Genomic DNA, 57,671 nt, shown 5'->3' with positions numbered 1-57,671 from the left:
TCCCAGTAAAGACGCGCCACGCTGCTGGCCAGCAGTTGACGGGTCTGCTGCAGCTCCGCCTGTTGTGCGTTGACCTTCCCGATGCGGGCTTCAACCTGGGCGCGGTTTTTACCCCACAAATCCAGATCCCAGCCAGCGGTCAGGCCAAAAGTGCCGTTAGTGTACCAGGGGCCAGTGGTTCCGGCCGCCGGATCGGTTATCGCGAAGGGGCCCATCAGCCCTTCGGCTGACATTTTCTGCCGCTCTGCGTCGGCAGAGAAATTAACCTCCGGGCCATCGGCAGCCATTGCCATTTTGGCCTGCGCTTCGGCAAGGGCGATGCGCTGACGGGCAAGGGTCATATCCGGCGCATCGGCCAGGGCTTTGGTAATCAGCGTATTTAATTCTGGATCGTGAAAATCTTCCCACCAGCTCTCTTTTGGCCACTCTCCGGCAGCCAGGCCGGTATCGATTTTCGCGGCGGGGATCTGTTGATTCAGCGAGGTTGCGGTATCGTGGCCCGGGGCGCAGGCAACAAGAAGCAGGGAGAGAGGCAAGCAGCAGAAATAAAAAATCGAACGATTCATGACGTTATTCACCAAAAAAAGAAGGGGGGCAAAATACGCCCGCTTCGCCTCCTTTGTTTAGGAATCGGTGGCAATCCACAATTTGTCATACCTTTACATATCCAGTAAAAACTCGGATACGCATCCCGTTTGCACACGTTAACCGTGTCGTTCGGAGCCACAATGCGCGCCGCAAAAACGTGATGCTTGCCGTACTGCTATTTCGCCTGAATCACCCGGGCTATCTCCGCCGAAGATTGCAGGGCGCGGATCTCCTGAAACAGATCCAGGGCCTCGTCGTACTCTTTACGCAGGTAGCTCAACCACTGCTTGATGCGCGCCACGTGGTACAGGCCGGTGTCGCCCTGCTTTTCGAGGCGGGAGTACTTCTTCAGCAGCGTCACCACCTCCGGCCACGGCATACGCGGCTCGTTGTATTTAATCACCCGGCTGAGGTTTGGCACGTTGAGCGCCCCGCGCCCAATCATGATGGCATCGCAGCCGGTTGCGGCCATGCAGGCCAGCGCGCTCTCGCGATCCCAGATTTCACCGTTAGCGACCACCGGGATGGTCAGCCGTTTACGGATCTCGCCGATGGCCTGCCAGTTAATGCGTTCGGCTTTGTAACCATCTTCTTTGGTGCGTCCGTGAACCACCAGCTCGCTGGCGCCCGCCTGCTGTACCGCATCGGCAATTTCAAACTGCCTGTCGCCGCTGTCCCAGCCGAGGCGAACCTTTACCGTCACCGGCAGATGGGAGGGCACCGCCTCGCGCATCGCTTTCGCGCCGCGGTAGATCAGCTCAGGATCTTTCAGCAGCGTGGCGCCGCCGCCGCTGCCGTTAACCATTTTTGACGGACAGCCGCAGTTCAGATCCACGCCCCAGGAGCCCAGCTCGACGGCGCGGGCGGCGTTTTCCGCCAGCCACTCGGGATATTGTCCCAGTAGTTGGATCCGCACCAGGGTGCCGGAGGGGGTGCGGCTCTGGTGATGCAGTTCCGGGCAGAGTCTGTAAAACGATTTTACCGGCAACAACATATCCACCACCCGCAGGAACTCGGTGATGCAATGGTCATAATCGTTAACGTCGGTCAGCAGCTCACGCACCAGCGAATCGAGCACGCCTTCCATCGGTGCCAGTAATACACGCATATCAGTACCCGTAAAAAAAGAGGCGCTATAGTAGCCGCTCCCGCCAAAGGTGGGAAGCATCACTCGTGGGGTGCGGTCTTAATCCGGGATTGTCTCTTCAGGACGCAGCGTCAGCACTTCAAAACCGTCCGCGGTCACGGCGATGGTGTGTTCCCATTGCGCAGAGAGCTTTTTGTCACGGGTGACCACCGTCCAGCCGTCTTTCTTCGTTTTGATCCGGCTGTCACCCTGATTGATCATCGGTTCGATGGTAAAGACCATCCCCTCCTGCAACACCGGGCCTTCGCCAGGTTTGCCGTAGTGGAGGATCTGCGGCTCTTCATGCATCTCTTTGCCAATGCCGTGCCCGCAATACTCGCGCACCACGCTGTAGCCCTGGCCTTCAACGTATGACTGAATAGCGTGACCGATATCCCCAAGCGTAGCGCCCGGTTTGACGGCCTTAATTCCTCTCCACATTCCCTCATAGGTGGCTTTCACCAGCCTGCGTGCCAGGGGCGAAACGTCGCCAATGAGATACATTTTACTAGAGTCGGCGATCATGCCCGCGTTTTCGAGAGTGATGTCGACATTCACGATGGCACCCGATTTAAGGTGTTCTGACTCTTTCGGGATCCCGTGGCACACCACTTCGTTCACCGAGGTATTCAGCACGTAGGGGTAACCATACTGTCCTTTGCTGGCCGGGCGGGACTGAAGTTGTTCGACGATAAACGCCTCCGCGCGATTGTTGATCTCCATAGTGGATACGCCAGGCTTAATAAACTCGTCCAGCATGGTAAACACCGAGGCCAGCAGTTCGCCCGCATGTCGCTGGCGAGCCAGCTCATCAGCGGTTTTAATGAGAATGGATGGCATTGTTTACCTCCAGTAAACGTTCAGGGCCGGATTTCAGCATCATTATCTTTATCTGTCGATCGTATATTGTCTGCGCCGCATTGTCTCCTGTGGTTTGGGGAAATGCCCAACGTTCCAGAAAGTAATGTCTGGTATGCTCAAAAGTCATGATGTGATCCGTAGCACGTTTCCGGTTTTAATTGTATGATGAATGCGTTCCATTAAGGGCTTCCACCATGAATAAAACACTGATCGTTATCTGGCAATACCTGCGCGCCTTCATCCTGATTTATGCCTGCCTCTATGCAGGTATCTTTCTCGCCTCCCTGCTGCCGATCACCATTCCCGGCAGTATTATCGGCATGCTGATCCTGTTTGTGCTGCTTGCGCTGCAAATCCTTCCGGCAAACTGGGTCAAGCCAGGCTGCTCGATACTGATCCGCTATATGGCCCTTCTGTTCGTCCCCATCGGTGTGGGCGTGATGCAGTATTACGATCTGCTGAGCGCGCAGTTTGGCCCGATATTTGTCTCCTGCACCATCAGTACGCTGGTGGTGTTTTTAGTGGTGAGCTGGAGTACCCATCTGGCGCACGGGGAGCGTAAAGTGATTGGACAGAAAGGACAGAAAAAATGATGGCTAATATCTGGTGGTCGTTGCCGCTCACCGTGGCAGTCTTCTTCGCCGCCCGCAAGCTGGCGGTGCGCCTGAAGTTCCCGCTGCTTAATCCCCTGCTGGTGGCGATGGTCGTGATCATCCCTTTCCTGCTGTTAACCGGCATCCCTTACGATCACTATTTCCAGGGCAGCAAAGTCCTCAACGATCTGCTCCAGCCTGCGGTGGTCGCGCTGGCGTTTCCGCTGTATGAACAACTGCACCAGATCCGCGCCCGCTGGAAGTCGATTATTACCATCTGCCTGGTGGGTAGCGTGGTGGCGATGATCACCGGCACCTCGGTGGCGTTGCTGATGGGGGCAACACCGGAAATTGCCGCCTCCATTCTGCCTAAATCGGTCACCACCCCGATTGCCATGGCGGTGGGCGGCAGTCTCGGCGGCATCCCGGCGATCAGCGCCGTGTGCGTCATTTATGTCGGTATTCTGGGTGCGGTATTAGGCCATACGCTGCTGAATGCCATGCGCATCCGCACCAAATCTGCCCGTGGTCTGGCGATGGGCACCGCCTCACACGCCCTCGGCACCGCCCGCTGTGCGGAGCTGGATTACCAGGAAGGTGCCTTCAGTTCGCTGGCGCTGGTAATCTGCGGGATTTTGACCTCGCTGATCGCCCCTTTCCTGTTCCCGATCATTCTGGCGGTGGTGGGCTAAAATTTGCGACGCGTCGCGCATTTTTAATCTGAGTTTCATAAGTTGCACACATAATGAGATCTAAGTCACATATAAAGCCCCAGCGGCTCCGTACACTACCGATCCATTAACCTTTATGAGGCAACGCCATGCATCCACGTTTTCAATCAGCTTTTGCCGAGCTAGCAGAGAATTTGCAGTCAGCCCTGGCCCCGGTTCTGGCGGATGCACACTTCCCCGCCCTGCTGACGGCTGAACAGGTCGCCGCACTGAAACGTGCCACGGATCTGGATGATGACGCACTGGCCTTTGCGCTTCTGCCGCTGGCGGCGGCCTGCGCCCGCGCTGACCTTTCCCATTTCAACGTCGGCGCCATTGCCCGCGGCGTGAGCGGCACCTGGTACTTCGGTGGCAATATGGAGTTTCTCGGCGCCACCATGCAGCAGACCGTGCATGCGGAACAGAGCGCCATCAGCCACGCCTGGCTGCGTGGTGAAAAATCCCTGCAAGCGATCACCGTCAACTACACCCCGTGCGGCCACTGCCGTCAGTTTATGAACGAGCTTAACAGCGGTTTACAGCTGCGCATCAACCTGCCGGGCCGCGCCCAGCATACGCTGGCGGATTATCTGCCGGATGCGTTCGGACCGAAAGATCTTGAGATCAAATCGCTGCTGATGGACGAGCAGGACCACGGTTATGCCGTGAGCGGGGATGAACTGACCCAGGCTGCTATTCTTGCCGCCAATAAAGCACACGCGCCATACAGCAACGCGCCGAGCGGCGTGGCGCTGGAGTGTCGTGACGGGCGAATCTTTACCGGCAGCTATGCCGAGAATGCCGCCTTTAACCCGACGCTGCCGCCGTTACAGGGGGCGCTGAACCTGCTCAGCCTTAACGGTTACGACTACCCGGATATCCAGCGCGCCATTCTGGCGGAAAAAGCCGATGCACCGCTGATCCAGTGGGATGCCACTGCGGCCACGCTGCGTGCGCTGGGTTGTAGCAACATTGATCGTGTCCTGCTGGGCTAAGCGTATGATGCGGGCAGCAATGCCCGCACAACTGATGAAAATCCCCTCAATTAAATCGCCCTTTCTTGCGCTTACCAGACGGGTAAAGTAGCCTGAGTGAAATTTCACCTTTGGTAAGAGTCATCTGTATGTTAAAGCGCATGTTTTACAGCCTGGTTGTCCTGATCGGCATCGTGCTGTTGACTGCGCTGGGCCTCGACCGCTGGATGAGCTGGAAAACGGCTCCTTATATCTTTGATGACCTTCAGGATCTGCCCTACCGGCAGGTCGGCGTGGTGCTGGGCACCGCCAAGTATTACCGCACCGGGGTGATCAACCAGTATTACCGTTACCGCATTCAGGGAGCGCTCAACGCCTATAACAGCGGCAAAGTGAATTATCTGCTGCTGAGCGGTGACAATGCGCTTCAGAGCTATAACGAGCCGGTCACCATGCGTAAGGATTTGATTGCCGCAGGGGTTGATCCGGCCGATATCGTGCTCGACTACGCCGGTTTCAGAACCCTCGATTCGATTGTTCGCACCCGTAAGGTGTTTGATACCAACGATTTCATCATCATTACCCAGCGCTTCCACTGCGAACGCGCGCTGTTTATCGCCCTGCATATGGGGATTCAGGCACAGTGCTATGCCGTCCCGTCACCAAAAGATATGCTCACCGTGCGGGTACGCGAGTTTGGCGCACGCCTGGGGGCGCTGGCGGATCTCTACATCTTCAAACGCGAACCACGCTTCTTAGGCCCGCTGGTGCCAATCCCGACGATGACAGAAGTCCCTGCCGATGCCCAGGGTTATCCGGCGGTCACGCCAGAACAGCTGCTTGAGATGCAGAAGAAGAAGTAACCCCCGCCGGGTGGCGGCTTCGCCTTACCCGGCCTACATAACCCCGTAGACCCGTGCAAGCGCAGCGCCGCCGGGCAAATCTCGCCGGGTGGCGGCTTCGCCTTACCCGGCCTACATGTTGGGTGCTTTCTGATGCCATCACCCCGCCCCTCTCCCACGGGGAGAGGGCGCAAACATTAAAAATGGTCACCCAAGTGACCGTTTTGCATTTACCTTTGCCGGGCATAAAAAAACCCGCACAAGGCGGGTTTTTTGTTATCAACGCTATTACTTCTTACGCGCGTACTTCAGGGAGTCCAGCGCAACGGCGAAGATAATGATCGCGCCCTTGATAATGTACTGCCAGTACGGGTTGACGCCGATATAGGTCAGGCCGTAGTTGATAACGGTGAAGATGATCACACCGGTTACCACGCCCAGCACGGTACCTACACCACCGCTGAACGACACGCCCCCCACGACGCACGCGGCAATCGCATCCAGCTCATACATAAAGCCGAGGTTGTTGGTGGCAGAGCCGATACGGCCCGCTTCCAGCAAACCACCGAACGCATAGAACACGCCGGACAGGGCATAGATAACCAGCAGGTTCAGCGCCACGTTAACACCAGAGACTTTTGCCGCTTCCGGGTTACCCCCGATAGCGAAGATGTTCTTACCGAAGCGGGTTTTGTTCCACAGCACCCAGACGAACGCCACGGCAATCAGCGCGTAGAAGGTGATGTAGGAGAGGCGGAAACTGCCCATCGCGATAAAGCCCTGCGTAAAGGTCGAGAATCCACTGTCGAAACCGGAAATCGGTGATGCGCCCACAAAGTCGTAGTACAGGGAGTTGATACCGTAAACGATGATCATGGTACCCAGGGTGGTGATGAACGGCGTTACGTTCAGGTACGCAATGATGATGCCGTTAATCAGACCGATGACCGCGCCAATGGCACAGACAATCAGGATCACCAGGAAAATAGGCATGGTTGCCATTTCCGGGAAGACCTTGTTGGCGTTTTCCATCGACTGCAGAAGCGTTGCCGCAACAACCGCCGCCAGACCAACCTGACGGCCGGCTGACAGGTCAGTACCCTGGGTGACAATAAGACCTGCCACGCCGAGGGCGATAATAATACGCACCGAAGACTGGGTCAGAATGTTACTTAAGTTCAGCAGACTTAAGAAAGTCGGATCCTGGAAAATAATAATGGCCAGTAAGACTAAAAGAACAACGTAAATACCGCCTTCTTTCAGATAAGTAAGAAAACTTTTCTTATTTAACGCACTCATGAGGAGCCCCTGATCTTAAAGGTGCAAAGACGCAAGACGCAAAATTTCGTTTTGCGTTGTCGTTTTGGTGTCAACAATTCCGGCAACGAGACCATTGCTCATAACCAGAATACGATCTGTGATCCCTAACAATTCCGGCATTTCGGAAGAAATAATAATAATCCCTTTATCTTTCTTAGCTAATTCAGCAATCAGCTGATAAATTTCAAATTTTGCACCAACGTCGATACCGCGGGTTGGTTCATCCAGCATCAGAATTTCAGGCTGGGTTAACAACCAGCGCCCAATAATAACCTTTTGCTGGTTACCACCGGAAAGCGATCCAATTTGCGTGCGATGTCCTGGGGTTTTTACGCGCATGGAGTCAATAACCCACTGGGTATCACTCTTCATGCGGGAATTATCCAACAAACCGATTTTATTTTTATAATTATGAATATTAGAAATTAAGGAGTTAAAGTTAATATCCAGATAGGCGTAAATACCGGTCGAGCGACGCTCTTCGGTCACCAGCGCAAAGCCGTGGTTAATGGCTTCGTTGGCGTTATGGTTATTAATCTTTTTACCGTGCAGAGTGATGGTGCCGCCAGATTTCTCGCGGATGCCAAACAGCGTTTCGACGATATCGGTACGCTTGGCGCCCACCAGACCGGCAATCCCGAGAATCTCCCCTTTATGCAGATCGAAGGAGACATCGCGAATGGAAGGCTGACGCAGTGAAGTCAGGTTGCGCACTTCCAGAATCACTTCGCCCGGCTTGTTCTCTTTGTTCGGGAAGCGCTGGTTCAGGGAGCGGCCAACCATCATGGCGATGATCTTGTCCATGTCCAGCCCTTCCAGCGACTGGGTGGCGATCCACTGCCCGTCGCGAAGCACGGTGATTTCATCACACAGCTGGAAGATCTCTTCCATTTTGTGAGAGATATAAACGATGCCGCAACCGCGCTCTTTCAGTTTACGGATAATGGTGAACAGGTGGTTCACCTCTTTCTCCGTTAATGAAGAGGTAGGCTCGTCCATAATCACGATTTTGGCGTTATAGGAGAAGGCCTTGGCGATTTCAATCATCTGCATTTGTGAAACAGACAACGTACCGACGCGCGCGCGCGGATCGATATCAATATCCAGTTCATCAAAAATAGCTTTGGTGTCGCGATACATTTTGTCCTGATCGACAAATACGCCTTTGGTCGGATAACGACCCAGCCACATATTGTCCATAACAGAACGCTGAAGTACCAGGTTTAGTTCCTGGTGAACCATCGAAATACCGTTTTCCAGCGCCTCTTTGGCGGAATGGAAATCGATCTCTTTTCCCTGAAAAAGAATGCTGCCAGAATCTTTTTGATAGATCCCAAATAAGCATTTCAATAATGTTGATTTACCCGCACCGTTTTCACCCATTAAGGCGTGAATGGAGTGAGGCCGTACTTTTAAATTAACATTATCCAGTGCTTTAACACCGGGAAAAGACTTGTTGATACCGCTCATTTCCAACAAGTATTCACCGGACGACTGAGTCGTTGTGCTGACCATAATTATACCTTCTCGGCCTCGCGTCGCGTGATAAAAGGGCGCAGAAACTGCGCCCAGTGGAATGCTATAACTTATTTACCGGTGAACTGCGCCAGGTTTTCCTGATCTACGCCAACGTACGGTACACGAACAACTTTGTTGTCAATTTTCCAGTTAGTACCGTCAGCAGCGCCTTTACCTTCTGCCAGGTTTTTCGCCAGATCGAAGGTGGCTTTCGCCTGGTTGTTGGCATCGTTCAGCACGGTACCGGCCATTGCGCCAGATTTAACCAGTGCCAGCGCTTCAGGCAGGGCGTCCACACCAAATACCGGGATAGAGGATTTGTTGTGAGCTTTCAGGGCTTCTACCGCACCCATTGCCATCGCGTCGTTGTTGGCGATAACCACTTCAATTTTGTTCGCGTTCGGGCCGGACAGCCATGCGTCCATCTTGTCTTTCGCCTGAGCGGTATCCCACATTGCGGTATCTAAAGCCAGCTGCTGGGTTTTCAGACCCTTGTCGTTCAGCTCTTTGATAACGTAGGTGGTACGTGCTTCAGCGTCCGGGTGGCCTGGCTCGCCTTTCAGCAGTACGAACTGTACCTGACCATCTTTGTTCAGATCCCAGTTCGGGTTAGCGGCCCAGTGTTTGGCAATCAGGTCGCCCTGAATAATGCCGGATTCTTTGGAGTCGGTACCGACGTAGAAGGCTTTGTCGTAGCTATCCAGCGCTTTGCGGGAAGGTTCTTTGTTGAAGAACACAATCGGCACGTTCTGGCCGCGTGCTTTTTCAATAACGGTGCCTGCTGCTGCCGGGTCAACCAGGTTGATTGCCAGAGCTTTTACGCCTTTCGCCAGCAGAACGTCGATCTGGTCGTTCTGTTTGGACTGGTCATTCTGGGAGTCGTTCATCAGCAGCTGTACGTCTGGTGCGCCAGTACCCTCTTTCTCGATTGCCTTACGCACAACGGACATGAAGTTGTCGTCATACTTATAGATAGTCACACCAATACGGCTATCTGCAGCGTGCGCGGCGGCACCGAAAAGCATGCTTGCCATAACAGCAGACAGAGTCAACACCTTCTTATTCATGATATCTCCGATTTTTATGCAGGGTAGTTCGTGTGAATAAGGCTCGGCGGGCACATGTTAAAGAAACGTTACTGCCGGCCGAAGTCCACTTATAAAATTTCTATCTTCCTTGGTCGGTAGCGCTCCAGAATGCGTTTTTTTGGATGTTTAACGAACCTTAGCTATAGCCAAAGTGATTAATCACCGTTACATAGCGTTTCAGTTGCTAAAACGCTGACATCATAGACAGCGCATTGTTAAGTTACTGTGAATTTACTCACAAATTGAAAACGGTTACATCACGGCGAATTATTAGTTAGTGATCGGCACCACAGTTTGCCGAATGGCAACGGAGTGGCGACGCACTAAAGTTGGCATGAAACAGTGGGTTGCATTGATATCCAGCTTCCCGGCGGCTCCCTGTAACGCCAGCTCCGTGGCCAGCCGGGCCATGGAGGCGATGGGGTAGCGGACTGTGGTCAGCTGCGGGTCCGTGTAACGGGCAATCGGGATATCATCAAAACCAATCAATGACAGATGCTGTGGCACCGCAATGCCATTGTCTTTCAGCGCCGTGAGTGCGCCCGCCGCCATGCTGTCGTTGTAGGCAAAAACCGCGGTCAACTGCAGGTTGCGCCCGAGCAGCTCCACCATGGCCGCTTCCCCACCCAGCATGTCCGGCGCACCGGTGCCGATCCAGCTGTCTGATCCGGTAATACCCTGTTCAAGCAACGCTTTCTGCCAGCCTTCCCGGCGCATATCGTCGTCCTCAATGCGGTGGCTGGAGGCCAGATAGCCGATGCGCTGATGCCCGTTGTTCATCAGCATCCGCGTCGCCATCATCGCTCCGCTGACGTTATCGAGGCAGACGCAGCGGTGGGCATAGCCGGGAACGATGCGGTTAATGAGCACCATGCCGGGGATCTGCTCCATCAGGGCAGATAGCTCCTCGTCGCTCAGGGCTTTTGAATGGACGATCAGGGCGTTACAGCGCTGGCGAATCAACACCTCAATGGCGTTACGCTCTTTTTCCGCCTCGTGATAACTATTGCCGATCAGCACGTTTTTCTGGTGCTCCTGGGCCACCATATCGACGGCTTTTACCAGGGCACCGAAGAAGGCATCCGACACGTCCATCACCACCACGCCGATGGTGTCGCTGACCTGGGTCGCCAGCGCCTGGGCGTTCGCATTAGGCCGGTAGCCCAGCGCCGTGACGGCTTTCATCACGCACTCCCGCGTCTCCGGACTGACCAGCGCGCTATTGTTGAGAACCCGGGAAACGGTGGCGACAGAAACGCCCGCCTGACGCGCGACGTCACGAATGGTGATCATATTCACCACCCTTATTTAGATTGCAGCGACTCACAGACACCCCCTGTGTTTAGCAAGGTGTCTATTCTGGCAGCGACAAGGCGAGGACTACGTGAAGAAGGTCACAAGGATGAAAACGGTTACATCCGTTTTGTTAATGATTGTGATCCAGATCGTTATCCGGATGTATGGCTTGATGAAACGCCTGACGCACGTATGGTCAATTGCCGCCATACCCATTCCAGCGGCCCCTGACGGAAATGGCGCAGCCAGAGGACGGAGAAAAGAATATTAACCAGCCACACCGGCAGGACAATGCCCAGCAATTGTAGCCGGTCGAACTTCATAAATAAGCCAAGCTGATAGAACAGGGTAGTACAGATCAGCGTCTGTAAAATATAGTTGCTGAGCGCCATGCGCCCCACGCAGGCCACCGCCGTCACCAGCCTGAAACGGCAGAGCTGTGGCCAGTAACCGTAGATGAGCGCGGCATAGCCAATCGTCTGAAACGGCGCGCTCAGCTCGCGCGGCGCCTGCAACAGGAATGCACACCAGCGATAATCCCAGTGCAGATACCACTGGGCGATCACCGCCGGAAGATTGATCGCCAGCCCGATCAGCACCAGCCACATCCCGGTGCGGCGATAGTGGCGCGGACTGAACTCGCCCTTCAGCCAGCCGGTACGCATCAGCGCGGCGCCGATCAGCATCATCCCCGCCAGCTGCCAGCCATACTGTGCGCCGAGCGCCAGTAAGCTGTTGCCAATCATATCCGCCCGGTTGCTGATGGCTTCCAGTCCGCCGCCCAACTTCCAGTACTGCTCATATTGCAGGTTCGCCGCATCCGGTACCCAGGAGCGGTTGGTCGAGCCGCCGGAGATAACCCCCAGCAGCAGCAATATAGCCACGCCGATAAGAAACAGCACCACGCCGGTATTGAAGAGATTTTTGATATCATGCGCATCGCGGATGATGCGCCAGCAGATCAGCCCTACCAGCCCATAGGCCAGCAGAATGTCGCCATCCCAGAACAGCAGCCCATGAATAAATCCGAACAGCACCAGCAGAGAGAGCCGAGCCTGGATCCAGCGTTTACCGCGTTTCAGTAACAGCTGAAGACCTGCGCCAAACAGCAGCGCAAACAGGGTAAGGAATTTGACCTGGGCAAAGAGATCCAGCACCGCCCATGTCCAGGCGTCGCGGAGAGTGATATCGCCATACCAGGCGGGATTGAGGTAAGCGGCCTTCGGCAAACCGAAGGCGCTTATATTCAGAAGCAGAATACCCAGAATAGCGACGCCACGAACGAAATCCAGCGTGACATTTCTTTCCATGTACCCTGCCCTGACGGTTAGCTAACGTGACGGACGGCGCGCAGGAACTCCTGGCGGGTATTCTGGCTCGATTTGAACAGGCCGCCCAGCGAGGTGGTGGTGGTGGCGCTGGTCGCATCACGAATGCCACGCGCTTTCACGCAGTAGTGTACCGCATCAATCGATACCGCCACGTTGTTGGTACCAAGCAGCGTTTGCAGCGCGATGAGGATCTGCTGGGTTAAACGCTCCTGTACCTGCGGACGCTGGGCAAAGAACTGCACGATACGGTTGATTTTAGACAGGCCAATCACCGCGTCTTTCGGGATATAAGCCACGGTCGCTTTACCGTCGATGGTCACAAAGTGATGTTCGCAGGTGCTGGTCAGGGTGATATCGCGCACCGTCACCATCTCATCGACCTTCATTTTGTTTTCAATGACGGTAATTTTCGGGAAATTGGCGTAATCAAGCCCGGAGAAAATCTCATCGACATACATTTTGGCGATGCGACGCGGCGTCTCCATCAGACTGTCATCACTCAAATCGAGATTGAGCAGCTGCATGATTTCGGTCATGTGCCCGGAAATAAGACTTTTACGTGTTTCGTTGTCCATCTCCTGAACCGGTGGGCGCAGCGGCGTTTCAAGGCCGTGTGCTACCAGCGCTTCATGGACGAGGGCAGCTTCTTTACTCATTGATGACATTCTTTTCTCCTGCAGGTGTGGCGCTCTTCTGCCCTCCGTGGGGCAAAATGTGCACTCATTGTGCGCGAGGCGGCGAGCATAATCCAGTATTCACCGCGATAATTATTCTAATTGTCGTTACCTTTCAACCTGACGCTGCCAGACCAGTCCGCCCGCAACAAACAATGCGATACCGGCAAGGCCCAGCGCAGGCTCAAGCTGATGGGTAAGCCAGCTCGACAGTGCCGAGGTCATCGGGCCAATTAGCTGCCCGATGGCATAGCCGGTCGTCAGTAACCCGGCCATGTAACGCGTATGATTCGGTGCCAGTTCACGCCCATAGAGCAACGAGAGCTGCACCGCACATAAAAATCCGCCGCCGACCAGCAGCGCACCGGTCACCAGACCGGCCATCCCCGGCATCAGCCAGGCGGCAATCACTCCCACCGCCTGCAACCAGAGCACGATCGCCAGCCGACGATGGGTCGACGCGACGTGGCGCAGGGCGATGCTGAGGGCAATGCCCACCATCGAGGCGACACCAAAAACCGGCCAGACAAACTGGGCAAAGGCGCTGCCAGGAAAGCGCAGCGCCGCCATCTGCGACAGAAACGTCGCCGGGAGGATGTAGCCAAACCCGGCGAGGCTGTAGCTCCAGACCAGACGACGCAGATCGCGGGTTAGCGTCAACGGCTCCGGCGTCGTGCCCGGACGATGCAGCTGCCCGGCACGCGGCAGGTAGCGGGCCACCAGCGCGACGAGCACCAGCGCCAGCAGGCCGTAGATTTGCCAGGCAGCGCTGGCGGAGAGCGCCTGCGCCTGGATCCAGACCGCCAGCAGGCCGCTTAAGGCGATCCCGGCCCCCGGCCCGGCAAACACCGCGGCACTCAGGCCCGGCTTGCCAAAATGGGCCAGCCGTTCGTTGGTCCAGGCAGCAATCAGCACCATCGACCAGCCGCTCATGCAGCCAATCACAAAGCGCAGCAGCCCGTGGATCACCGCATTATCCGCCACGGCGGAGAGCAGCGTCAGCGCCACTGCACCAACGATCCCCAGCCACAGACGGCCCTCGAAAAACCGGTGCGCGCGCATGGCATCCCACGCTCCCACCAGATAGCCGAGATAGTTCATCGCCGCCACCAGCCCGGCGCTGGTCAGGGTGAGCTCGCCTGCCGAAATCATCAGCGGCACCTGAGGAGTAAAGGCAAAGCGCCCTATTCCCATCGCCACCACCAGAACCACAAATCCGCTGAGCGCGATACGCAGCGCCATGACCACCCCGATTGTTAAAGTTTCGTAAATTCATGATGCAGGATATGAGGCAAATGCGGAAGTGAAAGTTGCTCACACGTTACTGAATAATCTGTATTATGGCTTTCAATCCCGATCTCACCTTCCTGAAGGAGCCCTGCATGGAACTGCTCGAAGAGCACCACTGTTTTGAAGGTCAACAGCAGCGCTGGCGTCACGACTCCACGGTGCTGAACTGCGCGATGACGTTCAGCATTTTTCTTCCTCCGGCGACCGACGGGGCGAAACCGCCGGTGCTTTACTGGCTCTCTGGCCTGACCTGCAATGATGAGAACTTCACCACCAAAGCGGGCGCCCAGCGCGTGGCGGCCGAACTGGGGATCGCCCTGGTGATGCCGGATACCAGCCCGCGCGGCGACGACGTGGCGGACGATGCCGGATATGATCTGGGTAAAGGCGCCGGGTTCTACCTGAACGCCACCCAGCAGCCCTGGGCGCGTCATTACCGGATGTATGATTATCTGCGCGACGAGCTGCCGGCGCTGATCCAGGCGGAATTTGCAGTAGCCGATCGCTGTGCCATCAGCGGTCATTCGATGGGCGGTCACGGTGCGCTGGTGATGGCGCTGAAAAACCCGGGTAAATATGTCAGCGTCTCGGCGTTTGCGCCTATCGTCAACCCGACGCAGGTGCCGTGGGGGCAGAAGGCCTTTAGCCACTATCTGGGTGAGGATGCTGCAAACTGGCAGGCGTGGGACAGCTGCGCCCTGATGCTGGCCAGCCAGCCGGAACAGGCGATCCCGACGCTTATCGATCAGGGCGATGCCGATCAGTTCCTGGCAAGCCAGCTACAACCGGCGGTGCTAGCGGAAGCGGCACGGCAAAAAGCCTGGCCGCTGACGTTACGTATCCAGCCGGGGTACGATCACAGCTATTATTTCATTGCGTCGTTTATTGAAGATCATCTGCGCTTCCATGCGCAGCAGCTGTTGAAGTAAGTGCCAGCCTCATGCCCGGTGGCGCTTCGCTTACCGGGCCTACAAAACCCACACCAGCCCGTAGGCCGGGCAAGCGCAGCGCCGCCCGGCAAACAGACCGCACCGCTCCGGCGATCCCTCGATCAGAACTGGTAATCCACCGCCATAAAGTAACGGCGTCCTTCTTCGGTATAGCTGTAGTCGTCGCGGCTGAGATCTTTATCCAGCAGGTTCATGACGCCCGCACGCAGCTTAACGTTTTTGGTCGCCTGCCATGCACCACCGGTATTCCACACCACGTAGCCACCCGGCGTTGCCGCGCCATCGGTAATCGCGCGTTTCTCACCCGTATAATTCCCCTGCACGTAGAAGGACCACGCCTGGGTCGCCTGCCAGTCCAGCGTACCGTTTGCGGTATGGAACGGCAGCTCGGAGAGCGGCTTGTTGCCACCGTTGCTGATATCACGCCCGTCGTTATAGGTGTAATTCAGCGTCATTCGCCACTCTTCGGCAATCGGGAACTTAATCTCCGTCTCCAGGCCACGGATACGCGCCTTATTGACGTTGTAATAGCGGAACACCGGCTCGCCGTCGGCATTCAGCCCGACATAGTTAGGGTAGCTCTGCGCCTGGCCGACGTTGGCGGTACGGCTGATGCTGATCCGGTCATCAACGTCGTTCTGGAAAGCGGTGATGCTCCCCTGAACGCCCTCTAACCATCCCTCTTCCCCGCTGTAGTACAGCCCCAGCTCGAAACTTTCACTGGTTTCTGGTTTCAGATCCGGGCTACCGACAATTTCACAGGCACCACGGCAGGAGCCGGTGGTCCAGTCCGGACTCAACTGCAACAGCGACGGCGCCTTGAATGCCGTTGCCCAACCGCCTTTCACCGTTAGAGTATCGGTGGCGTTATAAACCAGGTAAGCACGCGGGCTCCAGTGGTCGCCGTAGGTTTCATGGTCATCCATGCGCACGCCGGTGGTCAGGGCCAGCGGCTCAAAGATCCGCCATTCATCTTCCAGGAACAGCGCATACTGGCTGGCCGATGTATTACTGCTGTTGCCGCCGGTAAGGTTGACCGGATCTTTCAGCTTATCGTGACGCCACTCTCCGCCAAAGGTCACCAGCTGGTTAATCTCCCCCAACGGCAGGACATATTTACCGTCGATGGAGTTGCTTTCGGAGGTGATCGCGCTGCTGTTGCCAGGATTTTTGTTGTCCACCTTCTCGCCGTAGAATTTCAGCTCGCTGTTGCCCAGCCCCCAGCGGCCATTGTGGCTCAGGGAGTAGTTCTGGCGCTCCAGACGGTTTTTGTCCAGCGAGTCGGAATCCCGATCCTGACGGTCAAAACCATACCCGGCGGTGAAATCGTGGTTTTCGTTCGGGGTCCAGGCAAATTCCACGTTGGCATCACGGCTGGTGAAGCCTTCGATACGCGGGGTTTCGCCTGTAGCGCTGGTGGAAGAGGACTGCGGATCGTCTTTATCACGCTGGGAGACGCTGCCGAAGGCTTTCAGGCCGAGAACGCCATCCACCAGCGGGCCGCTGGTATAGAACTGGCCGCCGTAGGTGTCGCCGCGATCGCGATGTTCCTGAATGGTGGTGTCGGCAGTGAGGGTGCCGGTCCATTTCTGGCCGATCTTTTTGGTGATGATATTGACCACGCCGCCCAGAGCATCGGAGCCGTAGAGGGAGGACATTGGCCCGCGCACCACTTCGATGCGCTCGATGGCGTCCACCGGCACCCAGTTGAGATCGAAGTCGTTATGGCGGAACACGGCGTTGCGCGAGTTGACGCGTTTGCCGTCGATCAGGATCAGCGTATAGCTGCTGTCCAGCCCGCGGATACTGACGCCCTTGCGGTTGTCCCCTTCGTTAGTTAACTGCACGCCCGGCACGTCCTGTAACACATCTTTCAGGTTCTGCACTGGCTTACGCTGCAGATCCTGCTGGGTGATGACGCTGATACTGGCGGGGGCATCTTTCAGGTTTTGCTCGTTGGCCGAGGCGGTAACGACCATCGTGTCGCCAGATTCCACCGCCGCAACCGGCAGCGCCAGGGAAAGAGCAGACGCGCACAGCCCTCCCCGAACGAAGGGATTCAACCTAAACATTCCATTTCTCCATGAGGTAAACACAGCAAAATCAAATATGTACTGCTCACATTGCATTGCATGCCGCCCGGTTCTTTGGGCGGGTCGGTCTGGTAATTCTTTGCAGGTGTGGCCGCAACCCCTCCCCTGACCAGGGCGAGAAAGTTGACTCCTTCATCCTTTTGATTACTTTGCTAATGATAAAGCAAACGATAACCATTATCAATTCAATTGTTAAAAGTTATGTCAAGAGAGCATACTGTGGAGAAATAAAAAACCCGCTCGGCTGAGCGGGTTAGAGAAGGTGGTGCGCTTATTTTTTAAAGCTATTCGGGAATTCCATTTCGCTGTAACGCACAAACTTCGTTCCCTTCGCCAGCTTGTACCCAAACCAGATGATCAGGAACAGCGGGATACCGATATAGGTGGCCGCTACGCCGCCCCAGTCGATTGTGTCGGCCAGGAAGGCTTCGTAGTTCTGGCCGAGGGTGATGATCAGACAGAGCACAAAGGCGAAGATCGGACCCAGCGGGAAGAAGCCGGAGCGGTATGGCAGGTTGTTAATATCGTAACCCTGCTTCACGTAGCCGCGACGGAAACGGTAGTGGCTGATGGCGATGCCCAGCCAGGCGATAAAGCCCGTCATCCCGGAGGTATTCAGCAGCCACAGGTAGACGGTCTGGTTGCCGAACATCGAGGTCAGGAAGCACAGGCAGGCAATCACGGTGGTGGCATAGAGCGCGTTACGCGGCACGCCGCCCCGGGAGAGCTTCGCGAAAATACGCGGCGCTTTGCCATCGCAGGCCAGGGAGTAGAGCATACGGGTAGAGGCATACATCCCGGAGTTACCCGCCGACAGCACCGCCGTCAGGATCACCGCGTTCATAACCGCTGCCGCAGAGAGCAGGCCAGCATGCTGGAACACCAGGGTGAACGGGCTGACGCTGATGTCTTTCACATCGTTACGCAGCAGGCTCGGATCGGTGTACGGAATGATCAGGCTGATAATCAGGATGGCGAACACATAGAACAGCAGGATACGCCAGAAGACCTGACGCACCGCGCGCGGGATGTTCTTCTCCGGGTTTTCGGATTCACCCGCCGCGATACCGATCAGTTCGGTCCCCTGGAAGGAGAAGCCGACAATCATCGCAACGCCAATCATCGCCGATAACCCCCCCGCAAAAGGTGCATCGCCAACCGTCCAGTTGCTCCAGCCCGCAGGCTCGCTGCCCTGGAAGATACCGACGATCATCGCCAGGCCGACGATAATAAAGATGATCACGGTCGCCACTTTGATCAGGGAGAACCAGTATTCGGCCTCACCAAAGCCGCGCACGGAGATGTAGTTGAGCAGGAAGATCACCGCCAGGAAGAGCGCGCTCCAGATCCAGCCCGGCGTGTCCGGGAACCACCAGGTCATGACCAGCTGTGCCGCCACCAGGTCCACGGCGATGGTCACCGCCCAGTTGTACCAGTAGTTCCAGCCCAGCGCGAAGCCAAAGCCTTCTTCAACGTATTTCTGACCGTAGGTAGAAAAAGAACCGGATACCGGCATGTACGCCGCCAGTTCACCCAGGCTGGTCATCAGGAAGTAGACCATCAGACCGATCAGGATATAGGAAAAGAGCGCGCCGCCAGGACCCGCTGCTGAAATCGTCGCGCCAGAGGCGACAAAGAGGCCTGTACCGATAGAGCCGCCAATGGCGATCATCGTCAGGTGACGCGCCTTGAGTTCGCGACGTAGCGCGGGCGCTTCTGTGGTTTTAGTTTCGGAAACCATGTGAAAATGCTGTCCATTCAAAAAATGAGGCGCGATTGTAGCAGACGATCGCCGGCTCTTCCGGCACAAATGCCCTGTTATAAGAGAGCTTCATGACCGGTCCAGGATTATAAGTAAAGCAGAGAATAGTATTGATGCGAGTAATGACTACCGGCGGACAAAACGCCGCCGGGCAGGATTACATTTCGCAGTAACGCAGAAAACGCTGGAGGGAATTAGAGAGGTGCTTCTGGCGGTGGTGGATACGCCACAGGGTACGCACCAGCTTATTGGGCAACGGCACGGGGATCTCCACCAGCGTTCCGCTCTCCAGCTGTTCGGCAATCACCCGCCGCGACAGGCAGCTGATGCCAAGACCGTGGCGCACCGCATGTTTGATGGCCTCTGAATTGCCGAGCTCCATGCCCATATGGAACTGCGGCAGATGGGAGAGCAGCAGATAATCGACGATCTCACGCGTGCCGGAGCCCTGCTCGCGTAAAATCCACGGCGCCTGCGCCAGCCGCTCCAGGGTCACCTCCTGCTGTAATAAAGAAGAGGCCGGCGAGGCGAAGACCACCAGCTCATCCTCCAGCCAGGGCTCAGCAATAATGTCGGCGTTGTGGCATGGCCCTTCGATAAGGCCGATATCCACCCGAAAATCGATCACCGCGTTGATCACGTCCTGGCTGTTACCAACGCTCATCTCCAGCGGCAGGGTCGGGAAATCCCGGCGATAGCGGGCAATCACTTCAGGCAGGATATAGTTGCCAATGGTGCTGCTGGCGTAGACACGAATGGCGCCGTTATCCTCGCGAAAGAGCTGTTCGATTTCGACGGTCTGCTCCAGCAGCGCCAGCGCGCGTGGGTAGAGCAGGCGTCCGTGCTCGTTCACCACCAGCCGCTTCCCTACCCGGTCAAAGAGCTGAACCCCCAATTGACCTTCGAGATCGGTGAGCGCAGCGCTGACGGCGGACTGAGAGAGTGCCAGCATCTGAGAAGCCTGAGTAGTCGATCCGCTTTTCAGCACTTCGGCGAAGACTTCCAGCTGGCGTAAGGTAATGTGCATAGTCGCTATCCGGTAGGGTAAGCACCCTGCTTACCACTTATAAAGATTAATTATAAATATATAATCAATTTTATTTTTAAGCCAGCGCGCCGTAACCTCTTAGCCAGAGAAAAGGAGACGGTTATGACAACACTCACCCTACAGCATCATCGTAATGTGTGGCATTACATTCCGGGCCTGGCGCTGAGCGCGCTGGTCACCGGTGTCGCATTATGGGGCGGCAGCATCCCGGCGGTTGCAGGCGCCGGATTCAGCGCCCTGACCCTGGCTATCCTGCTGGGGATGGTCGTCGGAAATACGGTTTATCCGCAGATCTACAAGCCGTGCGACGGCGGCGTCATCTTCGCCAAGCAGCACCTGCTGCGACTCGGGATCATCCTGTATGGCTTTCGCCTGACCTTCGCGCAGATTGCCGACGTCGGGGTAAGCGGTATTGCGATTGATATTTTAACTCTCTCCAGCACCTTTTTACTGGCCTGCTTTATCGGTCAGAAGGTATTCGGGCTCGACAAACAGACCAGCTGGCTGATTGGTGCGGGCAGCAGCATCTGCGGCGCCGCAGCGGTGCTGGCCACCGAGCCGGTGGTAAAGGCCGAGTCCAGTAAGGTGACCGTGGCGGTGGCGACGGTGGTGATCTTCGGTACGCTGGCGATCTTCCTCTATCCAGCCATGTATCCGCTGGTAGCCCACTGGTTTAGTCCGGAAACCTACGGCATCTATATCGGCTCGACGATGCATGAAGTGGCCCAGGTCGTGGCGGCCGGTCACGCCATCAGCCCGGATGCGGAGAACGCCGCGGTGATCGCCAAAATGCTGCGGGTGATGATGCTGGCGCCGTTCCTGCTGATTCTGGCCGCAAGGGTAAAACAGCTTGCGCCAGCGGGCAACGGCGAGAAGAGCAAAATCACCATCCCGTGGTTTGCGATCCTGTTTATTGTGGTCGCGGTGTTTAACTCGTTCCATCTGCTGCCCAAAGCGGTCGTGGATATGCTGGTGACGCTGGATACCATCCTGTTGGCGATGGCGATGGCGGCGCTGGGCTTAACCACCCACGTCAGCGCTCTGAAAAAAGCCGGGGCGAAACCGCTGCTGATGGCGCTGCTGCTCTTTGTCTGGCTGATTGTCGGCGGGGGCGCCATTAACCTGGCGGTGCATAGCCTGATGGCATAAACCGCTGTAGCCTTATCCTGTTAACCCGCTATCATATGCGTTTGCGGGTTAACAGGAGTCCCTTTATGAAATATGTTGGAGCGCACGTTAGCGCTGCCGGCGGTCTGGCAAATGCCGCTATTCGCGCCGCCGAAATCGAGGCGACCGCTTTCGCCCTGTTCACCAAAAATCAGCGCCAATGGCGCGCCGCGCCGTTAACCACTCAGGTGATTGATGAGTTCAAAGCGGCCTGCGAAAAATACCATTTCTCCCCCGGCCAGATCCTGCCCCACGACAGCTTCCTGATTAACCTCGGTCACCCGGTACAGGAGGCGCTGGACAAATCCCGCGCAGCCTTCCTTGATGAGGTACAGCGCTGCGAGCAGCTCGGCCTGACGCTGCTGAACTTCCATCCCGGCAGCCATCTGGCACAAATCGACGAAGATGAATGCCTGGCGCGGATCGCCGAGTCGATCAATATCGTGCTGGCACAGACCCAGGGAGTGACGGCGGTGATTGAAAATACCGCCGGACAGGGCAGCAACCTCGGTTTTCGCTTTGAGCATCTGGCGGCCATCATCGACGCCGTGGAGGATAAATCCCGCATCGGCGTCTGCATTGATACCTGCCACGCCTTTGCCGCCGGTTACGACCTGCGCAGCGCGGAAGCGTGTGCGAAAACCTTCGCCGAGTTCGAGCGCGTCGTGGGCTTTGAGTACCTGCGTGGTATGCACCTCAACGATGCGAAAAGCACCTTTGGCAGCCGCGTTGACCGTCACCACAGCCTGGGGGAAGGCAACATCGGCCATGATGCGTTCCGCTTTATCATGCAGGATCCGCGTTTCGACAACATTCCGCTGGTGCTGGAAACCATCAACCCGGATATCTGGGCGGAAGAGATCGCCTGGCTGAAAGCGCAACAGCATGCCGAGGCCACCGCAGAATGATGAACGAAAGGGAAAAGCAGATCCTGAAGATCCTGCGGCGCAACCCCCTTATTCAGCAGCATGAGATCGCCCAGATCCTCGATATCAGCCGCTCCCGCGTCGCTGCGCACATTATGGATTTGATGCGCAAAGGGGCGATCAAGGGCAAAGGCTATATCCTCACCGAACAGGATTATTGCGTGGCGCTCGGCGCCATCAATATGGATATTCGCGGGGTGGCCGATATTCGTTTTCCTGAACCCTCCTCCCATCCGGGGGCCATTCAGTGCGCGGCGGGCGGCGTGGCGCGTAACATTGCCCATAACCTGGCGCTGCTGGGCCGCGAGGTGCATCTGATCTCCGCCGTGGGCAGCGATTTTTATGGCGAAACCCTGCTGGAGCAGACCCGCCAGGCGGGCGTTAACGTGCAGAGCGCCATCCGCCTCCACGGACAAAGCACCGCAACCTATCTGTCGATTGCCAGTCCGCAGGACGACACTGTGCTGGCGATCAATGACACCCATATCCTGCAGGGGCTGACGCCGCAGCTGCTGAACCAGTCGCGCGAGCTGCTTGCCCATGCGGGCGTGGTGCTGGCCGACTGTAACCTCACTACGGAAGCGCTGGAGTGGGTCTTTACTCTCGCCGGGGATGTGCCGGTGTTTGTCGACACGGTTTCAGAATTTAAAGCCGACAGGATCAAACCCTGGCTGTCGCGCATCCATACCCTGAAGCCGACGCTGAAGGAGCTGCAGATCCTGGCGGAGTGCGAGGATCGCAAGAGCGCCCTCACCGTCCTGCATGAGAAAGGGGTGCAGCGGATTGTGGTCTGTCTGGAAGATGATTCGGTGCTGTGCAGTGAGCAGGGCGCGGAGCCGCTTCTGCTGAAGCCCCCCACCCACCCGGTGGTTGACCGCTTTGGTGCCGATGACGCCTTTATGGCGGGGTTGATTTATGCCTTCCTCGATGGGAGCGATTTTACGGAGAGTGCCCGATTCGCGGGTGCCTGCGCGGCGCTCTCCCGCGCCAGTGAAAGTATCAATAACCCGACGCTGTCGGTAGATAACGTCCTGTCGCTACTGGACAGCCAGCCGTAAACAGGCCGGGTAGTTGCCCTACCCGGCCTGCGTCACTAGCCTGCTAAACCAATAAAGAAGCCCGCAATGGTGGCGCTCATCAGGTTAGAGAGCGTCGCCGCCAACAGCGCCCGCACGCCCAGCTGGGCAATCTCCGGGGCGCGCTGGGGCGATACCGCAGAAAAGGCCCCTACCACCACCCCAATCGAGCCAAAATTAGCAAAGCCGCACAGGGCAAAAGAGATGATGGCGATGGTCTTCACATCCAGCTGCCCGGCGGTTTGCAGATACGGCGAGAAGTTGAGATAGGCAACGAATTCATTAATCGCCAGCTTCTGTCCAATCAGGCTGCCTGCAAGCGTCGCATCCTGCCATTCGACCCCCATGATCCACGCCAGTGGCGCGAGGGCATAACCAAACAGCCCCTCAAGGCTCAGGCTTTCCATGCCAAACCAGCCGCCAATGCCGCCCAGAATACCGTTCAGCAGGGCGATGATCGCCACAAAGGCCATTACCACCGTCGCAACCCCGGCAGCAATTTTTAACCCGGTCATCGCCCCGGTCGCCGCGGCTTCGATAATGCTTTTCGGCGGCGTGTCGCTGAACGACAGGTTATCGAAGGTGACCTGTGACGCCTCCGTGGCCGGGCTCAGCAGACGGGCAAACAAAATCCCGCCAGGAATGGCCATTAACGAGGCGGCGAGCAGGTAATCAATCGGCACTCCCATTCCGGCGTAGCCAATCAGCATCGAACCGGCAATGGACGCCATCCCGCTGCAAATAGCGGTAAACAGCTCGTTGCGGTTCAGCTTATCGACGAAGGGTTTCACGATCGCCGGGATCTCGTTCTGGCCGAGGAAGATGGTGGTCACCGCCACGAAGGATTCGATTTTACCGATACGCAGCGCTCTCTGGAAAATGCCACCCAGCACGCGAATCAGCAGCCCCATCACCCCGATGTAGTAGAGCAGGCTTATCAGCGCGGTGACAAAGATGATGGCGGGCAGCACCCGGAAGGCAAAGACGAACCCGGCGCCGTCAAACAGGGTGTCCATTTTGGGCCCCACCAGCGCACCAAAGATAAAGGCGCTACCGGCATCGCTGTAGGACATGACTTTACTGACCCCGATGGCGGCCTGTTCCACCAGCCATTTGCCGGGTGGGAAATAGAGCATGATGCCACCAATTGCCACCTGCAAAATAAAAGCGGCGCCAACGGTACGCAGGCTGATACGGCGTTTATTGACCGACAGGAGGAAGGCTATCGCCAACAGAACCGCCATACCCAGCAGACTTCTCATTACGTCCATAATGATTTCCTTACCTGAAAACCCGGCGACTGGCCGGGTATCCGTGATTCCACTGCGAAGACAGGCGACGGCAAACTGCCTGTGAAAAGATTACGCGATGCGCTGGTACGCCTTCGCGATATCGCAGGCCAGGCGGGCGTTGTTAAAGACCAGCTGAATATTGGATTTCAGGCTGTCACCACCGGTCAGTTCCGCCACGCGGGCCAGCAGGAACGGCGTGCTGGCTTTGCCGGTCACGCCCTGCTCTTCCGCTTCCTTCACCGCCTGGTCGATAGCGGCGTTGATGGTCTCTTCAGGCATCGCAAACTGTTCCGGGATGGGATTCGCCACCACCAGGCCGCCGTTAAGGCCAGTCTGCCATTTCACCGCCATTGCGCGCGCGATGGCTTCCGCGCTGTCGAGACGGATGCTGACCTCAAACGGACTGGTGCGACAGAAAAAGGCAGGCAGGGACTGGGTCTGATAGCCAATCAACGGTACGCCATTAGTTTCCAGATATTCAGTGGTTAACCCGAGGTCGAGAATAGATTTTGCCCCGGCGCATACCACAGCAACATTGGTTTTCGCCAGCTCCTGTAAATCGGCTGAAATATCAAACGTGTGTTCCGCACCGCGGTGTACGCCGCCAATTCCGCCGGTAGCAAAAACCTTAATCCCGGCCATCGCCGCAATAATCATGGTTGAGGCAACCGTCGTCGCGCCATTTATTCCTGCGGCGACCACAAAAGGTAAATCCCGGCGGCTGACTTTGGTCACCGCGTGGCCCTCACGGCCTAAAAGTTCAATTTCTTCTTTGCTAAGCCCCACTTTCATTACGCCACGAATAATGGCGATAGTGGCGGGAATAACTCCCTGCTGGCGGATCGCATCTTCAACTTCCAGCGCCGTCTGGGCATTTTGCGGGAAAGGCATGCCGTGAGAAATAATGGTAGATTCAAGCGCTACAATCGGTTTGTTATTATTTAAAGCGTCCTGAACCTCAGGAGAAATTTGCAGGAACTCAGCAGATAATTTTAATTCAGACATGTTCTCTCTCCATTAATGCATTAACATTTTCAGCCGATAAATCAGGGTTATTGGTATATACGGAAGCGAGCGCCAGCGACGAGCAGCCCTGGGCAAAACGAACGGAATGGGCAAATGTGGCCCCTTCCAGCCAGCAGAAGGCGAGCCCCGCCATCATCGCATCGCCCGCGCCGGTGACATTGACAAGCTGGGTTTTAAACGGGGCAGACCAGCCGCTTTCGCCTCCTTTCTCGCTGTAATAAACGCCGTCGCCGCCCATGCTCAATACCAGCCGAAACAGGCCATGCTGGTGAAACCAGGCCGCAACTTTCGGGGCATCCGCCGCGCAGGAGAGCGGGATGCCGCTCAGGGTTTCGGCTTCAATCCGGTTGGGCTTCAGCGTGTGGATATGGCCCAGCCAGTCGCGCACTTTGTTGCATTTCCAGGCCGAGACGGGGTCAACGAACACCGGTGCCTGGCCTGCATTTTCAAATATCCAGCCCAGCGCAGATTCACTGAGATTGCAGTCGATCACCACCGCTTTTGCCGCACGCAGAAAGGCCAGGTGGTGGGCCAGATAGTCCGGATTGATGTAGTCAGAAATAGCCATATCATTAATGGCTACCAGCATTTCGCCGGTATTATCCAGCAAGGATAAATAACTGGAGGTGCCTTCGCCCGCGATCACCTGGCATTTTTCCACCTGTACGCCAGCGGCCTGGGTTTGTGATAGCAGCGACTGACCGTAAAAGTCATCGCCGACAGCAGAAAGTAGCCAGACATTTTTTCCCAGCAAGGCAAGATTTTGCGCAATATTCCGCCCAACACCGCCGGGGGTAAATTTAATTTTCCCTGGGTTAGAGTCCGCATAATTAAGCGAGGCGTTTGAATACCCCGCAACATCCATATTCGCAGAACCAATAACAGCAATATAATCCTTTTCACGCATAGAACATCCTCTGGCACGCAGGCCATCGCAATGATAATTAAGCGAGGGAGTGATTTTAATTTCTATTAGAGCACATGTTTATATGTGAACACGTGTTCATAGTATGCGTAAGAAGGGGAAAGTAAAGCGGTGGGAAAGAGGGTGTAAAAGGGTTATGAACATAATCACAATTTTTTGTAGATAACTTTTTCTTGTCTCCAAAAAACTGCGAGCAGTAGCACGATTAAAAGCAAAAAAAGGGCAGAGTCGCCTCTGCCCTTTTCGGATGGTGAGAGATTATGCTGCTTTCGCGGCAACCGCTTCAGCTTCCGGGCGTTTCAGCACCGCGTAAGAGAGGCCTGCCACCAGGGTACCGGCGATAATCGCAAACAGGTAACCCAGCACTGGCGTAATCGCACCTGGGATTAACAGAACAAACAGACCGCCGTGCGGCGCCATCAGTTTCGCGCCAATCGCCATAGAGATAGCACCGGTTACCGCGCCACCGACGATACAGCATGGCAGCACGCGCATCGGGTCACGGGCAGCGAACGGAATCGCCCCTTCGGTGATAAAGCACAGGCCCAGTACCAGCGCCGCTTTACCGCCTTCCTGCTGCGCCTTGTCGAACTTACGACGGGCAACGATGGTCGCCAGGCCCAGCGCCAGCGGTGGCACCATACCCGCCGCCATAATGGCCGCCATTGGCGCATAGGTCTGGGTACTCAGCAGGCCGACACCGAAGGCGTAAGATGCTTTGTTCACCGGACCACCCATATCGGTACACATCATCGCACCGAGGATCGCACCCAGCAGGACCGCATTGGCGGTGCCCATGGTTTGCAGCCAGTGGGTCAGGCCTTCGAGGATACTCGCAACCGGCTTACCGATCAGGTAGATCATCGCCAGGCCAACCACCAGGCTGGAGATCAGCGGAATGATCAGGATCGGTTTCAGGGCTTCCATGCTCTGCGGCAGTTTCAGCTTCGAGCTAATCAGCTTCGCCATGTAGCCTGCGAGGAAGCCCGCGATGATCCCGCCGATAAAGCCAGAGCCGGTGCTCACAGCCAGCATACCGCCAATCAGACCCGGAGTCAGACCCGGACGGTCAGCAATAGAGAACGCAATGTAACCCGCCAGGACCGGCACCATCAGCGCGAACGCCGAGCCGCCGCCAATCTGCATCAGCGCCGCCGCCAGAGTACCCGGCTCTTTAAAGGCTTCGATACCAAAGGCGAAGGAGAGCGCGATACAGAGACCGCCCGCTACCACCATCGGCAGCATATAGGAGACGCCCGTCAGCAGGTGACGATACGCGCCAGCGGACTCTTTTTTGCCTTCAGAAGCCGCAGCCGCGGTGTTGCCGGCAGGCTGGAACGGTTTTGCTTCAGCCTGGGCTTTGTCCAGCTCCTGGGCGGTTTTCTTCAGCGCTAGACCGGTGGAGGTGCGGTACATCGGCTTACCGGCAAACTTCGCCAGATCCACTTCGATATCTGCCGCCACAATCACCAGATCCGCAGCCGCCACCTCTTCCGGGGTGATCGCATTACCTGCGCCCACGGAACCGCGGGTTTCAACTTTTACCCACCAGCCGCGTTTTTTGGCTTCGGTTTCAATGGCTTCCGCCGCCATAAAGGTGTGCGCTACGCCGGTCGGGCAGGCGGTAACCGCCACCACGCGTTTTGGCCCCGCAGCAACAGCCGTTTCCGCCGCCACGACAGGTGCGGTATAGAGTGCCGCATGGCCTTTCGCTTCGCTCAGGAACAGTTCCGGGTGTGCAACGGCGCGGTTGATATCGCCCAGCCACACTTTTTTACCGTTCAGCGAGCTGTCCGCCGGGATTTTGTCGCCCAGGACGATAACCAGTTCGGCATCGCCCGGGTTGTCGATGAAATCAAGGTGTGCTTTATGTCCCGCCGAACTCAGCAGGGTTTTCGCCATATAGGCGCGCGCCTGTCCGAGTGCAGAGTCAATAATCAGCAGCGTTTTCATTATGCCTCTCCTGCTGTCAGTTAAAGGGTTTTAAGTCAACGCGCGCCATCATCGCGGCCAACTGGGTACGATCGGTAATACCGACATTGCTCTGGCTGACGGCCAGGGCTGCAACGGCGGTGGCAAGACGTAAAGTATGTTCACTGGATTCGCGCATCAGCAGGCCATAAATCAGGCCGCCCACCATCGAGTCGCCGGCACCGACGGTGCTGACCACTTCCATCGACGGTGGTTTCGCGATCCATTCGCCGGAGGCGTTAACCCACAGCGCGCCCTCTGCCCCCAGGGAGATGACCACATGAGCGATACCCTGCTCACGCAGCGCATGGGCGGCTTCAATCACATCCTTTAATTCTGGCAGCTTACGGCCTGCCCAGATCTCAAGTTCGCGACGATTAGGTTTCACCAGCCACGGTGCGGCTTTCAGCCCCGCCACCAGCGCATCGCGGCTGCTGTCAAAGATGATGCATGGGCACTGGCTGCGCAGACGCGTCATCCAGTCGGTAAAGGCTTCCGGGCTGACGCCGGACGGCAGACTGCCGCTGACGCAGACCATGTCGAACTGACCCAGCCAGCTCAGGGAGTCATTCACAAAACGTTCCCAGTCGGCCTGGGTGACTTCAAAACCGGAGAAGTTCAGGTCGGTGACTTCGCCATCTTTCTCGGTCAGCTTCACGTTGATGCGGGTACGACCCTGCACCACCTGGAAACGGTTGGCGATCCCCAGCTCGCTGAACAGCTGCTGGAAACCATCCTGGTTGTCTTTGCCGAGGAAACCGCCGACGGTAACGTCGATGCCCAGATCCTTCAGCACTTTAGCAACGTTAATCCCTTTACCTGCCGCGTGCAGGCCAGTGGTACGCACAAGGTTGACTTCGCCGCGTTCAATTTCCGGGCAAAAGCCCACGAGGTCGTAAGCCGGGTTCAGCGTAATAGTGGCAACACGTCTGCTCATTATGCGCCCTCCCCCAGACCCGCCGCGATGGCTTCGCCAATCGCTTTCAGCGCCTGTTCAGCATCCGCACCCTGCGCGGTGAAGCGCAGGCGATGGCCTTTCTTCACGCCCAGCGCCACGACTTTCATCAGGCTGCGGCCGTTGGCCGGTTTACCGCTACCGTCGAGGTTGGTGACGGTCACGTCGCTGTTGAACTGTTTAATGGTATTGACCAGCATGGTGCCCGGACGGGCGTGCAGGCCGTGTTCGTTGCGCACGACAAACTCGGCGCTCAGCAGTTCATCGGTGTTCACATCATCGCTGGTCAGCAGCGCCAGCAGGGTCGCGGCGTCCGCTTTCAGCAGTTGTTCAGCTTTTTTGTTCAGCAGCAGATCGCCGAGGCGCTTCAGCACTTCAACCGGCTGTTCATCGGCCATGGCGACGGTCACCAGCATCGCCGTGGTTTCACCGGCGGTATCGAATGCGGTTGCCGCGCGGCTGACGGCAATCGCGCTACGCAGGTTGCCTTCAGCACAGTCGTTCAGCCAGACGCCCTGACCGAGATTCAGCGGTTTATCGTTAATGGCGTGGACCACGAAGGCGGTATCCACCGCACCGGCCTCTTTCAGGCGACCGGCGTTCAGCGCCTGCAGGGTCACCAGATCGGAAGCCAGCACGTCGAGCGTCAGCGTCTCGTTATCCAGCTTCAGGGCTTCGCTCTGCTTCTCACCCATCAGCAGGGCGCGCAGCTCTTCGGCGGTGGTGGCGGATTTCAGCTGTTCAGCCACGGCGTCGTCGCTCAGGACGTGCGTCAGCTGACGCAGCAGACCGAGGTGCTCATCGCTGCTGGCGGCAATGCCGATGGCGACATAGGCCACCTGGCCTTCACCCCAGAGCACGCCCTGCGGGAACTGATAGACCTGAACGCCGGTTTTCAGCACCTGATCGCGGGTATCGGTGGTGCCATGCGGAATGGCGATGCCATTGCCAAGGAAAGTTGAGGTCTGCTGCTCACGCGCCAGCATGCCGTCAACGTAGCCGTTGGCGACGTTGCCCGCCTGCACCAGCGCGGCGGCGATCTGCCGGATAGCCTCTTCTTTAGTACCGGCCTGTTCGCCGGGATGAATGTCCTGTACGGATAACTGGAACATGGTTCTCCACTCCTGCTGAAATTGAATCGTTTCAGCTTAAATGTGAAAAAAGGCGCCAATCCGTTTGGGTTAGGTAAACCAATTAGCGCTGAAACGTTTCAAGAAGTCTTGCGCTTTACAGGCTTCCTTGCAAGTAAAGCCGCATTTCAGCATGCAGAATTTAGAGTTACAGCACATTTTTGCTGCAGGCCGCTGCTTTCCGGGGGCGTACAACCGCTCGGCTTCAGCAACTTCAGCAAGCGCAGCGGCGGAATAAAAACCTGTTTTGATTTTTTGTGGGGTAATTGCGGAGGGTATCTGTTTATTTTATGACAAGCGGCGTAAACTCCGCGTCTCTTCATATCACTGATACAGAAACATGCACACCACTCCCGCAGCCGCCTCACCGAAGTCATTTGATTTGACCTCATCGGCGTTTTTAATTGTTGCTTTCCTTACCGGCATTGCCGGCGCGTTACAGACCCCGACGCTGAGCCTGTTCCTCACCAACGAGGTGCATGCCCGCCCGGCCATGGTCGGCTTCTTCTTTACCGGTAGCGCCATTATCGGCATCCTGGTCAGCCAGTTCCTGGCTGGTCGTTCAGACAAGCGGGGCGATCGCAAGTCCTTAATCGTCTTCTGCTGTCTGCTGGGTGTTCTGGCCTGCCTGCTGTTCGCCTGGAATCGTAACTACTTTGTGTTGTTGTTTGTCGGCGTATTCCTTAGCAGCTTTGGCTCTACCGCCAACCCGCAGCTGTTTGCCCTCGCCCGCGAACATGCCGACCATACCGGTCGCGAGGCGGTGATGTTCAGCTCGATCCTGCGTGCCCAGGTGTCGCTGGCCTGGGTCGTGGGGCCGCCGGTGGCCTATGCACTGGCGATGGGCTTTGGCTTCCCGGTGATGTATATCAGCGCCGCCGTGGCGTTTGTGGTCTGCGGCGCGATGGTCTGGTTTTTCCTGCCGATGATGCGCAAGGAGCCGAAGCTGGCAACCGGAGTGCTGGAGTCGCCGCGCCGCAACCGTCGCGACGCCCTGCTGCTGTTTACCATCTGCACCTTAATGTGGGGCACCAACAGCCTCTACATCATCAATATGCCGCTGTTTATCATTAATGAGCTGCATCTCTCCGAGAAGTTGGCGGGGGTAATGATGGGAACCGCTGCCGGGCTGGAGATCCCGACGATGCTGATTGCGGGCTACTACGCAAAACGCTTCGGTAAGCGCTTCCTGATGCGCGTTGCCGCCGTTGCCGGTTTGCTGTTTTACGTGGGGATGCTCACCGCGCACACGCCGGTAGTGTTGCTGGGGTTACAGCTGCTGAACGCCATCTATATCGGCATTCTCGCCGGGATCGGCATGCTCTATTTCCAGGATCTGATGCCAGGTCAGGCGGGCGCGGCCACCACGCTTTATACCAACACCACCCGCGTCGGCTGGATCATCGCAGGCTCCGTGGCGGGCGTCGTGGCCGAGATCTGGAGTTATCACGCGGTATTCTGGATTGCGCTGGGGATGTGCATCGCTACGACGATCTGTCTGACGCGTATAAAGGACATTTAAGGCGCGGTAAGCGCCTCGAGTTCGAGCAGCCAGGTCATGGCCTGGCTGCGCGTATCGCCGCACATCTCCCGCGACGGCTGCAGGCCAGCACACACTTTGGGCCGCGAGCTCAAGCCGAAAATTTTGCAGCGCTGTTGCGCGTCCAACTGCACGCAGGGGGTATTGGCAGGCTTGCCGTTGGGCATCCCGGGAATGGGGCTGGTGATGGAGGGGGCGGTGCAACATGCTCCGCAGTCCGGACGGCAATCCATATTCGTACTTTACCTGAAAGAAAGCCGCTCCCGCGGGCGTGACGGGCACAGTAACACCTTTTGCGTATTGATAGCAAAAGCCGCGAAATCCGCTTGCCTGAAATGCCGCGCGCGAGTACTTTGACGCGATATTTTTGACCTTCCCGTTAACAGGATTACTGCAATGCCAAGAGCGAACGAAATTAAGAAAGGTATGGTGCTGAATTACAACGGCAAACTGCTGATTGTAAAAGACATCGATATTCAGGCACCCAGCGCCCGTGGCGCAGCAACGCTGTACAAAATGCGTTTCGCCGATGTACGTACCGGTCTGAAAGTTGAAGAGCGTTTCAAAGGCGACGATATCGTGGATACCGTTACCCTGACCCGTCGCTATGTCGATTTCTCATATGTTGACGGCAACGAATATGTCTTTATGGATAAAGAAGACTACACGCCATACATCTTCACCAAAGATCAGATCGAAGAAGAGCTGCTGTTTATTCCTGAAGGCGGCATGCCGGATATGCAGGTTCTGACCTGGGATGGCGTTCTGCTGGCGCTGGAGCTGCCGCAGACCGTTGATCTGGAGATCGTGGATACGGCGCCGGGCATTAAAGGCGCATCCGCGTCTGCACGTAACAAACCTGCAACCCTGACCACTGGTCTGGTCGTGCAGGTGCCGGAATACCTCTCCGCAGGCGAGAAAATCCGCATCCATATCGAAGAAAAACGCTATATGGGTCGTGCTGACTAAGTGCGGGCTGTTTTGCCGGGTGGCGACTTCGCCTTACCCGGCCTACAAAAGCACACATAAAAAAACCGGCTCATTGGCCGGTTTTTTTGTAGGCCCGGTAAGCGCAGCGCCACCGGGCATCAAGGCTTAAAGAAGCTCAGGATATTTGGTCATCTTCAGCGCCAGCTCCACGCCGCGCACTTCCGCCATCCCTTTCAGACGGCCAATGGCCGAATAACCCGGGTTGGTTTTCTTACGCAGATCGTCCAGCATCTGGTGCCCGTGATCCGGACGGAACGGAATAGGACGCAGATCCCCCGCCTGCTTACGGCGTTTCTCTTCACGCAGAATGGCATCCACGACCGCCACCATATTCACGTCGCCGCCGAGGTGCGCCGCTTCGTGGAAGGTCTTCGGATTCTCTTCCCGGCAGGTTGCCCGCAGGTGGGTAAAGTGAATGCGGTCGCCGAAGGTTTCAATCATCTGCACCAGGTCGTTGTCGGCCCGCACGCCGTAGGAGCCGGTACACATGGTGAAGCCGTTGCTGATGCTGTCGACCGTCTCTTTCAGCCACTGCATATCCTCAATGGTGGAGACGATACGCGGCAGGCCCAGGATAGGACGCGGTGGATCGTCCGGGTGAACCGCCAGACGCACGCCCACCTCTTCCGCCACCGGCACGATAGCGCGCAGGAAGACGGCCATATTTTCCCGCAGCTGGGCTTTGTCGATGTTGCCATACTCCGCCAGGCGCGCGCGGAACTGGTCGAGAGTGTAGCCCTCTTCCGCTCCCGGCAGACCGGCGATGATATTGCGGGTCAGCTTTTCGATATCCGCTTCGCTTGCCGCATCGAACCACGCCTGCGCCTGCTGCTGCTCTTCTGCAGTGTAGTCAGCCGCTGCGCCTTCACGCTTCAGGATGTGCAGCTCGAACGCGGCAAAGGCGATCTGGTCAAAACGCAGCGCCTTTGAACCATCCGGCAGCTGATATTCGAGGTCGGTACGCGTCCAGTCGAGGATCGGCATAAAGTTGTAGCATACGGTGTCAATGCCGCAGGCCGCGAGGTTGCGAATGCTCTGCTGGTAGTTGGCGATCCAGGTCTGATAATCGCCGGAGTGGGTTTTAATCTCCTCGTGAACCGGAATACTCTCCACCACCGACCAGGTGAGCCCTTTTTCGGCCAGCAGCGCCTGACGCGCTTTGATCTCTTCTACCGGCCACACCTGACCGTTAGGAATATGGTGTAGCGCGGTGACAACGCCCGTTGCGCCAGCCTGACGCACGTCATCAAGAGAAACAGGATCTTTGGGTCCGTACCAACGCCAGGTTTGTTCCATCGATTCACCCTCAAAAGTTGTTATACCAATATTTCGTAATGTGATGACGACTACCATACATGCATGCGGAAACAGGTCAACTCGCCTCGCAATATTGATTGATCCATCTCACAGTTCCCGGATATTTACGGCTTACCAATTCAATTTGTTGTCATATAACTTTACACTCACCTTGTTAATTAATGGTTAATCAGGTGTTTATTTCATGAAGACAATTGCCTCCACCGCGCTTCCCGCTCACGTGTTGCAGCCGCAGTACGATCGTCAGGCGTTACGCTCCCGTATCGTCCATTTCGGCTTTGGCGCCTTTCATCGCGCCCATCAGGCACTCCTGACCGACCGGGTGTTGAACGCCAAAGGCGGCGACTGGGGGATCTGTGAGATTAGCCTGTTTAGCGGCGATACGCTGATGAGCCAGCTACGCGCGCAGGATCATCTCTTTACGGTGCTGGAAAAAGGCGCCGACGGAAATCAGCCGATTATCGTCGGGGCGGTACATGAATGCCTGAATGCTAAACTCGATTCGCTGGCGGCCATTATTGAGAAGTTTTGCGAGCCGCAGGTGGCGATCGTCTCCCTGACCATCACGGAAAAGGGCTACTGCATCGATCCGGCCACCGGCAAGCTGGATACCCGCAACGAACGTATTATTCACGATCTGGAGTACCCGGATGCGCCGCACTCGGCGCCGGGTATCCTGGTCGAAGCGCTGCATCGCCGCCGCGAGCGCGGCCTGGCACCGTTCAGCGTGCTCTCCTGCGATAACATTCCGGACAACGGCCACGTGGTGAAAAATGCGGTACTGGGGATGGCCCACAAGCGCTCGCCAGAGCTGGCGGAGTGGATCGCCGCCAACGTCAGCTTCCCGGGCACGATGGTGGACAGGATCGTACCCGCCGCCACCGACGATTCCCTTGCGGAAATCGCCCGCGAAGTGGGGGTTGAGGATCCGTGCGCCATTAGCTGCGAGCCGTTTATTCAGTGGGTGATCGAGGATAACTTTGTTGCCGGTCGCCCGGAGTGGGAAGTGGCTGGGGTACAGATGGTGCAGGATGTCCTCCCCTGGGAGCAGATGAAGCTGCGCATGCTCAACGGCAGCCACTCTTTCCTCGCCTATCTCGGCTATCTGGCCGGTTTCGCCCATATTAACGACTGCATGGCCGACAGCGCGCTGCGTGACGCCGCCCGTCGTCTGATGCTTAACGAACAGGCGACGACGCTGCGCATCACCGGGGTGGATCTGATCGCCTACGCCGACAGCTTGATTGAGCGCTTCGCCAACCCGGCACTGCAACACCGCACCTGGCAGATTGCGATGGATGGCAGCCAGAAACTGCCGCAGCGAATGCTGGAGAGTATCCGCCTCCACCTGCAGCGCGACACCGCCTGGCCACTGCTGGCGCTGGGAGTCGCCGGATGGATGCGCTACGTCAGCGGCGTGGATGATGCGGGCAATGCCATTGACGTGCGCGATCCGCTGAGCGATAAAATTCGCGCCATCATTGAGACCAGCAGCGAGGAGGAGCGCGTGACCGCCCTGCTGGCGCTGAATGAAATCTTTGGCCACGACCTGCCTCAGGATCCTCAGTTCGTGGAGGCCATCACCCAAGCTTACCAGCGTATCAGCCAGTCGGGCGCGCGCCAGGCGATTATCGACACGCTGTCGCTTTAACCTTTATTGCGCTTAAGGCGAGCGGGGAGTCTCCCGTTCGCCCTTCCCCTTTCCAATGCTGTTCTTTTCCGCCAGGATTATTGATAATTGTTATAGCATTACATTTATCATCCTGGAGTACCTGTGACTAAAACCAACCTCATTACCGGTTTTCTCGGCAGCGGGAAAACCACGTCGATACTGCACCTGCTGGCCAATAAAGATCCTGACGAAAAATGGGCCGTGCTGGTCAATGAATTTGGCGAGATCGGCATTGATGGCGCGTTGATGGCCGATAACGGGGCGCTGATAAAGGAGATCCCAGGGGGATGCATGTGCTGCGTGAACGGCCTGCCGATGCAGGTGGGGCTGAATACCCTGCTGCGACAGGGCAAGCCCGACCGACTCTTGATTGAACCTACCGGGCTCGGTCATCCGAAGCAGATCCTCGACCTGCTGACCGCTCCGGTCTATGAGCCGTGGATCGATTTACGCGCCACCCTGTGCCTGCTCGATCCCCGTCAGTTGCTGGACGAAAAGTTTGTCCAGAACGAGAATTTCCGCGACCAGCTGGCGGCCGCCGACATCATCATTGCCAATAAAGAGGACCGCGCCACCCCGGAAAGCCGCGCTGCGCTGGAACTCTGGTGGCAGCACTTCGGCGGCGAGCGTCAGCTTGCGCACACCACCCAGGGGAATATGGATAATGCTCTGCTCGACCTGCCGCGGCGTAATCTTGCTGAACTGCCCGCCAGCGCAGCCCATTCCCACAGCCACGGCGAAAAACAGGGTCTGGCGGCATTGAGTCTGCCTGCGCACCAGCACTGGCGTCGCAGCCTGAACAGCGGCCAGGGGCATCAGGCCTGTGGTTGGGTCTTCGACGCCGACACCTGCTTCGATACCATCGGTTTACTGGAGTGGGCGCGGCTTGCGCCGGTTGAACGGGTGAAAGGGGTAATGCGTACCCCTGATGGGCTGGTACGGATTAATCGTCAGGGGGAAGATTTCTTCATCGAAACGCAGGGTGTGGCACCGCCGGACAGCCGAATAGAGTTAATTAGTGCGGTTAACACCGACTGGAATGCCTTACAGTCGAGCTTGTTGAAGCTTCGTTTAAGTTCGGGGAACTAACGTTGCCCTGATTGAACTACTTACGGCGTAATGATGAAAACCCGACTTTTCCCCATTTTATTGCTTAATGTCGCCGGTGTGGCGCTCTTTTTATCCTGGTATCTGCCGGTCAACCACGGTTTCTGGTTCCCGCTGGATAGCGGGATATTCCACTTCTTTAACCGGCAGCTGGGAGAGAGCCGCGCCTTCCTGTGGCTGGTAGCAATTACCAATAACCGTGCCTTTGACGGCTGCTCGCTGCTGGCGATGGGTTATCTGATGCTGACGTTCTGGCGAAAAGAGAGTCCCGCCGGGCGCCGACGTATTCTGATGATTGGCCTGGTGATGCTACTGACCGCGGTGGTGCTGAACCAGCTGGCGCAGGCCCTAATACCGGTGAAACGCTCAAGTCCGACGCTATTTTTCCCGGATATTTACCGCGTCAGTGAATTGCTGCATATTTCGACAAAAGATGCCTCTAAAGACAGTTTCCCAGGCGATCACGGAATGATGCTGCTTATTTTCAGCGCTTTTATGTGGCGTTATTTCGGCCATAAGACTTTCGTATTAGCCCTGATTATTTTTGTGGTTTTCGCATTCCCTCGAGTAATGATCGGTGCGCATTGGTTCACTGATATTGCCGTTGGATCCCTTTCTGTGGCGTTGATTGGGCTTCCGTGGTGCCTGATGACGCCATTGAGTGAGCGTTTAATCGCCTTCTTTAATCGTTACCTGCCCGGCAATACAACAAAATCGAAACAAGTTACTAACCGAAATTAACAATAACCATCAGGGATCATAACCGATCCCTGATAGATTTTTCCCTCGATTTCAGCGTCTTTGTCATCTTCCTGTCACATTAATAACGTTAGAAATTAACGCGTTGTACATTACTTAACCTAAATCACCCTGTCTGACCACGATCCCGTCAAGTTACTTTTACTATCATATTTCCTTATAAAAAAATTGAGTATTTTTACTCGCAATACCTGTCTCAATCAGGTACTCTCAGACTCGTTTTACCTCAGCGCCACAATTATTATCGTTGTAAATAAATTTGTGCGATTCGCCACAGATTTGACCATAAAGAATTGTCTGATAGTGCGCAGGTATTTAGTCTCGTCTCGCTTGGCATTTTTTATAACGATATTTGTCGTTAAGGACTTCAAGGGAAAATAAACAACATGGTCAAATCTCAACCGATCTTGAGATACTTCTCACGGGTAATCCCGGCGATTGCAGTCGCGGTTCTGCTTTCAGCTTGTAGCGCATCGAACACCGCAAAGAATATGCATCCTGAGACGCGTGTTGTGGGGTCAGAAGACGCCTCTTCACTGCAAGCTTCTCAGGATGAATTTGAAAAGATGGTCAGCAATCTGGATATCAAATCCCGATTAATGGACCAGTATGCCAGCTGGAAGGGCGTGCGCTATCGCCTGGGCGGCGAAACACGTAAAGGCATTGATTGTTCCGGTTTCGTACAGCGTACCTTCCGCGAACAGTTTGGTTTAGAACTTCCGCGTTCAACTTATGAACAACAGGAAATGGGCAAATCGATTTCACGTAATAGCTTACGTACCGGCGATTTAGTTCTGTTCCGTGCGGGTTCAACCGGCCGTCATGTCGGCATCTATATTGGTAACGACCAGTTTGTCCACGCGTCCACCAGCAGTGGTGTGACGATCTCCAGTATGAACGAGCCATACTGGAAGAAGCGCTACAATGAAGCGCGTCGTGTACTGACTCGCAGTTAACCGCCTGTGCTGTCCGTTTCCCTTGACTGACAGCATGGAAAAAAGCACTGCTATGGCAGTGCTTTTTTTTTATCGCAGGACGCGATAAGTCTGGACGGCTCGTTCCAGGCTATAGTTTTGTTGTTGCGTGAGTTTAGCCGTCATGATAATGCGGGCGGCAAATCAGGATCCCATAACATTTATGTTTACCCGCCATTTATCTTCCCGCCGAAAGGTGCTGATGCTCAGCGTACTTTCAGCTCTTATCGTCGCCCTGCTCTGCGGCGGTATGCAGTTTTTTTTTCAGTTACCATAAACGCGAAGTAAAATACGATAACCTGATTAAAGACCTCCATGACTACATGGAAAGTTATTTTAAAGAGCTGCGCGTTTCTGTTGATGAATTACAGCCGCTGACGCTCAGCGAGTGCCAGGATGTACGCTCTGAACTCACCTCCCGCGCGTCATTCAGCCTGAACGTCCGCGCCTTTCTGCTGGTGAAAGATAAAATGGCCTTTTGCTCATCAGCAACCGGGCCGATGCATGTCGCACTCAGCGAACTGGTGCCGGAAATTGACGCAACTAAAGCGGTAGATATGGTCCTGCTGCCGGGCACGCCAATGATGCCGAAAAAACCGGCCATTGTGTTGTGGCATCGTAATCTACTGATGAAAGATGGCGGGATATTTACCTCTATTAACCTCAACCTGACCCCTTATTTGCTTTATACCGCTCGACAGGATGAGTTTGCCGGTATTTCCCTGATCATTGGCAATACGGTTTTTTCCACCTATTCAAACCGCATCACCCACGTTTCGGAGCTGAAAGAGCGCCCTGCGCGCTCAAGCAAAATCGAAGGACTGCCGCTCACCGTTAATCTCTACGCCGAAAGCTGGACGATGGAAGATCTGGTCTTCGCGCTGCTGTTTGGTCTGTTGTGCGGCTCCAGCGTCGGGGTGCTCTGCTTCTACTGGCTAATGATGCGCGCCAACCCGCGGAAAGAGATCCTCACCGGCATTAAGCAGAATCAGTTTCATGTGGTCTACCAGCCGGTGGTGGGTGCCAGCGATTTGCAGATGCGGGGCGTGGAGGTGCTGATGCGCTGGCAGCATCCCGGCGCGGGGGCGATCCCGCCGGATGCCTTTATTAACTTCGCAGAGGCCCAGCAACTGATTGTGCCGCTGACGTTGCACCTTTTCGACCTGATCCTGCGCGATGCACCGGCATTAGCGAAACGGCTGCCGCCAGGCTCCAAGCTGGGCATTAATATTTCGCCAGGCCATCTGCACGCCGACAGCTTTAAAGATGACATGCGCAAGTTTGCCGCCTCGCTGCCGCCGGATCATTTCAAGATTGTGCTCGAAATTACCGAGCGCGACATGCTCAATCAACGGGAAGCGACAAAGCTATTTGAGTGGCTGCATCTGGAGGGTTTTGAAATCGCGGTGGATGATTTTGGTACCGGACACAGCGCCCTGATCTACCTTGAGCGTTTTACCATGGACTACCTCAAAATCGACCGGGGTTTCGTGAATGCTATCGGGATGGAAACTGTCACCTCCCCGGTACTGGATGCGGTGCTGACCCTGGCCCGGCGGCTGAATATGGTGACCGTCGCCGAAGGTGTTGAAACCCCCGAGCAGGCGAAGTGGCTGCGCGATCACGACGTCAATCTGCTACAGGGCTACTGGATAAGCCGGCCCCTGCCCCTGGAACAGTTCCTGAACTGGCAACCTGATATTCACCTTGATAGCGAATAATTGCCCAACCACCGCTACGTCACTTATTATTCTGGTATCTTGCCCGGGCAGAACAGATAAGGAAAACGTAGCGTAATGATAGTGCGCATTGTGGTGCTGATGGTGGCGTTGATAAGCGGGTTCAGTCAGGCGCAAACCATTAAAGAGAGCGACGCCTTCGCGGTTATTGGCGAGCCAAAATATGCCATCAATTTCGATCACTACGATTACGTCAATCCCACCGCGCCAAAAGGGGGCGCTGTGACCCTGGCGGCAAATGGCACCTTCGATAATTTCAACCGCTATGCCCTGCGCGGCGTGGCGGCAGAAAGAACCGACGCCCTCTACGATACCCTCTTTACCACGTCAGACGACGAGCCCGGCAGCTATTATCCGCTGGTGGCTGAGACCGCCCGCTATGCCGATGATTTCTCGTGGATGGAATTGACCATCAACCCGCTGGCGCGGTTTCACGACGGTACGCCGGTCAAAGCCAGCGATGTCGCCTTCACCTTCCATAAATTTATGACCGAGGGCGTTCCTCAGTTCCGGCTGGTCTACAAAGGGGCGACGGTGACCGCCATCGCGCCGCTGACGGTGCGCATTACCCTTGCCAGTCCTAATAAAGAGGACATGCTGAGCCTGCTCACCCTGCCGGTAATGCCGGAAAAGTTCTGGAAAGATCATAAGCTCAGCGACCCGCTCTCCACCCCACCGCTGGCTGGCGGGCCGTATCGCATCACCAGCTGGCGGATGGGCCAATATGTGATTTATTCCCGGGTAAAAGATTACTGGGCGGCAAACCTGCCGGTAAACCGGGGCCGCTGGAATTTCGACACCCTGCGCTACGACTACTATCTGGATGACAACGTGGCCTTCGAAGCCTTTAAAGCGGGTGCCTTTGATATGCGGGTCGAGAGCAGCGCCAAAAACTGGGCCACACGCTACAGCGGAAAAAACTTTGATCGCGGCTTTATCGTGAAAGAGACGCTGAAAAATGATTCCGCGCAGGACACGCGCTGGCTGGCATTTAATATTCAGCGCCCGGTATTTACCGATCGCCGCGTGCGCCAGGCCATTACCCTCGCCTTCGATTTTGAGTGGATGAACAAGGCGCTCTTTTATGGTGCCTACAGCCGTGCCAACAGCTATTTCCAGAATACCGAGTATGCCGCCCAGGGCTACCCGGATGCCGCGGAGCTGACGCTCCTCGACCCATTAAAAGATGCAGTTCCCCCGGAAGTGTTCACGACTCGCTTTCAGCCCCCCGTCTCGAAAGGCGACGGCTTTGATCGTAACAATCTCCTGAAAGCCAGCCAGCTGCTGGACGAGGCGGGTTGGGTCATCCGAAATAAGCAGCGGGTCAATAAGCAAACCGGCAAACCGCTCAGTTTTGAACTGCTGTTGGCCTCCGGCGGCAACAATCAGTGGGTACTGCCGTTCCAGCACAACCTGGCGCGGCTGGGCATTACCCTGAATATCCGTCAGGTGGATAATTCACAGCTCACCAACCGGATGCGCAACCGCGATTACGATATGATGCCTCGCCTGTGGCGGGCCATGCCGTGGCCGAGCAGCGATCTGCAAATCTCCTGGGCCTCTCAGTACATTGATTCCACCTACAATTCACCGGGGGTGAAAAATCCGGCGGTGGACAACCTGATTGCGCAAATCGTCGCCGCGCAGGGGGATAAAGCCAGACTGGTACCGCTTGGCCGGGCGCTGGATCGGGTACTGACCTGGAACTATTACATGCTGCCAATGTGGTTTATGGGGGAAGACAGGGTCGCCCGCTGGGATAAGTTCGCCCTTCCCGCCCAGCGCCCAGTTTATTCTCTCGGGTTTGATACCTGGTGGTATGACGTTAACAAAGCGGCGAAATTACCCGCCGAACGGCGTTAAGGGATCGCAATGGGCGCATATTTACTTCGTCGTTTACTGCTGGTGATCCCCACCCTGTGGGCGATCATTACCATCAACTTTTTTATCGTGCAGATTGCTCCGGGCGGCCCGGTGGATCAGGCGATTGCCGCCATCGAGTTCGGTAACAGCGGGACGATTCCTGGCGGAGGCGATGCGGGCATGCGTGCCAGCCACGCCCGCACCGGGGTCGGCAATATCAATGAGAGCCACTATCGCGGCGGGCGCGGGCTCGATCCGGAGGTGATCGCCGAGATCACCCAGCGGTACGGCTTCGACAAACCGATCCATGAGCGTTACTTCAAAATGCTGGGCGACTATCTGCGCTTCGATTTTGGCGACAGCCTGTTTCGCAGCGCCTCGGTGCTGCATCTGATTAAAGAGAGCCTGCCGGTCTCCATTACTCTGGGGCTATGGGGGACGCTGATCATCTATCTGGTCTCCATTCCGTTAGGTATTCGTAAGGCGATGGATAACGGCAGCCGGTTCGATATCTGGAGCAGCACCTTCATTATTATTGGCTATGCCATCCCGGCGTTCCTGTTTGCCGTCCTGCTGATTGTCTTTTTCGCCGGGGGGAGCTACTTCGATCTCTTCCCGCTGCGCGGGCTGGTCTCGACCGATTTCAGCAGCCTGCCGTGGTATAAAAAGATAACCGACTACCTGTGGCACATTACCCTGCCGGTGCTGGCGACGGTGATTGGCGGCTTTGCGGCCCTGACCATGCTGACCAAAAACGCCTTTCTCGATGAGATCCGCAAGCAGTATGTGGTCACCGCCCGCGCGAAGGGGGTGAGCGAGCGACGCATCCTGTGGAAACATATTTTTCGCAATGCCATGCTGCTGGTCATCGCCGGTTTCCCGGCCACCTTTATCAGCATGTTCTTTACCGGCTCCCTGTTAATTGAGGTGATGTTCTCCCTTAACGGCCTGGGTCTGCTGGGCTATGAGGCCACCGTCTCGCGGGATTACCCGGTGATGTTTGGCACGCTCTATATTTTCACCCTGATTGGCCTGCTGCTGAATATCCTGAGTGATATCTGCTATACGCTGGTTGATCCGCGTATTGATTTTGAGGGTCGCTGATGCTGCGCTTAAGCCCCGTCAACCAGGCCCGCTGGGCTCGCTTTCGTCACAACCGCCGCGGCTACTGGTCGCTGTGGATCTTCGCCCTCTTTTTTGCGCTGAGCCTCTGTTCGGAGATCATCGCCAACGACAAACCGCTGCTGGTGCACTTTAACGATCGCTGGTACGTGCCGGTTTTCAAGGATTACAGCGAGAGCGACTTTGGCGGCCCCTTTGCTACCGCGGCGGATTATCAGGATCCGTGGCTACAGGCGCAATTAAAGGAGCACGGCTGGGTGCTCTGGACACCGGTCCGCTTTGGCGCCAACAGCATTAACTTTGCCACTACCACCCCGTTCCCGTCGCCACCCTCGGTACAAAACTGGCTGGGTACCGATGCCAACGGCGGCGATGTGCTGGCGCGTATTCTGTACGGTACCCGCATCTCCATACTGTTTGGCCTGCTGCTGACCCTGTTTTCCAGCGTCATGGGGGTGCTGGCCGGGGCGCTCCAGGGCTATTACGGCGGCAGGATTGATCTCTGGGGACAGCGGTTTATCGAAGTCTGGTCCGGCATGCCGACGCTGTTTTTAATTATTCTGCTATCAAGCGTGGTGCAGCCTAACTTCTGGTGGCTGCTGGCTATCACGGTGCTGTTTGGCTGGATGGCCCTGGTAGGCGTGGTGCGGGCGGAGTTCCTGCGCACCCGCAGCTTCGACTACATTCGAGCCGCCCAGGCGCTGGGGGTGAGCGATCGCGGGATCATTTTCCGCCACATGTTACCTAATGCGATGGTCGCCACCCTCACCTTCCTGCCGTTTATTCTGTGCAGTTCTATTACTACCCTCACCTCGCTCGATTTTCTCGGCTTCGGCCTGCCGCTGGGCTCGCCTTCCTTGGGGGAGTTGCTGTTGCAGGGCAAAAATAACCTGCAGGCGCCATGGCTTGGGATCACCGCTTTCCTCTCCGTTGCTGTACTGCTCTCCTTGCTGATTTTTATTGGCGAAGCGGTACGCGATGCCTTCGACCCGAATAAGGCGGTTTAAGATGACGCAGCCTTTACTTCACATCGACGCGCTCTCCGTTGCTTTTCGCCAGCAGGACGAGCTACGCACCGTGGTGAATGATATCTCCCTGAAAATTGACGCCGGCGAGACGCTGGCGCTGGTTGGCGAGTCGGGTTCCGGGAAGAGCGTCACTGCCCTGTCGATCCTGCGTCTGCTCCCCGCCCCGCCGGTGGTCTATCCCCAGGGCGATATCCTGTTTCACGGCCAGTCCCTGCTGCATGCTGACGAGCGCACGCTGCGCGGGGTGCGCGGGAATAAGATCGCCATGATCTTCCAGGAGCCGATGGTGTCGCTGAATCCGCTGCACACCCTTGAAAAACAGCTTTACGAGGTGCTCTCCCTGCACCGCGGGATGCGTAAAGAGGCCGCCCGGGGAGAGATGCTGGATTGCCTCGAACGCACCGGGATCCGCAACGCTGCAAAACGGCTTGCCGATTACCCGCATCAGCTTTCGGGCGGTGAGCGCCAGCGAGTGATGATTGCCATGGCGCTGCTGACCCGTCCGGAGCTGCTCATCGCCGATGAGCCCACCACCGCGCTGGATGTTACGGTGCAGGCGCAGATCCTGCAGCTGTTACGCGAGCTGCGCGACGAGCTGAACATGAGCCTGCTGTTTATTACCCACAATCTCAGCATTGTGAGAAAGCTGGCCGACCAGGTGGCGGTGATGCAGAACGGTCGCTGCGTGGAGCAGAACCGCGCCGCGCCGCTGCTTGCCGCACCGCAGCACTCCTACACCCAACGCCTGCTCAACAGCGAGCCCGCAGGGGATCCCATCCCACTGCCGCAAGATGTTCAGCCGCTGCTGCGGGTGAAGGATCTCTCGGTGGCGTTTCCGCTACGTAAAGGCATCCTGCGCCGGGTGGTGGATAACAAGCAGGTGCTGAACAACGTCAGCTTTACCCTGCGCCCGGGTGAGACCCTGGGGCTGGTGGGTGAGTCCGGCTCCGGCAAGAGCACCACCGGGCTGGCGCTGTTACGCCTGATCGCCTCAAAGGGGGAGATCCTGTTTGACGACAAGCCCCTGCATGAATGGGATCGCCGCCAGATGTTGCCCGTCCGCCACCGGATGCAGGTGGTTTTTCAGGATCCTAACTCTTCTCTTAACCCGCGCCTCAACGTTCAGCAGATCATTGAGGAGGGGCTGCGGGTACACCAGCCCAATCTTAGCCTGCAGGCGCGTGAAGAGGAGGTGATTCGGGTAATGGGCGAAGTGGGGCTCGACCCGCAGACCCGACATCGTTACCCCGCCGCCTTTTCCGGCGGCCAGCGGCAGCGGATCGCCATTGCCCGCGCGCTGATTTTGCGCCCGGAGCTGATAATTCTGGATGAGCCGACCTCATCCCTCGATAAAACCGTTCAGGCACAGATCCTGGCGCTGTTGAAAGATTTACAGCGAAAACACCGTCTGGCCTATATTTTCATCAGCCACGATTTGCAGGTGGTACGTGCGTTATGTCACCAGGTGATTGTGTTACGTCAGGGAGAGGTGGTCGAGCAGGGAGATTGTCAGCGCGTCTTTGCCGCGCCGACGCAGGAGTATACGCGTCAGCTGTTAGCGTTACGCTGACGCTCAGAAAGGATTCTGGCCAGAGAAAGGCTCGGCGATAGCCACGCCGACGTTTTTCAGGCGACAGGTTGCCGCAAACTCATCCTGGCTTTTCACGAACAGACACGGCTCGCCTTCGCACTCCAGTACCGAGCTGTAAAGCTCAATGTCCGTCAGCGCCTGGCTCAGCTTTTCCATCAGCGGCCATGCGTTGCCCTCTTCCGGGCTCAGCAGTTTGAGCGCCACCAGACAATTATCAGGGGTTGTTCCGCTTTGCGGAATCGGTTCAACTTTCGAGCCTGCAAAACCCGCCGACCAGCGATAGCTCTGCGGCAAGCGATGCACAATTGAGAGCTGTAATGTATTCACGTTTATTCCCCGGAAGCAAATTTACTTCACAATCTATTTACATTTATAGTAACACAACATTAACCGCCTGCTCTGTTTTTAGTAAGAAAACGCTTACATCCAGGATTTATGGGTTCAGACGTCTTGTTTTTCAGGGCTTTCTGGCGGTGTTTCAGGGTTGTAGCGGCGCTATATGTACCCGTTTCTGTGATCTAACACAACCTTTTTAACTACAAAGCTGTGACTATTTACACAAATAGATTTTACATAAAAGAAACAAACATGAGGTGAGTGAACCGCATCCTGGTTGACCTGTATCAAAAAAGGGCTCCGACAGAGCCCTTTTTTGTGCATCAGTTCACCGATTTTCTTGGCCGACTCGCGTAAAGGCAGAAAAGAATTGAGCCAGTGGCGCACAGCGCAATTGACCAGAGCATCGGCCAGGCGCTGTTAAACGTAGCCAGTGAAAGCAGCGCGCCGACAATGGCGCCAATACCAAAGCGGAAGGTCCCCGCCAGTGAAGAGGCGGTACCAGCCATATGTGGGAATTCGTCGAGGATGACCGCCATTGCGTTGGACGAGACCATCGATATACAGCCAACAAACGCCGCAATACCGATCACCAGCGCCCAGAATCCGACATCAAAGTAAGCGGTCACCACCATCCACACCGCCATCACGAACTGGATCCACAGCCCGATGCGGAACATATTCAGTGCCCCTACCCGGCGCACGAAGCGGCTGTTGATCATCGTCAACACGAAGATGAATACCACGTTCAGCGCGAAATAATAGCCAAATTGCTGCGGTGAGACATGGTTAAGTTCAATGTAGACAAACGGCCCGGCGCTGAGGAATGAGAACATGCCGGCAAAGCTGAAACCGCTGGCCAGCATGTAGCTCAGCACGCGCTTATGGCGAAACAGCGAGGCAAAGTTGCCAAGCGTGGTGCGAATATGAAACTTCTGCCGGTGTTGTGCAGGCAGGGTCTCTTTAATAAAGAAGAAGATCATTGCCGAGGCCAGCAGGGCCGCCAGCGCCAGGATCCAGAAAATGGCGTGCCAGCTAAACCAGACCAGCACCGCCCCCCCGACCATTGGCGCCACCAGCGGCGCGACGGTGGTCACCAGCATGACGAATGACATCATGCGGGAGAACTCCTCCTTCGGGTAGATATCGCGCATCAGGGCATTGATGACCACGCTTGCCGCCGCAGCCGCCAGGCCGTGGAAGAAACGCATCACAATAAGGTGATCGACGGACTGCGCCATCGCGCAGGCCATCGCCGCGCCAGCGAACACCAGCGTGCCGCCCAGCACCACCGGTTTGCGCCCCAGGCTGTCGGCCATTGGCCCGTAAAGCAGCTGACCGAGGGCAAAACCGAGAATATAGCTGCTGAGGGTCATTTGTACGCTGCCTGCCGGCACGCCAAACTGCTCGGCGATCACCGGCAGTGCAGGCAGATACATGTCGATAGACAGCGGCATCAGCATGGCCAGCAGGCCAAGAATAAAAACAATGCTGAACGACGAGTGTGGCCTGGTGGTCACAATTAACTCCTGAAATTAGCGTGAAGAGAGGCCAACGCTGGCAATTTCTTCTTCCGTTAACGGGCGGTATTCGCCTGGCTCAAGGTCGGGGTCGAGAGCGATAGCTCCGATCCGTTCGCGATGCAGACCGACAACGTGATTTCCCACGGCAGCGAACATGCGCTTCACCTGATGATAGCGCCCTTCGCTGATGGTCAGACGCACCTCGGTTGGGGTAATAACTTCCAGCACGGCAGGTTTGGTCAGATCTTTTTCATTATGCAGCTGAACGCCGTGGGCGAACTGCTCTGCTGTACTGTCGCTCACCGGATTTTCCAGCGTCACCAGATAGGTCTTTTCACAATGGTGGCGCGGCGAGGTGATCCGGTGTGACCACTGGCCGTCGTCGGTCATCAGCACCAGGCCGGTGGTATCGATATCCAGACGCCCGGCGGCATGCAGTTTGTGGGCGACCGGCTCATCGAGAAAATAGAGCACGGTGGGATGGTCGGGATCGTCGGTAGAGCAGACATAGCCTTGCGGTTTATTGAGCATGAAGTAGCGCGGGCCATTCTGCTGCGTCAGCGAATTGCCTTCGTACTCAACCTGATGGTCAGGCTGGAGTTTGAACGCGCTGTCTCGCACAATATCACCCTCCACGGTAACGTGGTTGGCGCGGATCAGACGCCCGGCAATAGCGCGGCTTACGCCGAGTTGCTGAGCGATAAACTTATCAAGTCGCATGAAATATTTTAAGCCTTAAAGGTGCCAGGAGCCGGACAATGCGTCCGGAAAAGAAGCAGTCAGGAACAGCCAAGTATAACGGGCTCTGTGCGCCACTCAAGGGAAAAAGTTTCGTGGCATAATATGAGCGAGATAACCAAACCGAGACCCCATGACCTTTACACTTCGCCCTTACCAGCAAGAAGCCGTGGACGCTACCCTCGCCCACTTTCGTCAGCATAAAGAACCGGCGGCCATTGTCCTGCCCACCGGCGCAGGCAAAAGCCTGGTGATCGCCGAGCTGGCGCGCCTGGCCCGGGGCCGCGTGTTGGTGCTGGCGCACGTCAAAGAGCTGGTGGCGCAAAACCATGCCAAATATCTGGCGCTGGGTCTGGAGGCTGATATTTTTGCCGCCGGCCTACAGCGTAAAGAGAGCCACGGCAAAGTGGTCTTTGGCAGCGTGCAGTCGGTGGCGCGCAACCTGGACAAATTCCAGAGCGAGTTCTCCCTGTTGATTGTGGATGAGTGCCACCGCATCAGCGATGATGATGATAGCCAGTATCAGCAGATTTTAACTCACCTGAAGAACGTGAATCCGCAGATCCGCCTGCTGGGGCTCACTGCCACGCCGTTCCGCCTCGGTAAGGGCTGGATTTATCGCTTCCATTACCATGGCATGGTGCGCGGCAATGAAAATGCGCTGTTCCGCGACTGCATTTACGAGCTGCCGCTGCGCTACATGATCAAACATGGCTACCTGACCCCACCGGAGCGGCTGGATATGCCGGTGGTGCAGTATGATTTCAGCCGGTTACAGGTGCAGAGCAACGGCCTGTTCAGCGAGGCGGATCTCAACCGCGAGCTGAAAAAGCAGGATCGTATCACTCCGCATATCATCAGCCAGATCATGGAGTTTGCCGCCACGCGCAAAGGGGTGATGATTTTTGCCGCCACCGTGGAGCACGCCCGGGAGATCACCGGCCTGCTGCCTGCCAGCGAGGCCAGGCTTATCACCGGCGAAACGCCGGGCAGCGAGCGCGACCGGCTGATTGAGGATTTTAAGGCGCAGCAGTTCCGCTATCTGGTTAATGTGTCAGTGCTTACTACCGGTTTTGATGCCCCGCACGTCGATCTGATCGCCATTCTGCGCCCGACCGAATCCGTCAGCCTTTACCAGCAGATCGTGGGCCGCGGCCTGCGACTGGCCCCCGGTAAAACCGACTGCCTGATCCTGGATTATGCCGGGAACCCGCATGACCTGTATGCCCCGGAAGTGGGTGCGCCAAAAGGCAAAAGTGACAACGTGCCGGTACAGGTGTTTTGTCCCGCCTGCGGCTTTGCCAATACCTTCTGGGGTAAAACCACCGCCGACGGCACGCTAATTGAACACTTTGGCCGTCGCTGCCAGGGCTGGTTTGAAGATGACGAGGGCCATCGCGAACAGTGTGACTATCGCTTCCGCTTTAAAAACTGCCCCCAGTGCAACGCCGAAAACGATATCGCCGCCCGCCGCTGCCGCACGTGCGATGCGGTGCTGGTCGATCCCGACGATATGCTGAAAGCGGCCCTGAAGCTGAAGGACGCCCTGGTGCTGCGCTGCAGTGGAATGGCGCTGGCACACGGTGCCGATGATAAAGGCGAATGGCTGAAAATCACCTATTACGATGAAGATGGCGCCGATGTAAGTGAGCGCTTCCGTCTGCACACGCCTGCCCAGCGCACCGCCTTTGAACAACTGTTTATCCGCCCGCATACCCGTACGCCCGGCGTACCGCTGCGCTGGATCACCGCGGCGGATATCGTTCATCAACAGCCGCTACTGCGTCACCCGGATTTTGTAGTGGCGCGAAAAAAAGGGCAGTACTGGCAGGTGCGAGAAAAAGTGTTTGATTATGAGGGCCGCTTCCGCCGTGCCAATGAATTGCGGGGATAGCGGGACTTTTCATTGATGTGAAAGCCATTTGAGTATAAAATGCCGCCCGCTTCACATCCGTGAGGCAGAACACTCACCTGTTGCTGGGTCGCCTGTAGCAGGATTTTTTATACAGAGAGAAATCAATGTTCACTATCAATGCAGAAGTACGTAAAGAGCAGGGTAAGGGTGCGAGCCGCCGCCTGCGCGCAGCTAACAAATTCCCGGCCATCATCTATGGCGGCGAAGCTGCTCCTGTCGCAATCGAACTGGACCACGACAAACTGTGGAACCTGCAGGACAAAGCTGAGTTCTACAGCGAAGTTCTGACCATCGTTGTTGACGGTAAAGAAGAGAAAGTTAAAGCTCAGGCAGTACAGCGTCACGCTTTCAAGCCAAAACTGACTCACATCGACTTCGTTCGCGCGTAATCGCAAACTTGTCGAAAAAAAACCCCGCATTGCGGGGTTTTTTTATGGCCGTTATTTGCCGCCAGAGGTGCGACGCTGCAGCTGATCCCGCAGATTTGGCGGAGTGCCTTTAATGGTCAGCGTATCGGTCGCCGGATCCCAGAAAATGCGCTCGCCGAGCAACATGGCATCAAAGTTGATGGTTAATCCGCCGCCGCTACCGGCAAATTTGGTGAGCTGACGCAGGGTATTGCGATCCGCCGGGAAGCTCTCTTCCAGCTCGTAGCCTTTCTCTGCCGTAAAGTCCTGGAAGCTCACTTCGCTGACGCCCGCCAGCTCTTTGGAGAGCGACTCCAGTTCAATCTCTTCGCCCGCCTGCAGCTGTTCGTTGCAGTAGGCATAAACCTGCTGGCGCACGTTCTGGCGTTCCGCTTTGTCCAGCTCGGCTTCTGCGGTGAAGTCATCTACCGCCTGCAGCAGGCCTTTATTCTGCGCTTTGGCATTCAGCCCTTCGCTGGCGCCGAGGAAATCCATAAAGAAGTCGGCCACCTTACGCCCTACCCGGCCTTTCAGGAAGGTCAGATAGCGGGTGGATTCAGGATTGGTTTCCCATTCGGTCAAATCGATACGCGCCACAATATCCGCGTGGTTAATGTCCAGATAGTGGGTCGAGCTGATATCCAGCTGCTCGTTGACGCGCATGCTGCTTAAGTTGTTCAGTACCGCCACCAGCAGGTACTCGACCGCCAGGTAACGGTAGTGGCAGAACAGGACGATGCCACCATCGGCAAAAGGGTATTTTGCCAGCTCATCGCGCAGGCGGCCGGTGGCGGCCCGGCTGAACGCGAGAAAATCGTCTTCACCCTGACGCTGCTGACGCAGCGCCTGCGCCAGTTCGCTCTCTTCGCTGAACAGGCCGTAGGCTTTGTTTTTGGCACTGTATACCCGATGCAGCTCCGCCATCATGTCAACAACGGTAGGCGTCGGTTCCAGTAACGATTCGCGCAGCACCAGCTCAAGGGTTTGCTCATCACGCTTGATAAGCTGGTGCAGGGCAATCTGGTTGATATCCAGACTCATGTTAAACTCTCCTTTTAGACCGGGCCGTATTCAACCACCCCCCAGTCATGTATGCAACCGAAGATAAAAAAGGGGAAAAAAAGCTGTTGCTACGGTAATATGTTGCCCTTTCCTCCACAAACAGATTTAGATTTATGCCACAACTCTCCCGCTACAGTGATGAACACGTTGAACAAATGCTCAGTGAGCTGCTCAACGTACTGGAAAAACATAAGGCACCGACCGACCTTTCCCTGATGGTTCTGGGAAATATGGTGACTAACCTTATCAATACCAGCGTTGCGCCGGCCCAGCGCCAGGCGATCGCGAAATCTTTCGCTCAGGCCTTACAGTCTTCGGTTAACGACGACCAGGCGCACTAAGGGAAACGAACGACAGTTTATGGTGACGAATCGTCAGCGCTACCGTGAAAAAGTCTCCCAGATGGTTAGCTGGGGGCACTGGTTTGCCCTGTTTAACATTCTGCTGGCGATGGTGCTTGGCAGTCGTTATCTGTTTGTCGCCGACTGGCCGACGACGCTTGCCGGACGGGTTTATTCCTGGATAAGCGTCATTGGCCATTTCAGCTTTCTGGTGTTCTCCACCTATTTACTGATCCTCTTCCCGCTGACGTTCATCGTCATGTCGCAGCGACTGATGCGGTTTATCTCCGCTATCCTCGCCACCGCAGGCATGACGCTGCTGCTTATCGACAGCGAAGTCTTTACCCGTTTTCACCTGCATCTTAATCCCGTCGTCTGGGAACTGGTGATCAATCCCGACCAGAACGAAACGGCGCGCGACTGGCAGCTGATGTTCATCAGTGTGCCGATTATCCTGCTGATTGAGATGCTGTTTGCCACCTGGAGCTGGCAAAAACTGCGCAGCCTGACGCGGCGCCGTCGCTACGCCAAACCGGTGGCCGCCCTCTTTTTTGTGGCCTTTATTGGCTCGCACTTTATGTATATCTGGGCAGACGCCAACTTCTACCGCCCCATCACCATGCAGCGCGCGAACCTGCCGCTCTCCTATCCGATGACCGCCCGTCGCTTCCTGGAGAAACACGGTCTGCTGGATGCGCAGGAGTATCAGCGCCGCCTGATTGAACAAGGGGATCCTGAAGCGGTATCGGTGCAGTATCCGCTGAGCGATCTGCGCTACCGTGACATGGGCCAGGGACAGAACGTTCTGCTGATCACCGTCGACGGCCTGAACTACTCGCGCTTTGAGAAACAGATGCCGGCGCTGGCGGAGTTCGCCGAGAAGAACATCAGCTTTACCCAGCATATGAGCTCCGGTAACTCGACCGATGCCGGGATCTTTGGCCTGTTCTACGGCATTTCACCAGGCTATATGGACGGCGTGCTGTCATCGCGTATCCCTGCCGCGCTCATTACCGGGCTCAACCAGCAGGGCTATCAGCTGGGGCTGTTCTCTTCAGATGGTTTCAGCAGTCCGCTCTATCGCCAGGCGCTGCTGTCCGACTTCTCACTGCCGACCACGCAGAGCCAGTCCGACGAACAGACCGCCGGGCAGTGGATCAGCTGGCTGCACCGTTATGCGCAGGACGACAACCGCTGGTTCTCCTGGGTTGCCCTGAACGGCACGACGCTGGATGACAGTAACCAGAAAACCTTCAACCGCCGCTATGCGCAGGCCGCAGGCAATGTCGATACCCAGATTGCCCGGGTGCTGGACGCGTTGCGGGAATCGGGCAAGCTGGAGAATACCGTGGTGGTGATCACCGCCGGTCATGGCGTACCGCTGGGCAGCGAGCGCAACGATGTCGACTGGGCGCGTCCTCGCCTGCATGTTCCGCTGGTGATCCACTGGCCTGGCACGCCGTCGCAGCGCATTAACATGCTGACCGATCATAAAGATGTGATGACCACCCTGATGCAGCGTCTGCTCCACGTCAGCACGCCAGCTAATGAGTATTCCCAGGGTCAGGATCTGTTCAGCGCAACGCGTCGTCATAACTGGGTGACGGCTGCCAGCAACAACACGCTGGCCGTCACAACGCCAACCCTGACGCTGGTGCTGAACAGTAACGGTAATTACAAAACCTATAATCCGCAGGGTGAGAAACTCAACGACCAGACGCCGCAGTTAAGCCTGCTGCTACAGGTGCTGACGGATGAGAAACGGTTTATTGCTAACTGATTTAATATTAATCAGTTAGCCTGCACCACCCTTGCAATAAATGCGGAAATAGGTAGTATGAATTTCACGTGTCGGCACGTAGCGCAGCCTGGTAGCGCACTGTCATGGGGTGTCAGGGGTCGGAGGTTCAAATCCTCTCGTGCCGACCAAAAATTCCTCAAAAAAACCAACCTTCGCGGTTGGTTTTTTTTTGTGTCGCACACCCGGGAGCATCATGCCAGGCAGGTGCGCCATACCTGATTTGCCTGTTTTTCAACCACCTTCGGTTGAATTTGAGAGCGAAAAGTGTCTAATCAACAAAAAATGCAGGCGAGTGGCAGTAAATCTACTTAAATCACAAAAAACAATTATAACTCGAGCCGATTAAAGCACACCTTTTAAGCCAGAAAAAATAAACAGTTAAGAAAATCTGTAATAAAAGTCCGTAATCAATACCCTTTTTACTTAAACACTTACGATATACCTTCCTGTGATAGATAATAATAAAATATGTATTGAATAAATTCATTCATAGAATTTATTAAGCGAACCTATAACACATTCGCTGTGCTAATGGTTTAATAAACACTGGTATGGCAGTCATTTTAATTTAAAATTGAATTCAATTAATCGCCTGTACAAACAAATACCTACTCATTAAACTAGCCTCACATTCGAAACATGAGACGTTTGAATGTAATTCACTAAACGGAAACTCCCGGCAATATAATATTCCCAGTCCACTGCGAATATTCACTTAATATAAAGATTGCTGACGACTTATTACGCCAGGTGAATAAGACTGCTCCACCATAACGGATTAATACACTAAAGGAATAAAAGATGAAAAAATTAATGTTAGCTGGTTGCATCGCTGCCGCTTTTGTTTGCTCTAACGCTATGGCAGATGTGACTGCTTCCGCTACCGCTACCTGGGATGCAAGCGCAACTAAAGATACTACCAGCGCACTGGTTGTGACCCCACTCAAATCTCTCTCTTTCCAGTATGCAGAAGGCATTCAGGCGTTTAACACCCAGAATAGCGCTTTCGACATCACTATTAAAGGCCAGTCTGGTGCTACCGATTTCCTGCTGACCTCTCAGATCGTGACCAACACCCTGAGCCGCGCTACTGATACCTCTACGCTGGACGTAGGTATTAAATGGAATGGCCAGGCTCTGAGCAAAACCGAAGCTTTAAAACTGATCGATACTGCTAATAACGTCTCTGCAGGTCTGGACGCACTGGCTGTAAGCACTGCTTACGCAGGTAAAGATCGTACTTCTACTCAGGGTAACTTCACCTTTGGTATCGACTCTGCAACCAGCGACGGCACCAACAAAGTTGAGTTCGCCGATCTGAACGACGGCTACTGGAGCGGCGACGTTAAGGTACAGTTCAACGCAGTGTGGACTACCGCTTAATTATTACCCCCGCAGTACCCCTCTAATGGAAAGAGACAAGGAGACTATTAGTCTCCTTTTAATGTAAGGATACCCCATGAAATTAAGTTATCTTTGCGCGGCTGCGTTATCTCTGGCAATTGTGTTTCCTGCCCAGGCAATTAACGTTGGGGATGTCACCTCAATAATAACCTCAAAAAATAATAGCCTGGCAAAAGAGATTGAGAATAACACCGAGGCTGCGCGATTCGTTACCGTTAAAGTTGAAAGACTATCCTCCCCGATGGCTGATGGCAAAATCATTCCAATGGCAGACCGGTCCGAATTACTTTCAACACCAGCAAGTTTAATATTACCCGGCTATGCCAAAGAAAACTTCCGTTTCATTTATAACGGACCAGCCGATGATAAAGAGCGCTATTATCGCCTGTCATGGACTGATGAACCCATCTCAGAATTTGACGGCACCAAAGAAAGCAAGCTCGGTCAGGCGACCACCTCAGCAGTGATTGGTACCATTCTGGTTGTTGCACCACGTAAAGAGCACTTCGACTACAAACGCCAGGGTGGCGAGATAACCAACACAGGCAACGTTTCTTTCCGTGTTATTTCCTATGGTCCTTGTAAAGATAAAAAGAAGGATGACGGAAAGGGCTGCCGTGAAAGATATAATTTAATGCCCGGGCTCAGCGTAAAAATAAAACATACCGATCTCAACAATAAAATGACCCGTATTGGCATCTGGCATGGTGAGCAGTTAATTCACGCAAAATAGAGACTATTATGGATAAGTCGGATTTAAATAAGGGATCTGTATTCTGCGGGCTCATGTTGACCGCTGTTATTGCTTTACCAGCAAATTCCGCCGTACCTCTTCAGGTTAATAATCAAGTCATCCCTGCTGCTTTCGCCTACGCTCTTCAGCAGGGCATGACAATCCCCGTTTTTATACGATATGATGGTGAAAAGGCAGTAGCCCCCAGTCGTCAAAAAATCGCTGATGCAATCATCTCAGTTAGCGATGGTGTTTTTGTTATCAATCAGATCACGCTTTCTGATCTGCCAAACAGAACGGAGCTGGCTTCTCAGCTTAAAACCGTTATCAGTGAGTTGAAGGACGCCAAATTTAACGATGGGAATCGAATCCAGCTCAATAATGACGCCTCTATCATTCTGGATACCCGTTCGTTTTATCTTGAACTGCTGGTCAGCAGAGAGGCGATGGACGCGGCAATAATACCGCGCACCAATATACTGGGCGAATCATCTTCAGATCAGCTTTCTAACATCCTTAACTACACGGTTGGGAGCTATTACAGCCAGTACGACGAGGATAACAACGGCAGCAGTTATATCACTCTGGATAACTCTACGTCGCTGCGCGAGCACCATGTAAACCTTAACGGTTCTGTTTATGGTGTTGGTACCAAAGATAATAAAAGCGAGCTGTATCGCGCAATGTATGAGCGCGACTATCAGGGGATGCGTGTTGCCGCAGGGATGGTGGATACGTGGAACCTGGGTGATGCTGCCAACTTACTGATTTAGTGTATGATGGTGTTTTTGAGGTGCTCCAGTGGCTTCTGTTTCTATCAGCTGTCCCTCCTGTTCAGCTACTGACGGGGTGGTGCGTAACGGCAAAAGCACTGCCGGACATCAGCGCTATCTCTGCTCTCACTGCCGTAAAACATGGCAACTGCAGTTCACTTACACCGCTTCTCAACCCGGTACGCACCAGAAAATCATTGATATGGCCATGAATGGCGTTGGATGCCGGGCAACCGCCCGCATTATGGGCGTTGGCCTCAACACGATTTTCCGCCATTTAAAAAACTCAGGCCGCAGTTGGTAACCTCGCGCATACAGCCGGGCAGTGACGTCATCGTCTGCGCGGAAATGGACGAACAGTGGGGATACGTCGGGGCTAAATCGCGCCAGCGCTGGCTGTTTTA

At 55.8% G+C, this 57,671-nt stretch carries 50 protein-coding genes, 1 tRNA gene and 3 pseudogenes (1 of these 54 running past the window's edge); 29 read left to right on the top strand and 25 right to left on the bottom strand.

Annotation, left to right across the window (positions count from 1 at the left end; genetic code table 11):
• From mdtQ to map, 3 genes and pseudogenes are all read right to left on the bottom strand, one after another.
• Nucleotides 1-566, bottom strand: partial view of a multidrug resistance outer membrane protein MdtQ gene (gene mdtQ, locus C3406_RS12290; RefSeq protein ID WP_103825098.1) — the start only. 853 nt of this gene lie to the left of the window's left edge; the window shows 566 of its 1,419 coding nt (coding positions 1-566); its start codon is at nucleotides 564-566; its stop codon lies off the left edge, out of view.
• A gap of 197 nt (nucleotides 567-763) precedes the next feature.
• Complete coding sequence (gene dusC, locus C3406_RS12285; RefSeq protein ID WP_103825097.1) at nucleotides 764-1,696, bottom strand: tRNA dihydrouridine(16) synthase DusC; 933 nt, start codon at nucleotides 1,694-1,696, stop codon at nucleotides 764-766.
• A gap of 59 nt (nucleotides 1,697-1,755) precedes the next feature.
• A pseudogene (map, locus tag C3406_RS12280) lies at nucleotides 1,756-2,554 on the bottom strand (type I methionyl aminopeptidase).
• 215 nt (nucleotides 2,555-2,769) lie between these two features.
• On the opposite strand from map, the gene C3406_RS12275 reads away from it, so the two are divergent.
• The 4 genes from C3406_RS12275 to sanA all read left to right on the top strand — a co-directional run bounded on the left by C3406_RS12275 (nucleotide 2,770) and on the right by sanA (nucleotide 5,715).
• Entirely contained in the window at nucleotides 2,770-3,168 is a 399-nt protein-coding gene (locus C3406_RS12275; protein WP_103825024.1) for a CidA/LrgA family protein, read from the top strand.
• Entirely contained in the window at nucleotides 3,165-3,860 is a 696-nt protein-coding gene (locus C3406_RS12270) for a CidB/LrgB family autolysis modulator (RefSeq protein WP_103825023.1), read from the top strand. Before C3406_RS12275 ends, C3406_RS12270 begins: the two co-directional genes overlap by 4 nt.
• 128 nt (nucleotides 3,861-3,988) lie before the next feature.
• Entirely contained in the window at nucleotides 3,989-4,873 is an 885-nt protein-coding gene (cdd, locus tag C3406_RS12265; protein ID WP_103825022.1) for a cytidine deaminase, read from the top strand.
• A gap of 128 nt (nucleotides 4,874-5,001) precedes the next feature.
• Nucleotides 5,002-5,715, top strand: a complete 714-nt coding sequence (gene sanA, locus C3406_RS12260) for an outer membrane permeability protein SanA (protein WP_103825021.1) — start codon at nucleotides 5,002-5,004, stop codon at nucleotides 5,713-5,715.
• Between the two features lie 267 nt (nucleotides 5,716-5,982).
• Here the strand turns inward: sanA and mglC are convergent, their stop codons facing one another.
• The 7 genes from mglC to C3406_RS12225 form a co-directional block, all read right to left on the bottom strand.
• A complete protein-coding gene (gene mglC, locus C3406_RS12255) occupies nucleotides 5,983-6,993 on the bottom strand; it encodes a galactose/methyl galactoside ABC transporter permease MglC (protein WP_103180322.1) in 1,011 nt (336 codons plus the stop codon).
• A 15-nt stretch (nucleotides 6,994-7,008) separates the two neighbouring features.
• Nucleotides 7,009-8,529 carry a galactose/methyl galactoside ABC transporter ATP-binding protein MglA gene (gene mglA, locus C3406_RS12250; RefSeq protein WP_103825020.1) on the bottom strand — a complete coding sequence of 507 codons (1,521 nt, stop codon included), beginning with the start codon at nucleotides 8,527-8,529 and terminating at the stop codon, nucleotides 7,009-7,011.
• Nucleotides 8,530-8,600: 71 nt separating this feature from the next.
• A complete protein-coding gene (mglB, locus tag C3406_RS12245; RefSeq protein ID WP_103825019.1) occupies nucleotides 8,601-9,599 on the bottom strand; it encodes a galactose/glucose ABC transporter substrate-binding protein MglB in 999 nt (332 codons plus the stop codon).
• Between the two features lie 291 nt (nucleotides 9,600-9,890).
• Entirely contained in the window at nucleotides 9,891-10,913 is a 1,023-nt protein-coding gene (gene galS, locus C3406_RS12240; protein ID WP_103825018.1) for an HTH-type transcriptional regulator GalS, read from the bottom strand.
• A gap of 155 nt (nucleotides 10,914-11,068) precedes the next feature.
• Nucleotides 11,069-12,226 carry a DUF418 domain-containing protein YeiB gene (gene yeiB / locus C3406_RS12235; RefSeq protein ID WP_103825017.1) on the bottom strand — a complete coding sequence of 386 codons (1,158 nt, stop codon included), beginning with the start codon at nucleotides 12,224-12,226 and terminating at the stop codon, nucleotides 11,069-11,071.
• Nucleotides 12,227-12,243: 17 nt separating this feature from the next.
• A complete protein-coding gene (gene folE, locus C3406_RS12230) occupies nucleotides 12,244-12,912 on the bottom strand; it encodes a GTP cyclohydrolase I FolE (RefSeq protein ID WP_103180331.1) in 669 nt (222 codons plus the stop codon).
• Nucleotides 12,913-13,029: 117 nt separating this feature from the next.
• Nucleotides 13,030-14,163, bottom strand: a complete 1,134-nt coding sequence (locus C3406_RS12225) for a YbfB/YjiJ family MFS transporter (RefSeq protein WP_103825016.1) — start codon at nucleotides 14,161-14,163, stop codon at nucleotides 13,030-13,032.
• 140 nt (nucleotides 14,164-14,303) lie between these two features.
• Between C3406_RS12225 and fghA the strand changes: the two genes are divergently transcribed.
• Complete coding sequence (gene fghA, locus C3406_RS12220) at nucleotides 14,304-15,140, top strand: S-formylglutathione hydrolase (protein ID WP_103825015.1); 837 nt, start codon at nucleotides 14,304-14,306, stop codon at nucleotides 15,138-15,140.
• A gap of 122 nt (nucleotides 15,141-15,262) precedes the next feature.
• On the opposite strand, the gene cirA is transcribed toward fghA, so the two are convergent.
• From cirA to yieE, 3 genes are all read right to left on the bottom strand, one after another.
• Entirely contained in the window at nucleotides 15,263-17,233 is a 1,971-nt protein-coding gene (cirA, locus tag C3406_RS12215) for a catecholate siderophore receptor CirA (protein WP_103825014.1), read from the bottom strand.
• Nucleotides 17,234-17,525: 292 nt separating this feature from the next.
• Nucleotides 17,526-18,995, bottom strand: coding sequence for an amino acid permease (locus C3406_RS12205; RefSeq protein ID WP_103180338.1), 1,470 nt, complete (start codon nucleotides 18,993-18,995; stop codon nucleotides 17,526-17,528).
• Nucleotides 18,996-19,173: 178 nt separating this feature from the next.
• The gene (gene yieE / locus C3406_RS12200; protein WP_103825013.1) at nucleotides 19,174-20,043 is read right to left on the bottom strand and encodes a DNA-binding transcriptional regulator YeiE; all 870 of its coding nucleotides are present in this window, start codon (nucleotides 20,041-20,043) and stop codon (nucleotides 19,174-19,176) included.
• 123 nt (nucleotides 20,044-20,166) lie between these two features.
• Between yieE and C3406_RS12195 the strand changes: the two genes are divergently transcribed.
• The 3 genes from C3406_RS12195 (at nucleotide 20,167) to C3406_RS12185 (ending at nucleotide 23,215) form a co-directional block, all read left to right on the top strand.
• Nucleotides 20,167-21,213: a YeiH family protein gene (locus C3406_RS12195; RefSeq protein ID WP_103825012.1), complete on the top strand. Its 1,047-nt coding sequence runs from the start codon at nucleotides 20,167-20,169 to the stop codon at nucleotides 21,211-21,213.
• 65 nt (nucleotides 21,214-21,278) lie between these two features.
• Nucleotides 21,279-22,139, top strand: coding sequence for a deoxyribonuclease IV (nfo, locus tag C3406_RS12190; protein WP_103825011.1), 861 nt, complete (start codon nucleotides 21,279-21,281; stop codon nucleotides 22,137-22,139).
• Nucleotides 22,139-23,215 (top strand): sugar kinase, encoded by a 1,077-nt coding sequence (locus tag C3406_RS12185; protein WP_103825096.1) that lies wholly within the window; start codon nucleotides 22,139-22,141, stop codon nucleotides 23,213-23,215. Before nfo ends, C3406_RS12185 begins: the two co-directional genes overlap by 1 nt.
• A gap of 35 nt (nucleotides 23,216-23,250) precedes the next feature.
• On the opposite strand, the gene C3406_RS12180 is transcribed toward C3406_RS12185, so the two are convergent.
• The 6 genes from C3406_RS12180 to fruB form a co-directional block, all read right to left on the bottom strand.
• Complete coding sequence (locus C3406_RS12180; protein ID WP_103825010.1) at nucleotides 23,251-24,504, bottom strand: NupC/NupG family nucleoside CNT transporter; 1,254 nt, start codon at nucleotides 24,502-24,504, stop codon at nucleotides 23,251-23,253.
• 90 nt (nucleotides 24,505-24,594) lie between these two features.
• Nucleotides 24,595-25,530, bottom strand: coding sequence for a pseudouridine-5'-phosphate glycosidase (locus C3406_RS12175; RefSeq protein ID WP_103825009.1), 936 nt, complete (start codon nucleotides 25,528-25,530; stop codon nucleotides 24,595-24,597).
• Entirely contained in the window at nucleotides 25,523-26,458 is a 936-nt protein-coding gene (locus C3406_RS12170) for a pseudouridine kinase (RefSeq protein WP_103825008.1), read from the bottom strand. Before C3406_RS12170 ends, C3406_RS12175 begins: the two co-directional genes overlap by 8 nt.
• 276 nt (nucleotides 26,459-26,734) lie before the next feature.
• Nucleotides 26,735-28,429 (bottom strand): PTS fructose transporter subunit IIBC, encoded by a 1,695-nt coding sequence (gene fruA / locus C3406_RS12165; protein ID WP_103825007.1) that lies wholly within the window; start codon nucleotides 28,427-28,429, stop codon nucleotides 26,735-26,737.
• A gap of 16 nt (nucleotides 28,430-28,445) precedes the next feature.
• A complete protein-coding gene (gene fruK, locus C3406_RS12160; RefSeq protein ID WP_103180352.1) occupies nucleotides 28,446-29,384 on the bottom strand; it encodes a 1-phosphofructokinase in 939 nt (312 codons plus the stop codon).
• Entirely contained in the window at nucleotides 29,384-30,514 is a 1,131-nt protein-coding gene (gene fruB, locus C3406_RS12155; protein ID WP_103825006.1) for a fused PTS fructose transporter subunit IIA/HPr protein, read from the bottom strand. The genes fruK and fruB overlap by 1 nt, the downstream gene beginning before the upstream one ends.
• A 42-nt stretch (nucleotides 30,515-30,556) precedes the next feature.
• On the opposite strand from fruB, the gene C3406_RS26025 reads away from it, so the two are divergent.
• Both C3406_RS26025 and setB read left to right on the top strand, forming a co-directional pair.
• Nucleotides 30,557-30,826, top strand: a complete 270-nt coding sequence (locus C3406_RS26025; protein ID WP_146052603.1) for a hypothetical protein — start codon at nucleotides 30,557-30,559, stop codon at nucleotides 30,824-30,826.
• A gap of 46 nt (nucleotides 30,827-30,872) precedes the next feature.
• Complete coding sequence (gene setB / locus C3406_RS12150; RefSeq protein WP_103825005.1) at nucleotides 30,873-32,054, top strand: sugar efflux transporter SetB; 1,182 nt, start codon at nucleotides 30,873-30,875, stop codon at nucleotides 32,052-32,054.
• On the opposite strand, the gene C3406_RS12145 is transcribed toward setB, so the two are convergent.
• On the bottom strand, nucleotides 32,051-32,305 hold the full coding sequence (locus tag C3406_RS12145) for a YkgJ family cysteine cluster protein (RefSeq protein WP_103825004.1): 255 nt from the start codon (nucleotides 32,303-32,305) through the stop codon (nucleotides 32,051-32,053). The two genes, setB and C3406_RS12145, sit on opposite strands and share 4 nt — an antisense overlap.
• Before the next feature lie 163 nt (nucleotides 32,306-32,468).
• Here C3406_RS12145 and yeiP point away from each other — a divergent pair, with 163 nt between their 5' ends.
• The gene (gene yeiP, locus C3406_RS12140; protein WP_103825003.1) at nucleotides 32,469-33,041 is read left to right on the top strand and encodes an elongation factor P-like protein YeiP; all 573 of its coding nucleotides are present in this window, start codon (nucleotides 32,469-32,471) and stop codon (nucleotides 33,039-33,041) included.
• A gap of 126 nt (nucleotides 33,042-33,167) precedes the next feature.
• Here yeiP and uxuA read toward each other — a convergent pair whose 3' ends face one another.
• Nucleotides 33,168-34,358 (bottom strand): mannonate dehydratase, encoded by a 1,191-nt coding sequence (gene uxuA, locus C3406_RS12135; RefSeq protein ID WP_103825002.1) that lies wholly within the window; start codon nucleotides 34,356-34,358, stop codon nucleotides 33,168-33,170.
• A 205-nt stretch (nucleotides 34,359-34,563) separates the two neighbouring features.
• Here uxuA and C3406_RS12130 point away from each other — a divergent pair, with 205 nt between their 5' ends.
• The 9 genes and pseudogenes from C3406_RS12130 (at nucleotide 34,564) to yejF (ending at nucleotide 46,213) form a co-directional block, all read left to right on the top strand.
• On the top strand, nucleotides 34,564-36,030 hold the full coding sequence (locus C3406_RS12130; RefSeq protein WP_103825001.1) for a mannitol dehydrogenase family protein: 1,467 nt from the start codon (nucleotides 34,564-34,566) through the stop codon (nucleotides 36,028-36,030).
• Nucleotides 36,031-36,153: 123 nt separating this feature from the next.
• The gene (locus C3406_RS12125) at nucleotides 36,154-37,140 is read left to right on the top strand and encodes a CobW family GTP-binding protein (protein WP_103825000.1); all 987 of its coding nucleotides are present in this window, start codon (nucleotides 36,154-36,156) and stop codon (nucleotides 37,138-37,140) included.
• Between the two features lie 33 nt (nucleotides 37,141-37,173).
• Nucleotides 37,174-37,899, top strand: a complete 726-nt coding sequence (locus C3406_RS12120; RefSeq protein ID WP_103824999.1) for a phosphatase PAP2 family protein — start codon at nucleotides 37,174-37,176, stop codon at nucleotides 37,897-37,899.
• A 404-nt stretch (nucleotides 37,900-38,303) separates the two neighbouring features.
• Nucleotides 38,304-38,873 (top strand): bifunctional murein DD-endopeptidase/murein LD-carboxypeptidase, encoded by a 570-nt coding sequence (gene mepS / locus C3406_RS12115; protein WP_103180364.1) that lies wholly within the window; start codon nucleotides 38,304-38,306, stop codon nucleotides 38,871-38,873.
• A gap of 181 nt (nucleotides 38,874-39,054) precedes the next feature.
• Nucleotides 39,055-40,612 (top strand): annotated as a pseudogene (locus tag C3406_RS12110) (cyclic di-GMP phosphodiesterase).
• 75 nt (nucleotides 40,613-40,687) lie between these two features.
• A complete protein-coding gene (locus C3406_RS12105; protein ID WP_103824998.1) occupies nucleotides 40,688-42,493 on the top strand; it encodes an extracellular solute-binding protein in 1,806 nt (601 codons plus the stop codon).
• Nucleotides 42,494-42,502: 9 nt separating this feature from the next.
• Complete coding sequence (locus C3406_RS12100) at nucleotides 42,503-43,597, top strand: microcin C ABC transporter permease YejB (protein ID WP_103824997.1); 1,095 nt, start codon at nucleotides 42,503-42,505, stop codon at nucleotides 43,595-43,597.
• Nucleotides 43,597-44,622, top strand: coding sequence for an ABC transporter permease (locus C3406_RS12095; protein WP_103824996.1), 1,026 nt, complete (start codon nucleotides 43,597-43,599; stop codon nucleotides 44,620-44,622). Before C3406_RS12100 ends, C3406_RS12095 begins: the two co-directional genes overlap by 1 nt.
• Before the next feature lies 1 nt (nucleotide 44,623).
• A complete protein-coding gene (yejF, locus tag C3406_RS12090) occupies nucleotides 44,624-46,213 on the top strand; it encodes a microcin C ABC transporter ATP-binding protein YejF (protein WP_103824995.1) in 1,590 nt (529 codons plus the stop codon).
• A gap of 3 nt (nucleotides 46,214-46,216) precedes the next feature.
• Here the strand turns inward: yejF and C3406_RS12085 are convergent, their stop codons facing one another.
• From C3406_RS12085 to rsuA, 3 genes are all read right to left on the bottom strand, one after another.
• Complete coding sequence (locus C3406_RS12085; RefSeq protein WP_103180374.1) at nucleotides 46,217-46,561, bottom strand: YejG family protein; 345 nt, start codon at nucleotides 46,559-46,561, stop codon at nucleotides 46,217-46,219.
• Between the two features lie 332 nt (nucleotides 46,562-46,893).
• Nucleotides 46,894-48,090, bottom strand: coding sequence for a Bcr/CflA family multidrug efflux MFS transporter (locus tag C3406_RS12075; protein WP_103824994.1), 1,197 nt, complete (start codon nucleotides 48,088-48,090; stop codon nucleotides 46,894-46,896).
• A 15-nt stretch (nucleotides 48,091-48,105) separates the two neighbouring features.
• Complete coding sequence (rsuA, locus tag C3406_RS12070) at nucleotides 48,106-48,813, bottom strand: 16S rRNA pseudouridine(516) synthase RsuA (protein WP_103824993.1); 708 nt, start codon at nucleotides 48,811-48,813, stop codon at nucleotides 48,106-48,108.
• Between the two features lie 151 nt (nucleotides 48,814-48,964).
• On the opposite strand from rsuA, the gene radD reads away from it, so the two are divergent.
• Together radD and rplY are read left to right on the top strand one after the other, a co-directional pair.
• Complete coding sequence (gene radD, locus C3406_RS12065) at nucleotides 48,965-50,725, top strand: DNA repair helicase RadD (RefSeq protein ID WP_103824992.1); 1,761 nt, start codon at nucleotides 48,965-48,967, stop codon at nucleotides 50,723-50,725.
• Between the two features lie 125 nt (nucleotides 50,726-50,850).
• A complete protein-coding gene (gene rplY / locus C3406_RS12060; protein ID WP_103824991.1) occupies nucleotides 50,851-51,135 on the top strand; it encodes a 50S ribosomal protein L25 in 285 nt (94 codons plus the stop codon).
• Nucleotides 51,136-51,186: 51 nt separating this feature from the next.
• Here rplY and yejK read toward each other — a convergent pair whose 3' ends face one another.
• Entirely contained in the window at nucleotides 51,187-52,194 is a 1,008-nt protein-coding gene (gene yejK, locus C3406_RS12055; RefSeq protein ID WP_103824990.1) for a nucleoid-associated protein YejK, read from the bottom strand.
• A gap of 134 nt (nucleotides 52,195-52,328) precedes the next feature.
• On the opposite strand from yejK, the gene C3406_RS12050 reads away from it, so the two are divergent.
• From C3406_RS12050 to C3406_RS12020, 7 genes and pseudogenes are all read left to right on the top strand, one after another.
• Nucleotides 52,329-52,556, top strand: a complete 228-nt coding sequence (locus C3406_RS12050) for a YejL family protein (RefSeq protein ID WP_032612681.1) — start codon at nucleotides 52,329-52,331, stop codon at nucleotides 52,554-52,556.
• 19 nt (nucleotides 52,557-52,575) lie between these two features.
• Entirely contained in the window at nucleotides 52,576-54,336 is a 1,761-nt protein-coding gene (gene yejM, locus C3406_RS12045; protein ID WP_103824989.1) for an LPS biosynthesis-modulating metalloenzyme YejM, read from the top strand.
• Nucleotides 54,337-54,408: 72 nt separating this feature from the next.
• A tRNA-Pro gene (locus C3406_RS12040) sits at nucleotides 54,409-54,485 on the top strand.
• A 673-nt stretch (nucleotides 54,486-55,158) separates the two neighbouring features.
• Nucleotides 55,159-55,740, top strand: a complete 582-nt coding sequence (ecpA, locus tag C3406_RS12035; protein ID WP_103824988.1) for a common pilus major fimbrillin subunit EcpA — start codon at nucleotides 55,159-55,161, stop codon at nucleotides 55,738-55,740.
• Nucleotides 55,741-55,816: 76 nt separating this feature from the next.
• Entirely contained in the window at nucleotides 55,817-56,494 is a 678-nt protein-coding gene (locus C3406_RS12030; protein WP_103824987.1) for an EcpB family pilus assembly chaperone, read from the top strand.
• A gap of 8 nt (nucleotides 56,495-56,502) precedes the next feature.
• The gene (locus C3406_RS26020) at nucleotides 56,503-57,267 is read left to right on the top strand and encodes a hypothetical protein (RefSeq protein ID WP_146052372.1); all 765 of its coding nucleotides are present in this window, start codon (nucleotides 56,503-56,505) and stop codon (nucleotides 57,265-57,267) included.
• Between the two features lie 28 nt (nucleotides 57,268-57,295).
• Nucleotides 57,296-57,671 (top strand): annotated as a pseudogene (locus tag C3406_RS12020) (IS1 family transposase); the annotation flags it as partial.

This window comes from Leclercia sp. LSNIH8 (assembly GCF_002920195.1).
Classification (GTDB): domain Bacteria; phylum Pseudomonadota; class Gammaproteobacteria; order Enterobacterales; family Enterobacteriaceae; genus Enterobacter.
This window is presented reverse-complemented; position numbering and strand designations above follow the sequence as displayed.

Bases quoted from the DNA above. Each gene is read 5' to 3' on its own strand.
- dusC (WP_103825097.1), bottom strand. From the start codon at position 1,696: ATGCGTGTATTACTGGCACCGATGGAAGGCGTGCTCGATTCGCTGGTG.
- C3406_RS12275 (WP_103825024.1), top strand. From the start codon at position 2,770: ATGAATAAAACACTGATCGTTATCTGGCAATACCTGCGCGCCTTCATC.
- C3406_RS12270 (WP_103825023.1), top strand. From the start codon at position 3,165: ATGATGGCTAATATCTGGTGGTCGTTGCCGCTCACCGTGGCAGTCTTC.
- cdd (WP_103825022.1), top strand. From the start codon at position 3,989: ATGCATCCACGTTTTCAATCAGCTTTTGCCGAGCTAGCAGAGAATTTG.
- sanA (WP_103825021.1), top strand. From the start codon at position 5,002: ATGTTAAAGCGCATGTTTTACAGCCTGGTTGTCCTGATCGGCATCGTG.
- mglC (WP_103180322.1), bottom strand. From the start codon at position 6,993: ATGAGTGCGTTAAATAAGAAAAGTTTTCTTACTTATCTGAAAGAAGGC.
- mglA (WP_103825020.1), bottom strand. From the start codon at position 8,529: ATGGTCAGCACAACGACTCAGTCGTCCGGTGAATACTTGTTGGAAATG.
- mglB (WP_103825019.1), bottom strand. From the start codon at position 9,599: ATGAATAAGAAGGTGTTGACTCTGTCTGCTGTTATGGCAAGCATGCTT.
- galS (WP_103825018.1), bottom strand. From the start codon at position 10,913: ATGATCACCATTCGTGACGTCGCGCGTCAGGCGGGCGTTTCTGTCGCC.
- yeiB (WP_103825017.1), bottom strand. From the start codon at position 12,226: ATGGAAAGAAATGTCACGCTGGATTTCGTTCGTGGCGTCGCTATTCTG.
- folE (WP_103180331.1), bottom strand. From the start codon at position 12,912: ATGTCATCAATGAGTAAAGAAGCTGCCCTCGTCCATGAAGCGCTGGTA.
- C3406_RS12225 (WP_103825016.1), bottom strand. From the start codon at position 14,163: ATGGCGCTGCGTATCGCGCTCAGCGGATTTGTGGTTCTGGTGGTGGCG.
- fghA (WP_103825015.1), top strand. From the start codon at position 14,304: ATGGAACTGCTCGAAGAGCACCACTGTTTTGAAGGTCAACAGCAGCGC.
- cirA (WP_103825014.1), bottom strand. From the start codon at position 17,233: ATGTTTAGGTTGAATCCCTTCGTTCGGGGAGGGCTGTGCGCGTCTGCT.
- C3406_RS12205 (WP_103180338.1), bottom strand. From the start codon at position 18,995: ATGGTTTCCGAAACTAAAACCACAGAAGCGCCCGCGCTACGTCGCGAA.
- yieE (WP_103825013.1), bottom strand. From the start codon at position 20,043: ATGCACATTACCTTACGCCAGCTGGAAGTCTTCGCCGAAGTGCTGAAA.
- C3406_RS12195 (WP_103825012.1), top strand. From the start codon at position 20,167: ATGACAACACTCACCCTACAGCATCATCGTAATGTGTGGCATTACATT.
- nfo (WP_103825011.1), top strand. From the start codon at position 21,279: ATGAAATATGTTGGAGCGCACGTTAGCGCTGCCGGCGGTCTGGCAAAT.
- C3406_RS12185 (WP_103825096.1), top strand. From the start codon at position 22,139: ATGAACGAAAGGGAAAAGCAGATCCTGAAGATCCTGCGGCGCAACCCC.
- C3406_RS12180 (WP_103825010.1), bottom strand. From the start codon at position 24,504: ATGGACGTAATGAGAAGTCTGCTGGGTATGGCGGTTCTGTTGGCGATA.
- C3406_RS12175 (WP_103825009.1), bottom strand. From the start codon at position 25,530: ATGTCTGAATTAAAATTATCTGCTGAGTTCCTGCAAATTTCTCCTGAG.
- C3406_RS12170 (WP_103825008.1), bottom strand. From the start codon at position 26,458: ATGCGTGAAAAGGATTATATTGCTGTTATTGGTTCTGCGAATATGGAT.
- fruA (WP_103825007.1), bottom strand. From the start codon at position 28,429: ATGAAAACGCTGCTGATTATTGACTCTGCACTCGGACAGGCGCGCGCC.
- fruK (WP_103180352.1), bottom strand. From the start codon at position 29,384: ATGAGCAGACGTGTTGCCACTATTACGCTGAACCCGGCTTACGACCTC.
- fruB (WP_103825006.1), bottom strand. From the start codon at position 30,514: ATGTTCCAGTTATCCGTACAGGACATTCATCCCGGCGAACAGGCCGGT.
- setB (WP_103825005.1), top strand. From the start codon at position 30,873: ATGCACACCACTCCCGCAGCCGCCTCACCGAAGTCATTTGATTTGACC.
- C3406_RS12145 (WP_103825004.1), bottom strand. From the start codon at position 32,305: ATGGATTGCCGTCCGGACTGCGGAGCATGTTGCACCGCCCCCTCCATC.
- yeiP (WP_103825003.1), top strand. From the start codon at position 32,469: ATGCCAAGAGCGAACGAAATTAAGAAAGGTATGGTGCTGAATTACAAC.
- uxuA (WP_103825002.1), bottom strand. From the start codon at position 34,358: ATGGAACAAACCTGGCGTTGGTACGGACCCAAAGATCCTGTTTCTCTT.
- C3406_RS12130 (WP_103825001.1), top strand. From the start codon at position 34,564: ATGAAGACAATTGCCTCCACCGCGCTTCCCGCTCACGTGTTGCAGCCG.
- C3406_RS12120 (WP_103824999.1), top strand. From the start codon at position 37,174: ATGAAAACCCGACTTTTCCCCATTTTATTGCTTAATGTCGCCGGTGTG.
- mepS (WP_103180364.1), top strand. From the start codon at position 38,304: ATGGTCAAATCTCAACCGATCTTGAGATACTTCTCACGGGTAATCCCG.
- C3406_RS12105 (WP_103824998.1), top strand. From the start codon at position 40,688: ATGATAGTGCGCATTGTGGTGCTGATGGTGGCGTTGATAAGCGGGTTC.
- C3406_RS12100 (WP_103824997.1), top strand. From the start codon at position 42,503: ATGGGCGCATATTTACTTCGTCGTTTACTGCTGGTGATCCCCACCCTG.
- C3406_RS12095 (WP_103824996.1), top strand. From the start codon at position 43,597: ATGCTGCGCTTAAGCCCCGTCAACCAGGCCCGCTGGGCTCGCTTTCGT.
- yejF (WP_103824995.1), top strand. From the start codon at position 44,624: ATGACGCAGCCTTTACTTCACATCGACGCGCTCTCCGTTGCTTTTCGC.
- rsuA (WP_103824993.1), bottom strand. From the start codon at position 48,813: ATGCGACTTGATAAGTTTATCGCTCAGCAACTCGGCGTAAGCCGCGCT.
- radD (WP_103824992.1), top strand. From the start codon at position 48,965: ATGACCTTTACACTTCGCCCTTACCAGCAAGAAGCCGTGGACGCTACC.
- rplY (WP_103824991.1), top strand. From the start codon at position 50,851: ATGTTCACTATCAATGCAGAAGTACGTAAAGAGCAGGGTAAGGGTGCG.
- yejK (WP_103824990.1), bottom strand. From the start codon at position 52,194: ATGAGTCTGGATATCAACCAGATTGCCCTGCACCAGCTTATCAAGCGT.
- C3406_RS12050 (WP_032612681.1), top strand. From the start codon at position 52,329: ATGCCACAACTCTCCCGCTACAGTGATGAACACGTTGAACAAATGCTC.
- yejM (WP_103824989.1), top strand. From the start codon at position 52,576: ATGGTGACGAATCGTCAGCGCTACCGTGAAAAAGTCTCCCAGATGGTT.
- ecpA (WP_103824988.1), top strand. From the start codon at position 55,159: ATGAAAAAATTAATGTTAGCTGGTTGCATCGCTGCCGCTTTTGTTTGC.
- C3406_RS12030 (WP_103824987.1), top strand. From the start codon at position 55,817: ATGAAATTAAGTTATCTTTGCGCGGCTGCGTTATCTCTGGCAATTGTG.
- C3406_RS26020 (WP_146052372.1), top strand. From the start codon at position 56,503: ATGGATAAGTCGGATTTAAATAAGGGATCTGTATTCTGCGGGCTCATG.